The organism is Marinococcus sp. LNHM3E3-2.2 (assembly GCF_056034385.1).
This window is the reverse complement of record NZ_JBQLIC010000009.1, coordinates 57,672-105,872: the sequence shown is the minus strand read 5'-3', so window position 1 is coordinate 105,872 and position 48,201 is coordinate 57,672. Positions and strand designations below refer to the sequence as shown.

The 48,201-nt window shown below is 47.6% G+C and carries 52 protein-coding genes and 12 tRNA genes (1 of these 64 cut by a window edge); 45 read left to right on the top strand and 19 right to left on the bottom strand.

The features are described from left to right. Window positions 1-86 precede the first annotated feature (86 nt). From ACTRXF_RS12660 to ACTRXF_RS12605, 12 genes are all read left to right on the top strand, one after another. Window positions 87-163, top strand: a tRNA-Met gene (locus tag ACTRXF_RS12660). Between the two features lie 3 nt (window positions 164-166). Beyond that, window positions 167-242, top strand: a tRNA-Asp gene (locus ACTRXF_RS12655). Between the two features lie 91 nt (window positions 243-333). Further along, window positions 334-409, top strand: a tRNA-Phe gene (locus ACTRXF_RS12650). 10 nt (window positions 410-419) lie between these two features. Beyond that, a tRNA-Thr gene (locus ACTRXF_RS12645) sits at window positions 420-495 on the top strand. Window positions 496-498: 3 nt separating this feature from the next. Continuing rightward, a tRNA-Tyr gene (locus ACTRXF_RS12640) sits at window positions 499-583 on the top strand. Between the two features lie 7 nt (window positions 584-590). After that, a tRNA-Trp gene (locus ACTRXF_RS12635) sits at window positions 591-664 on the top strand. A 24-nt stretch (window positions 665-688) separates the two neighbouring features. Further along, window positions 689-764: transfer RNA gene (locus ACTRXF_RS12630), tRNA-His, on the top strand. A gap of 10 nt (window positions 765-774) precedes the next feature. Further along, a tRNA-Gln gene (locus tag ACTRXF_RS12625) sits at window positions 775-849 on the top strand. Between the two features lie 3 nt (window positions 850-852). Further along, a tRNA-Gly gene (locus ACTRXF_RS12620) sits at window positions 853-927 on the top strand. 34 nt (window positions 928-961) lie between these two features. After that, window positions 962-1,036, top strand: a tRNA-Cys gene (locus ACTRXF_RS12615). Between the two features lie 23 nt (window positions 1,037-1,059). Continuing rightward, window positions 1,060-1,149 (top strand) — tRNA-Leu (locus ACTRXF_RS12610). A 14-nt stretch (window positions 1,150-1,163) separates the two neighbouring features. Beyond that, a tRNA-Leu gene (locus ACTRXF_RS12605) sits at window positions 1,164-1,249 on the top strand. 123 nt (window positions 1,250-1,372) lie between these two features. Here the strand turns inward: ACTRXF_RS12605 and ACTRXF_RS12600 are convergent. Beyond that, window positions 1,373-2,074: a hypothetical protein gene (locus tag ACTRXF_RS12600; protein WP_474261672.1), complete on the bottom strand. Its 702-nt coding sequence runs from the start codon at window positions 2,072-2,074 to the stop codon at window positions 1,373-1,375. An 85-nt stretch (window positions 2,075-2,159) separates the two neighbouring features. Here ACTRXF_RS12600 and queG point away from each other — a divergent pair, with 85 nt between their 5' ends. Genes queG through ACTRXF_RS12575 form a run of 5 tightly spaced genes read left to right on the top strand, consistent with a single transcriptional unit; the run spans window position 2,160 to window position 5,251 of the window. Continuing rightward, window positions 2,160-3,305: a tRNA epoxyqueuosine(34) reductase QueG gene (gene queG / locus ACTRXF_RS12595; protein ID WP_474261673.1), complete on the top strand. Its 1,146-nt coding sequence runs from the start codon at window positions 2,160-2,162 to the stop codon at window positions 3,303-3,305. Window positions 3,306-3,334: 29 nt separating this feature from the next. Next, on the top strand, window positions 3,335-3,862 hold the full coding sequence (locus tag ACTRXF_RS12590; RefSeq protein WP_474261674.1) for a methylated-DNA--[protein]-cysteine S-methyltransferase: 528 nt from the start codon (window positions 3,335-3,337) through the stop codon (window positions 3,860-3,862). A 20-nt stretch (window positions 3,863-3,882) separates the two neighbouring features. Beyond that, window positions 3,883-4,356, top strand: coding sequence for a tRNA (uridine(34)/cytosine(34)/5-carboxymethylaminomethyluridine(34)-2'-O)-methyltransferase TrmL (gene trmL, locus ACTRXF_RS12585; protein WP_474261675.1), 474 nt, complete (start codon window positions 3,883-3,885; stop codon window positions 4,354-4,356). Between the two features lie 16 nt (window positions 4,357-4,372). Then, window positions 4,373-4,678, top strand: coding sequence for an antibiotic biosynthesis monooxygenase family protein (locus ACTRXF_RS12580; protein WP_474261677.1), 306 nt, complete (start codon window positions 4,373-4,375; stop codon window positions 4,676-4,678). 15 nt (window positions 4,679-4,693) lie between these two features. Continuing rightward, the gene (locus ACTRXF_RS12575) at window positions 4,694-5,251 is read left to right on the top strand and encodes a DUF5366 family protein (protein WP_474261678.1); all 558 of its coding nucleotides are present in this window, start codon (window positions 4,694-4,696) and stop codon (window positions 5,249-5,251) included. A 13-nt stretch (window positions 5,252-5,264) separates the two neighbouring features. On the opposite strand, the gene ACTRXF_RS12570 is transcribed toward ACTRXF_RS12575, so the two are convergent. Continuing rightward, the gene (locus ACTRXF_RS12570; protein WP_474261679.1) at window positions 5,265-7,136 is read right to left on the bottom strand and encodes a transglycosylase domain-containing protein; all 1,872 of its coding nucleotides are present in this window, start codon (window positions 7,134-7,136) and stop codon (window positions 5,265-5,267) included. Window positions 7,137-7,321: 185 nt separating this feature from the next. On the opposite strand from ACTRXF_RS12570, the gene lepB reads away from it, so the two are divergent. After that, entirely contained in the window at window positions 7,322-7,876 is a 555-nt protein-coding gene (gene lepB, locus ACTRXF_RS12565; protein WP_474261680.1) for a signal peptidase I, read from the top strand. Window positions 7,877-7,933: 57 nt separating this feature from the next. Here the strand turns inward: lepB and msrA are convergent, their stop codons facing one another. Next, window positions 7,934-8,491: a peptide-methionine (S)-S-oxide reductase MsrA gene (gene msrA / locus ACTRXF_RS12560; RefSeq protein ID WP_474261682.1), complete on the bottom strand. Its 558-nt coding sequence runs from the start codon at window positions 8,489-8,491 to the stop codon at window positions 7,934-7,936. 118 nt (window positions 8,492-8,609) lie between these two features. Between msrA and ACTRXF_RS12555 the strand changes: the two genes are divergently transcribed. The 5 genes from ACTRXF_RS12555 (at window position 8,610) to ACTRXF_RS12535 (ending at window position 15,326) form a co-directional block, all read left to right on the top strand. Beyond that, window positions 8,610-9,155, top strand: coding sequence for a glycerol-3-phosphate responsive antiterminator (locus tag ACTRXF_RS12555; RefSeq protein WP_474261683.1), 546 nt, complete (start codon window positions 8,610-8,612; stop codon window positions 9,153-9,155). Between the two features lie 26 nt (window positions 9,156-9,181). Further along, window positions 9,182-10,678, top strand: a complete 1,497-nt coding sequence (gene glpK, locus ACTRXF_RS12550) for a glycerol kinase GlpK (RefSeq protein WP_474261684.1) — start codon at window positions 9,182-9,184, stop codon at window positions 10,676-10,678. 153 nt (window positions 10,679-10,831) lie between these two features. Further along, window positions 10,832-12,520, top strand: a complete 1,689-nt coding sequence (locus tag ACTRXF_RS12545) for a glycerol-3-phosphate dehydrogenase/oxidase (protein ID WP_474279332.1) — start codon at window positions 10,832-10,834, stop codon at window positions 12,518-12,520. A gap of 169 nt (window positions 12,521-12,689) precedes the next feature. Then, on the top strand, window positions 12,690-14,429 hold the full coding sequence (locus ACTRXF_RS12540) for a phospho-sugar mutase (protein WP_474279330.1): 1,740 nt from the start codon (window positions 12,690-12,692) through the stop codon (window positions 14,427-14,429). A gap of 72 nt (window positions 14,430-14,501) precedes the next feature. Next, entirely contained in the window at window positions 14,502-15,326 is an 825-nt protein-coding gene (locus ACTRXF_RS12535; RefSeq protein ID WP_474279328.1) for an arylamine N-acetyltransferase, read from the top strand. 48 nt (window positions 15,327-15,374) lie between these two features. Here ACTRXF_RS12535 and ACTRXF_RS12530 read toward each other — a convergent pair whose 3' ends face one another. The 6 genes from ACTRXF_RS12530 to ACTRXF_RS12505 form a co-directional block, all read right to left on the bottom strand. Continuing rightward, window positions 15,375-15,647 carry an acylphosphatase gene (locus tag ACTRXF_RS12530; protein ID WP_022793755.1) on the bottom strand — a complete coding sequence of 91 codons (273 nt, stop codon included), beginning with the start codon at window positions 15,645-15,647 and terminating at the stop codon, window positions 15,375-15,377. 21 nt (window positions 15,648-15,668) lie between these two features. Then, window positions 15,669-15,896, bottom strand: coding sequence for a hypothetical protein (locus ACTRXF_RS12525; protein WP_474261689.1), 228 nt, complete (start codon window positions 15,894-15,896; stop codon window positions 15,669-15,671). 43 nt (window positions 15,897-15,939) lie between these two features. Then, entirely contained in the window at window positions 15,940-16,758 is an 819-nt protein-coding gene (gene pdxK, locus ACTRXF_RS12520) for a pyridoxine/pyridoxal/pyridoxamine kinase (protein ID WP_474261690.1), read from the bottom strand. A 31-nt stretch (window positions 16,759-16,789) separates the two neighbouring features. Next, entirely contained in the window at window positions 16,790-18,022 is a 1,233-nt protein-coding gene (locus ACTRXF_RS12515) for an aminopeptidase (RefSeq protein ID WP_474279326.1), read from the bottom strand. Between the two features lie 340 nt (window positions 18,023-18,362). Continuing rightward, window positions 18,363-18,932 (bottom strand): LemA family protein, encoded by a 570-nt coding sequence (locus tag ACTRXF_RS12510; protein WP_474279324.1) that lies wholly within the window; start codon window positions 18,930-18,932, stop codon window positions 18,363-18,365. Between the two features lie 81 nt (window positions 18,933-19,013). Beyond that, a complete protein-coding gene (locus ACTRXF_RS12505; RefSeq protein ID WP_474279322.1) occupies window positions 19,014-19,637 on the bottom strand; it encodes an NAD(P)-dependent oxidoreductase in 624 nt (207 codons plus the stop codon). 104 nt (window positions 19,638-19,741) lie between these two features. Between ACTRXF_RS12505 and ACTRXF_RS12500 the strand changes: the two genes are divergently transcribed. From ACTRXF_RS12500 to ACTRXF_RS12465, 8 genes are all read left to right on the top strand, one after another. Next, the gene (locus ACTRXF_RS12500; protein ID WP_474279320.1) at window positions 19,742-21,541 is read left to right on the top strand and encodes an AMP-binding protein; all 1,800 of its coding nucleotides are present in this window, start codon (window positions 19,742-19,744) and stop codon (window positions 21,539-21,541) included. A gap of 38 nt (window positions 21,542-21,579) precedes the next feature. After that, window positions 21,580-22,719, top strand: coding sequence for a DUF445 domain-containing protein (locus ACTRXF_RS12495; protein WP_474279317.1), 1,140 nt, complete (start codon window positions 21,580-21,582; stop codon window positions 22,717-22,719). A 93-nt stretch (window positions 22,720-22,812) separates the two neighbouring features. Beyond that, a complete protein-coding gene (locus ACTRXF_RS12490) occupies window positions 22,813-23,178 on the top strand; it encodes a YlbF/YmcA family competence regulator (RefSeq protein WP_462867612.1) in 366 nt (121 codons plus the stop codon). Window positions 23,179-23,311: 133 nt separating this feature from the next. Beyond that, a complete protein-coding gene (locus ACTRXF_RS12485; RefSeq protein ID WP_474279315.1) occupies window positions 23,312-23,968 on the top strand; it encodes a lytic transglycosylase domain-containing protein in 657 nt (218 codons plus the stop codon). 1 nt (window position 23,969) lies between these two features. Further along, a complete protein-coding gene (locus ACTRXF_RS12480; RefSeq protein ID WP_462867609.1) occupies window positions 23,970-24,239 on the top strand; it encodes a hypothetical protein in 270 nt (89 codons plus the stop codon). 35 nt (window positions 24,240-24,274) lie between these two features. After that, window positions 24,275-25,039 carry a membrane protein insertase YidC gene (yidC, locus tag ACTRXF_RS12475; RefSeq protein ID WP_474279313.1) on the top strand — a complete coding sequence of 255 codons (765 nt, stop codon included), beginning with the start codon at window positions 24,275-24,277 and terminating at the stop codon, window positions 25,037-25,039. Between the two features lie 159 nt (window positions 25,040-25,198). After that, window positions 25,199-25,888, top strand: coding sequence for a response regulator transcription factor (locus ACTRXF_RS12470; RefSeq protein WP_474279311.1), 690 nt, complete (start codon window positions 25,199-25,201; stop codon window positions 25,886-25,888). Further along, window positions 25,885-27,264, top strand: a complete 1,380-nt coding sequence (locus ACTRXF_RS12465; protein ID WP_474261699.1) for a sensor histidine kinase — start codon at window positions 25,885-25,887, stop codon at window positions 27,262-27,264. Before ACTRXF_RS12470 ends, ACTRXF_RS12465 begins: the two co-directional genes overlap by 4 nt. Before the next feature lie 26 nt (window positions 27,265-27,290). On the opposite strand, the gene ACTRXF_RS12460 is transcribed toward ACTRXF_RS12465, so the two are convergent. Next, on the bottom strand, window positions 27,291-28,214 hold the full coding sequence (locus ACTRXF_RS12460; RefSeq protein WP_474279309.1) for a peptidylprolyl isomerase: 924 nt from the start codon (window positions 28,212-28,214) through the stop codon (window positions 27,291-27,293). Between the two features lie 121 nt (window positions 28,215-28,335). Further along, window positions 28,336-28,521, bottom strand: coding sequence for a hypothetical protein (locus tag ACTRXF_RS12455; RefSeq protein WP_022793771.1), 186 nt, complete (start codon window positions 28,519-28,521; stop codon window positions 28,336-28,338). 161 nt (window positions 28,522-28,682) lie between these two features. Here ACTRXF_RS12455 and ACTRXF_RS12450 point away from each other — a divergent pair, with 161 nt between their 5' ends. Then, a complete protein-coding gene (locus tag ACTRXF_RS12450) occupies window positions 28,683-29,252 on the top strand; it encodes a YpmS family protein (RefSeq protein WP_474279307.1) in 570 nt (189 codons plus the stop codon). Between the two features lie 41 nt (window positions 29,253-29,293). On the opposite strand, the gene ACTRXF_RS12445 is transcribed toward ACTRXF_RS12450, so the two are convergent. The 5 genes from ACTRXF_RS12445 to ACTRXF_RS12425 all read right to left on the bottom strand — a co-directional run bounded on the left by ACTRXF_RS12445 (window position 29,294) and on the right by ACTRXF_RS12425 (window position 32,716). Beyond that, the gene (locus ACTRXF_RS12445; protein ID WP_474279305.1) at window positions 29,294-29,842 is read right to left on the bottom strand and encodes a DUF3267 domain-containing protein; all 549 of its coding nucleotides are present in this window, start codon (window positions 29,840-29,842) and stop codon (window positions 29,294-29,296) included. Window positions 29,843-30,027: 185 nt separating this feature from the next. Beyond that, entirely contained in the window at window positions 30,028-30,591 is a 564-nt protein-coding gene (locus tag ACTRXF_RS12440; RefSeq protein ID WP_474279303.1) for an HTH-type transcriptional regulator Hpr, read from the bottom strand. Between the two features lie 39 nt (window positions 30,592-30,630). After that, on the bottom strand, window positions 30,631-30,855 hold the full coding sequence (locus ACTRXF_RS12435) for a hypothetical protein (protein ID WP_474261704.1): 225 nt from the start codon (window positions 30,853-30,855) through the stop codon (window positions 30,631-30,633). A 312-nt stretch (window positions 30,856-31,167) separates the two neighbouring features. Beyond that, a complete protein-coding gene (gene serC, locus ACTRXF_RS12430) occupies window positions 31,168-32,253 on the bottom strand; it encodes a 3-phosphoserine/phosphohydroxythreonine transaminase (RefSeq protein ID WP_474279301.1) in 1,086 nt (361 codons plus the stop codon). A 34-nt stretch (window positions 32,254-32,287) separates the two neighbouring features. Beyond that, complete coding sequence (locus tag ACTRXF_RS12425; RefSeq protein ID WP_474279299.1) at window positions 32,288-32,716, bottom strand: HIT family protein; 429 nt, start codon at window positions 32,714-32,716, stop codon at window positions 32,288-32,290. 176 nt (window positions 32,717-32,892) lie between these two features. Between ACTRXF_RS12425 and ACTRXF_RS12420 the strand changes: the two genes are divergently transcribed. Then, entirely contained in the window at window positions 32,893-33,639 is a 747-nt protein-coding gene (locus tag ACTRXF_RS12420; protein WP_474279297.1) for an ABC transporter ATP-binding protein, read from the top strand. Continuing rightward, window positions 33,636-34,847 carry an ABC transporter permease gene (locus ACTRXF_RS12415; RefSeq protein ID WP_474279295.1) on the top strand — a complete coding sequence of 404 codons (1,212 nt, stop codon included), beginning with the start codon at window positions 33,636-33,638 and terminating at the stop codon, window positions 34,845-34,847. Before ACTRXF_RS12420 ends, ACTRXF_RS12415 begins: the two co-directional genes overlap by 4 nt. A gap of 44 nt (window positions 34,848-34,891) precedes the next feature. Here ACTRXF_RS12415 and ACTRXF_RS12410 read toward each other — a convergent pair whose 3' ends face one another. Then, entirely contained in the window at window positions 34,892-36,028 is a 1,137-nt protein-coding gene (locus tag ACTRXF_RS12410) for a M20 family metallopeptidase (RefSeq protein ID WP_474261871.1), read from the bottom strand. Window positions 36,029-36,280: 252 nt separating this feature from the next. On the opposite strand from ACTRXF_RS12410, the gene liaF reads away from it, so the two are divergent. The 4 genes from liaF to hemH all read left to right on the top strand — a co-directional run bounded on the left by liaF (window position 36,281) and on the right by hemH (window position 41,455). Then, window positions 36,281-37,072, top strand: a complete 792-nt coding sequence (liaF, locus tag ACTRXF_RS12405; protein WP_474279293.1) for a cell wall-active antibiotics response protein LiaF — start codon at window positions 36,281-36,283, stop codon at window positions 37,070-37,072. Between the two features lie 68 nt (window positions 37,073-37,140). Beyond that, window positions 37,141-39,297, top strand: coding sequence for a transglycosylase domain-containing protein (locus ACTRXF_RS12400; protein WP_474279291.1), 2,157 nt, complete (start codon window positions 37,141-37,143; stop codon window positions 39,295-39,297). Between the two features lie 176 nt (window positions 39,298-39,473). After that, on the top strand, window positions 39,474-40,526 hold the full coding sequence (gene hemE, locus ACTRXF_RS12395; RefSeq protein WP_474279289.1) for a uroporphyrinogen decarboxylase: 1,053 nt from the start codon (window positions 39,474-39,476) through the stop codon (window positions 40,524-40,526). Then, window positions 40,523-41,455, top strand: coding sequence for a ferrochelatase (hemH, locus tag ACTRXF_RS12390; protein ID WP_474279287.1), 933 nt, complete (start codon window positions 40,523-40,525; stop codon window positions 41,453-41,455). Before hemE ends, hemH begins: the two co-directional genes overlap by 4 nt. A gap of 46 nt (window positions 41,456-41,501) precedes the next feature. Here hemH and ACTRXF_RS12385 read toward each other — a convergent pair whose 3' ends face one another. Then, window positions 41,502-42,455, bottom strand: a complete 954-nt coding sequence (locus ACTRXF_RS12385) for an agmatinase family protein (protein WP_474279285.1) — start codon at window positions 42,453-42,455, stop codon at window positions 41,502-41,504. A 185-nt stretch (window positions 42,456-42,640) separates the two neighbouring features. Between ACTRXF_RS12385 and ACTRXF_RS12380 the strand changes: the two genes are divergently transcribed. The 4 genes from ACTRXF_RS12380 (at window position 42,641) to pheA (ending at window position 45,910) form a co-directional block, all read left to right on the top strand. After that, window positions 42,641-43,183, top strand: a complete 543-nt coding sequence (locus tag ACTRXF_RS12380; RefSeq protein ID WP_474261714.1) for a Spo0B C-terminal domain-containing protein — start codon at window positions 42,641-42,643, stop codon at window positions 43,181-43,183. Between the two features lie 22 nt (window positions 43,184-43,205). Continuing rightward, a complete protein-coding gene (gene obgE, locus ACTRXF_RS12375; RefSeq protein WP_474279283.1) occupies window positions 43,206-44,495 on the top strand; it encodes a GTPase ObgE in 1,290 nt (429 codons plus the stop codon). A gap of 100 nt (window positions 44,496-44,595) precedes the next feature. Then, on the top strand, window positions 44,596-44,991 hold the full coding sequence (locus ACTRXF_RS12370) for an ACT domain-containing protein (RefSeq protein ID WP_474261872.1): 396 nt from the start codon (window positions 44,596-44,598) through the stop codon (window positions 44,989-44,991). Window positions 44,992-45,019: 28 nt separating this feature from the next. Continuing rightward, window positions 45,020-45,910, top strand: a complete 891-nt coding sequence (gene pheA / locus ACTRXF_RS12365) for a prephenate dehydratase (RefSeq protein WP_474261716.1) — start codon at window positions 45,020-45,022, stop codon at window positions 45,908-45,910. Here pheA and ACTRXF_RS12360 read toward each other — a convergent pair. Further along, window positions 45,907-46,464: a 3H domain-containing protein gene (locus ACTRXF_RS12360; RefSeq protein ID WP_474279281.1), complete on the bottom strand. Its 558-nt coding sequence runs from the start codon at window positions 46,462-46,464 to the stop codon at window positions 45,907-45,909. The two genes, pheA and ACTRXF_RS12360, sit on opposite strands and share 4 nt — an antisense overlap. Before the next feature lie 122 nt (window positions 46,465-46,586). Here ACTRXF_RS12360 and ACTRXF_RS12355 point away from each other — a divergent pair, with 122 nt between their 5' ends. From ACTRXF_RS12355 to ruvB, 3 genes are all read left to right on the top strand, one after another. Beyond that, on the top strand, window positions 46,587-47,345 hold the full coding sequence (locus ACTRXF_RS12355) for a YebC/PmpR family DNA-binding transcriptional regulator (RefSeq protein WP_474261718.1): 759 nt from the start codon (window positions 46,587-46,589) through the stop codon (window positions 47,343-47,345). 141 nt (window positions 47,346-47,486) lie between these two features. Continuing rightward, entirely contained in the window at window positions 47,487-48,095 is a 609-nt protein-coding gene (ruvA, locus tag ACTRXF_RS12350) for a Holliday junction branch migration protein RuvA (RefSeq protein ID WP_474261719.1), read from the top strand. Window positions 48,096-48,119: 24 nt separating this feature from the next. Continuing rightward, on the top strand, window positions 48,120-48,201 hold the beginning of the coding sequence (gene ruvB, locus ACTRXF_RS12345) for a Holliday junction branch migration DNA helicase RuvB (RefSeq protein WP_298788075.1). Its footprint extends 926 nt past the window's final position; 82 of the gene's 1,008 nt are visible here — the first part of the coding sequence; the start codon lies at window positions 48,120-48,122; its stop codon lies off the right edge, out of view.

Sequence of the window (48,201 nt, the reverse complement as noted above, 5' to 3'; positions counted from 1 at the left end):
AGGATTAGCTCAGCTGGGAGAGCACCTGCCTTACAAGCAGGGGGTCGGCAGTTCGATCCTGTCATCCTCCACCATTTATTATATATCGCGGGGTAGAGCAGTCTGGTAGCTCGTCGGGCTCATAACCCGGAGGTCGTCGGTTCAAATCCGTCCCCCGCAACCAATAGGGCCTGTGGTGTAGCGGTTAACATGCCTGCCTGTCACGCAGGAGATCGCGGGTTCAAATCCCGTCAGGCCCGCCACTTTACTTTTATTCATATTGACAAACAAAATGAATAAGGTATAATTTCATTCGAGTCGTAAACATTTCACTCGAAATCAATCATTCAATATGGCTCGATAGCTCAGTCGGTAGAGCAGTGGACTGAAAATCCTCGTGTCGGCGGTTCGATTCCGTCTCGAGCCACCATTTAAAAAACGCCGGTCTAGCTCAATTGGTAGAGCAACTGACTTGTAATCAGTAGGTTGGGGGTTCAAGTCCTCTGGCCGGCACCACGTGGAGGGGTAGCGAAGTTGGCCAAACGCGGCGGACTGTAAATCCGCTCCTTCGGGTTCGGCGGTTCGAATCCGTCCCCCTCCACCACTTATACAGGGGTATAGTTTAATGGCAAAACAGCGGTCTCCAAAACCGCCAATGTGGGTTCGATTCCTACTACCCCTGCCATTTTTAATGTGTTATGTTCATATGGCGGTTGTGGCGAAGTGGTTAACGCACCGGATTGTGGTTCCGGCACGCGTGGGTTCAATTCCCACCAATCGCCCCATATTGGATAATGGGCTATAGCCAAGCGGTAAGGCATCGGGTTTTGGTCCCGTGATGCGCTGGTTCGAATCCAGCTAGCCCAGCCAATTGCGGAAGTAGTTCAGTGGTAGAACACCACCTTGCCAAGGTGGGGGTCGCGGGTTCGAATCCCGTCTTCCGCTCCATTATTAACATAAGCATTGAGCCATTCTCTGGAATGGCGGTATAGCCAAGTGGTAAGGCACGGGTCTGCAAAACCCTTATCCCCCGGTTCGAATCCGGGTACCGCCTCCATTATTAAAGAGAAGCAAACGCCTGCCGGGGTGGTGGAATTGGTAGACACACAGGACTTAAAATCCTGCGGTTGGTCATCAACCGTGCCGGTTCGAGTCCGGCCCTCGGTACCATTTTTCAGTTAAACGGCGAAGTGGCGGAACCGGTAGACGCGCTTGACTCAAAATCAAGTGTCCTCTGGACGTGTGGGTTCGAGTCCCACCTTCGCTACCATTTAACGAGTCAGGAAGACGTTTCTAAAGGGAAACGTTATTTTTATGTTTAATTTTAAATACCGAAGCTGACCATAAAGAAAAAGTCTTTCCTTTTCAAAAAAAGGAAAGACTTTTTTTATAATCATGAAGAGAACTCCCAAACAGGAGAAGCTGCCCGCAGCAGTCGGCTTTCTGAGGTGCCGCCATGTATTTGAGTAAACATGTCCCCGACCGCCTGGGTGAGTTCAGCAGCAGACTCTTTGGAAAGCTGGGGCCGCATAAAGGTTAATTGTATTGCTGTCGTAGTTGAACGACTGGTCCGGCTGTAAAGACTTGGCCCGCTTAATGAGCCCAGTGTTTTCTTGCGGTCCTTGGCTATAATCTGTCCGTACATCGGATGGACATGGTTTTCACTAATCTTAAGCTCATCCTGTTCAACGCCGAAACCGATTTTCAAATAATCGAAGACAGTATCTGCATCGATTAATATAATCGGGGTTTCATACTGCAGGTTAAAAAAATGAATGAGGTCTTCCCCGGAATGCTCGGAGGGAGTGGTATTATTTTCCTGTAGGTTTTTGTACAGCTGCTCGTGAAGAGGTGGGAGAGACCGGTCGATAAGTCCTGCCTGTTCTAATATTTGTTGCCACTGCCGAACACCTGTATAGTCATAGATAGACTGGTCAAGCAGGTCCATCTGGATTTGTTTATGAAAGAAGTCCACCCGCCCCCGAAGCATCCCCGGGGAGTCATCAATAACGATGTCACGGTAGATGTTGACGCCGCATTGAAAAGAAGGAATAATTTTAAAAACAGAAGAAGAAATAGAAATGTCTTTGATCATATACATCCCCCTTTGTGTCTAGCTCATAGTGTATCATATCACTTTTACAGACTCCGGCGAAACGATTTATAAAGGAGGGCCGTCCATGCGAACGGCAGAGGAATTAAAAGAGGAGATTCAGGTGTTTGCAGAGTCTATCGGTATCGATAAAGTAGGCTTTGCTTCTGCTTCTCCCTTTGTGACTTTAAAAGCGAGGCTGAAAGAACAGCAGCGGCTGAACTACCAGTCGGGCTTTGAAGAAGACGACATTGAAAAAAGAACGCACCCCGAGCTGCTTCTGACTGAAGCAACAACGATTATCTCTATTGCCCTCGCATATCCGACGAAGCTTCCAGAGGCTCCAAAAAATCGTCCTGGAGCACGCAGGGGCCAATTTTGCAGGGCCTCCTGGGGTAAGGATTACCATGACGTTCTGCGGGATAAATTAAACCAGCTGGAGGCCTTTATACAAGAAACCGTGCCTGGGGCCGAATGCAAATCCATGGTTGATACCGGTGAACTATCGGACCGGGCGGTTGCAGAGCGCGCCGGGATTGGATGGAGTGGCAAAAACTGCGCCATTATCACTCCGGAGTTTGGTTCGTATGTATATTTAGGCGAAATGATTACGACGCTGTACCTGCCGGAGGATACACCCCTGATGGATCAATGCGGCACGTGCAACCGATGTGTGGATTTATGTCCAACGGATGCTTTGATCCAGGGTGGGCAGCTTGACGCGAAAAAATGTATCGCTTATCTGACGCAGACGAAGGAATCCCTGCCGGAGCGCTACCGCCATAAACTAGGCAATAGATTATACGGCTGTGACACCTGTCAGCAGGTGTGCCCGGAAAATAAAGGTGTGGATTTTCATAATCATCCAGAGTTTGAACCCGACCCGGAAGTGGTCAAGCCGCTGCTTGAGCCTTTACTAACCATTTCCAACAGAGAGTTCAAAGAAAAATTTGGGTATATTGCGGGCTCCTGGAGAGGAAAAAAACCAATTCAGCGTAATGCGCTGATCGCCCTCGGCCATATGAAAGAAAAATCCTCGATACCAACGATTATACAGCTTCTCCATAACGATCCGCGGCCGGTCATTCGCGGTGCCTGTGCCTGGGCTTTGGGAGAAATGCCTACGCAGGAAGGGATGGTGGCCCTGCACAGTGCTAACAGCAGAGAAGAAGAGGCAGAAGTGCTTGAAGAGATTGCAAAAGCATTGGATAAAACCTCCCCGGAACGAGTATAATAGAAGAAAACGTAATAAGGAGGGTCTTCATGGAGGCTTGGGCTGCATCACAAGCAATTGGTGATATCGGTGAAGTGACCATAGTATTATATGAAGGTCGTATCTGTATGCTGAATTTCGGTTCCTTGGAAGAAAATGAAGACCGGATAAAGCTTTGGCTGAAGAAGCATATTGGTGCTTCCTGCGGACTGCGGAAAGAGCTGCACCCCGTGCACGCAGACGTGTTTCGGGAGCTCGAAGAATATGCAGCGGGTGAACGCACAACGTTTACCGTATCGCTCGATATGAGAGGAACGTCTTTTCAAAAGAAAGTGTGGCAGGCACTTCAGAGTATTCCTTATGGAGCGACAAAATCATATGCAGAAATTGCTGAAAAGGCCGATTCCCCGAAAGCTTTTCGGGCAGTGGGAATGGCTAACAACAAAAATCCAGTTTCCATAATCGTGCCATGCCACCGGGTCATTGGGAAAGATGGAAAAATGGTAGGCTTCGGCAGCGGAGTACACTTAAAAGAAACACTGCTCGAATTAGAAAAAGCGCAGGCAGTTTCGCGGTAGGAAAAGAAGGAGAGAGCGACTTGGCTTTACATGTAGTATTATTTCAACCAGAAATACCGGCGAACACCGGAAATATTGCAAGAACATGCGCAGGAACAGACACCCACCTGCACCTGATACGGCCGCTCGGTTTTTCCACGGAAGACCGGATGCTGAAGCGGGCAGGCTGTGATTACTGGCCAAATGTGCAGATTCACTATTATGATTCACTCGAAGAATGGATGGATACGTATCCGGAAGCGGAGTTCTTCTTTGTAGAAACAGTAGGGTCATCGTCGTATGCCGTTCATGACTATTCAGATCCTGTGAAAGACTATTTTTTTGTGTTTGGACGTGAAACAACCGGTCTGCCGGAATATGTAACAGAAAAGTTTCAGGAAAATTGCATCCGGATACCCCAGAATGATAAAGTCCGTTCCTTGAATTTGTCCAATACGGCCGCTATTTTAGTTTATGAAGCACTCCGCCAGCAGGCATTTCCACAATTACAATAATGAAAGAGGGATCAAGATGTACGTTGTTATAAATGAACTCGAGGTACCAGAAGAAGCAAAAGAACAAATCCAGGAACGCTTCGGTGCCAGCGCTGAAAAAATGAATCAGGTACCGGGATGTCTGGAATTTTTGTTTCTAGATGAAGCGACCGAAGATGGAAAACAGCTTGTTTTCACCAAATGGGAAACCAGGGAAGATTTTGAAAACTGGCTCGAAAGTGACTCATTTAAGTCCTCTCACCGTGCAGGAGGGCAGGAGAAAAGAGAGAGTGCAGCTACCGGTAACCAGATCCGCCAGTTTCGCGTAGTCCATGCCAGTTAAAACCGGAGGCCCGTGGTGAAAAATGCATATTTAACCAGTCACTTTCCGATTCTTGCCATTTTATTTTTTTGTTTATCCTTTGGCATTTGGTCGCAGCAGTATATCGCCGCCTTTTTAGAATCAGCCGGCATTTATCAGGGAATGCTCGAATTTTTCTCAGACAGTGGCATTAAATTGACCATGCTTTTTGTGCTGATGCTTGCGTTTTTTATGATTATTGCTGCATTAAAATTAATTTCAGACACGATGATGGGGCTGTCACTGTTATTTTTTTTGAGTGAAGAAAAAGGGGATAGCCGCTCCTATCTTCAGAGCTGCGCCTGGATTTATTTAATGGCAGGGGGCGTGTCGCTGTTCCTTACTTCTCATCTCTATGTACTTGGAGGGCTTTTCATAGGAGCGACGCTTGTTTCCTTTGTCTATTTGATCATCCGACTGGCTCCTTCCCTTCGTTTTGCCGGAGTGGCTGGTTTTTTGCTTCTTCATCTATCCTTCTGGGGGCTTTTTATTTTTGGTACAGGGTACGCCGGTTTGCGGCTGTACAATAGTTTTCTACATAGTTTGCCAGTATAAAAAAAGCGGACGGCTAAGGCTGTCCGCTTTTTTTATATAGTAAGGGGTACATCGCTTTCCAGAAAGAGAGGGCGCTGTCTTCAGGATCTAAAGGACGGGGGTCGTCGTATCCGTGCCAGACTCCCATGGTATATCTGCTGTCATAGCCGGCAAACCAGCTGTCTTTAGTATTGTTTGATGTACCGGTTTTCCCGCTGACGTCTTCAAAATCTTTCAAGGTTGAAGCCGTGCCTGAAACGGCAGTGGTGCGAAGGGCTTCACGCATCTGGTCATTTGTTTCCGGAGACCATACAATTATTTCCTTCTTTTCCCACTCAAATAAGATTTCTCCATTTGCATCAGTAACAGAAGTGATAGCGCGCGGCGGCTCATACGTGCCACCGTTGGAAAATACGGTATAAGCACTCGTCAATTCTACCGGGGAGACCCCGTGTTCAATACCGCCGAGGGCGGCAGCGTATTGCCTGTCTTCCGTGGTTAATTTTTGCCACTCAAATTTTTCAAGATAGTGAAAGGAAGATTCCAGCCCGGTTTGATGCATGAGACGAAGAGCGGAGGTATTGTAGGAAAAGGCAAGGGCATGTTCAATCGTTACCCTATCCTTTGCCGTTCCGCCTTCATTTGCGGGACAATAGGAGGCTACGCAGTATTTCTTTGTGGAAACCAGGTCGTTAATAGAGCGCTCTTTTTCTTCAAGGTATGGCCCGTAGACGAGCAGCGGCTTCCACACCGAGCCTGGCTGCCGGTATGCCTGAAAGGCCCTGTTAAATTCATGTTCCCGATAATCTGCCCCGCTGCTTATGGCCGTAATAGCGCCGGCCTCGTGATCAGCAATGACAGCGGCTCCTTCAATGCCCCGCTGCTGCCAGTAGGAGCGGGATTTTTCTGTGAGCATGGTCTGGAGCTCAGAGTCCATGGCGGTATGGATAGTAATGCCGGATTGAAGGAGCTGTTCTGTTCGTGTGTTCAGCTCTTCGTAAAGAGCTTCTTTTTCGCTTTCCGATGCCTGACTGATCTGTTCAGTCCATCCTTCATTTTGTGCAACGAGCTGTCTGAATTCATGTTTTACATAATCAGTGTAATCAGGATAAGGGTTGGCTTTGCTTTTTTGTAAGTCCACAGAGACAGTTTCCTGAACGGCCCGTGAATTTTCCTCATCAGTTACAGCACCCGTCTCTTCCATTTTATCCAGGATCCACTGCTGCCGCTCCCGCGTATGGTCCGGATGATCAATGGGGTGGTAGTAGGACGGGTTGGCTGGAATGGCAGCGAGAAAAGCTGTTTGTGCTAGCGAGAGGTCACTGCTTGGTTTACCAAAATAAGAAAGACTCGCCGTTTCAAATCCGTAAATTCCTTCGCCAAAATAAATAGTATTCATATACATTTCCAGAATTTCATTTTTTGTATAGGTTTGTTCAAGCTGATAGGCAAACAGCACTTCGGCAACCTTTCGTTCATACGTCTGCTGATGGTTAAAATAAATATTTCTTGTCGCCTGCTGGGTAATCGTACTTGCGCCTTCTTCAATACCTCCGCTGCTGGTATTGCTTATAAGAGCCCGGACAACGCCTAAAGGGTCAATGCCCTGATGCTCGTAATACTTTTGGTCTTCCGTTGCAATAAAAGCAGCTCTTGCACGTTCAGGAAAATGGGGGAGGGATACGTACCTCCGGTTTTCCCCGGGCTGAAATTCAGCAATTTGACTGCCCTGCCGGTCGGTCACGTAGCTGTTCTGGGCAATGGGCACGCCGGAGACGTCAATCTGCTCTTCGAGGAAAGAAGAGAGAGCCTGGGTACTGCTCATCTCCTTTGCAAACAACCAGGAAACGATGGTCCCGCCGATGATAAACAACAGTATCCATAGAAGCCCTAAAATTTTTCTCATGTGTGTAATTCCTTCGCTTAAGGATATTTATTATATCGACAAAGAGAGCTTTAAGGTTTAAAAAGGAAAAGAAAGTATATGTATAAATATGATATAATGCCTCTAGTCTGCGCGGATTTTCGGTTTGCCCGCCTGCAGAAACCGTGCTAAAGTAAAAAGGCAGATAGAAACGGAGGAAGTCGGTAATGACGAATTGGTCAAAAGAAATATGGGATTGGATTAAAGTAATCGTCGTCGTCGTTTTAATCGTCGTCATTGTGCGCGGCTTCTTGTTTGCCAACTATGTTGTCAGTGGACCTTCCATGCTTCCGACAGTGGAAGACGGGCAGCGGATGATTATTAACAAGATCGGATATGCCTTTTCGGAGCCCGAACGCTCAGATATCATTGTTTTTCATGCGAATGAAAACAGTGACTATATTAAAAGAGTGATCGGCCTTCCAGGAGATACGGTGGAGTACAGGGACGATACGTTATATATTAACGGAGAAGCTCAGGAAGAGCCGTACTTAGAAGAATTTCAAAACCAAACGAGCGGAGAGTTCACTCAGGATTTTACGCTTGAAGGAGTGACCGGTGAAACAACCGTGCCGGAAGACAGCTATTTTGTAATGGGTGACAACCGCCCTCGTAGTGAAGACAGCAGAGCCAGCGCTGTCGGTTTTGTAGATGAGGACCAGATTGTGGGAGAGGCGAGTATCAGATACTGGCCGCTCGATGATTTCACCTTCAGTCCATAAAAAGAGCTTCAGCAGGCAGCACCTGCTGAAGCTCTTTTTGATGGCTTATAATTTTTATTAATTTCCGGGAGAACTGTCCCAGTGTGCTTCAATAAATTCGTCCCGGCCGGAGAGGGCGCGGTCTTTTTTATATGCTTCCCTTTCCTTCTTATAAAAGTTCTGGTGGGATTCCTCAGCCGGATAAAAAGGTTCCGCCGGCCGGATCTCCGTAACTACGGGGGCACGGAACCGGCCGCTTTCTTCTACCTGCTGCCTCGATGCTTCCGCCAGCCGGCGCTGTTCTTCGGTATGATAGAAAATGGCCGTCTGGTATTGAGGCCCGCGGTCGTGAAACTGACCATGGGGGTCTGTCGGATCAATTTGAGGCCAGTATAGATCGAGCAGCTGCTGATAGGAAAACAACGCAGGGTCAAACTCAATCTGAACTGCTTCTCTATGCCCTGTTGTTCCAGCTTTCACCTCATCGTACGAAGGATGCGCAACGCTGCCGCCGGTATAGCCGGAGGTAATGGATATAATGCCGGGAAGCTCGTCAAACGGCTGCACCATACACCAAAAACACCCGCCGGCAAAGGTTGCCAGTTCTTTATTTTTTGTCTCGTTTTGCTGGGTCATTGCGAACACCGTCCATCACCTGTATAGTATTTTTTGTATTTGTGTAAAGTATAGCACAGCAAAAAGAAGTCGTAATTCAAAAAGCCTGAACACGAAAGACAAATAAAGGAGGGAAGATATGCTTACCGGCCAAAAAATTCTGCCAGCAGCCCGTAATGAAAGGGAGTTTGAAAAAGCACTCAAAACCTCCGGGCAGTACGTGGTCATTTTGAATGTGCATCTGGCGAAGCTTAAAAGCCTGATGCAGTTAAGCAAACGGGCAGATAAAAAAGTACTGCTGCATGCAGATCTGGTCCAGGGACTTGCTCATGATGATTCCGCGGCTCAGTTTTTATGCCAGAATATCCGCCCGGACGGATTAATCAGTACCCGCAGGCAGATTCTTACAACCGCTAAAAAAAACAATCTTATTACGGTGCAGCGTTTGTTTTTGCTGGATTCCCTGGCACTTGAAACAAGTTTTAAGCTGCTTGAAGACATTAAACCGGATATGGTAGAGCTTCTGCCGGGTATTGTACCGTCCATGATTAAGGAAGTAGCCGAAAATAAAAATGTACCTGTTATTGCAGGTGGTCTGATTCGTTCGCAGGAAGAAGTTTCTGCCGCCTGGAACGCAGGAGCATCGGCCATATCGACGACGGAAAAATCATTATGGCCAATATAGAGAATAGAAAAGTGGAGGAAACAACGATGACTGAAAAGAAATACATTCTCGCAATCGACCAGGGAACAACCAGTTCAAGAGCTATATTGTTTGATCAGGAAGGCCAGATTGTAGGCAGCGAACAGCGTGAATTGGAGCAGTATTTCCCCCGTGCCGGCTGGGTGGAGCACAATGCCAATGAAATCTGGTCCGGGGTGCTCGGCTGCATTGCCGGAGTGCTTGAAAACAATGAAGTTTCTCCAAAGCAGATCAGCGGCCTCGGTATTACTAATCAACGTGAAACTACAGTAGTGTGGGATAAGCACACGGGAAAACCGGTGTACCATGCCCTAGTATGGCAGTCCCGGCAGACCGCTTCGATCTGTGAGGAATTAAAGCAGCAGGGATATGAAAAAATGGTAAGAAGCAAAACGGGCCTGCTGCTTGATCCTTACTTTTCGGGAACGAAAGTAAAATGGATTCTCGATAATATTGAGGGAACAAAGGAAAAAGCAGAACAGGGAGAGCTGTTGTTTGGTACGATCGATACGTGGCTGATTTGGAGGTTAACCGGAGGAAAAGCTCACGTAACGGATTATTCCAATGCTTCACGCACGATGATGTTTAACATCTATGATTTAACCTGGGATGAGGAGCTTCTGAAAATGCTTGATATTCCGGAAACGATGCTTCCGGAAGTGAAGTCGTCGTCGGAAATATACGGCCATACCGTGGATTACCACTTCTTCGGTGAAGAAATACCAATCGCTTCGGCTGCGGGAGATCAGCATGCAGCGTTGTTCGGACAGACATGCTTTGATGAGGGCATGGTAAAAAATACTTACGGAACCGGCTGCTTTATGCTGATGCAGACAGGAGAGACTCCGATTCATTCTGACAATGGACTGCTTACCACCATCGCATGGGGACTCGACGGAAAAGTGAAATATGCCCTCGAGGGAAGTATATTTGTAGCAGGTTCAGCTGTACAGTGGCTGAAGGACGGGATGCGTCTGATTGACTCTTCCTCTGCTTCTGAAACCTATGCCCTGCGTGTGAACGACAGTGAGGGTGTGTACGTTGTGCCGGCCTTTACCGGCCTTGGGGCACCTTATTGGGACAGTGAGGTTCGGGGAGCTGTATTTGGCCTCACCCGCGGCACCGAAAAAGAACATTTTATCCGGGCGACCCTTGAAGCGCTCGCGTATCAGACGAAAGACGTGCTTGATGTTATGAGGGAGGACGCGGGCATGGAAGTAAAAACATTGCGTGTTGACGGCGGCGTTGTACCGAACAACTTCCTCATGCAGTTTCAGTGCGATATGGCTGAAGTACGGGTGGAGCGCCCGTACGTATTGGAAACGACGGCACTGGGGGCGGCTTATCTTGCAGGCCTTGCTACAGGCTTTTGGAAAAACAAAGAAGAGCTTATGGATAAATGGGAGCTCGAAAAATCGTTTGATGTGCATATGGAAGACGAAAAGCGGGAAGAACACTATGCAGGGTGGAAAAAAGCGGTTGATGCAGCACGTGCGTTTAAGTAAACATATCGGTTGCATTTGAATGAAAGAGCGATTACAATTAGGTTAAGTTAATAAATGGTCGGAGATGCAGAGAGACCGCAGATACCCTTCACCCTAGAAGAGGAGATCTGCGGTCTTTTTTACTCTCTGATATTGTAAAAGGGGATGAAATGAATGGCAGATCAGCATTTTTCAGCACTATCACGTAAATCACGTTTGAAAAATATGACAGTGACCCACCTCGACGTGCTCGTTATCGGAGGCGGCATTACCGGAGCGGGCATTACACTGGACGCCACAGCCCGTGGTCTTAACACGGCCTGCATTGAAATGCAGGACTTTGCAGCAGGTACTTCCAGCCGTTCCACTAAGCTTGTACACGGGGGACTGCGTTACCTTGAACAGTTTGAAATTAAACTTGTAGCCGAGGTAGGAAGAGAGCGGGCCATCGTGTATGAAAATGCGCCTCACGTAACCGAGCCGGAGTGGATGCTTCTCCCAATCGTAAAAGGTGGAAACCTTGGGAAAACATCTACCTCGTTCGGCCTGCAGGTGTACGACCGTCTGGCTCAGGTAAACAAGCACGAGCGCCGCTACATGCTCAACAAAAAAAGAACTCTGGAAAAAGAACCACTACTCCGCGAAGAAAATCTTCTCGGCGGGGGCGTCTATGTTGAATACCGTACGGACGATGCAAGACTGACCCTGGAAGCAATGAAAAAAGCTGTGGAGCTCGGCGCAGACGCCGTTAACTATGCCAAAGCAACTGATCTTTTATATGACAATGGCAAGCTCGTCGGTGTCGAAGTGAAAGACTTGATTAATAACGAAACCCACCGCATTTATGCGGACCATGTTGTGAACGCTGCCGGCCCATGGGTGGATACGCTCAGAAAAGTAGACGGCTCCAACAAAGGCAAACTCCTGCATCATACAAAAGGGATCCATCTTGTGTTTGATCTCAGCCGCTTCCCGCTCCGCCAGGCTACGTATTTTGACGCTCCGGACGGACGGATGATCTTTGCGATTCCACGCGGAAATAAAGCGTACGTAGGCACGACAGATACGGATTACGGTGCAAACCTGGAAGAGCCGCGCGTGTCCAGGGAAGACCGCGACTATATTTTAGAAGTCACAAATTATGAATTCCCAACCCTGAAGCTGAAGGCAGAAGATGTGGAATCGAGCTGGTCCGGCATTCGTCCGCTCATTCAGGAGGAAGGAAAATCAGCCTCTGAAATCTCCCGTAAAGATGAAATTTTCATTTCGGATTCCGGACTGATTTCCATCGCAGGCGGTAAACTGACCGGCTACCGCAAAATGGCAGAGCGGATTGTCGACGTAGTAGTTGATAAGATGAATATTCACGCACCGTGCCCAACCCAGGACATCCGGCTTTCCGGCGGTGAAGTGGGCGGATCTTCCGGCTATGAAACCTTCGCCGTTAAAGAAGCGTACCGCGGCGAAGCGCTTGGAATGACCAGAGATGAAACAGAAGATCTGTTCCGCTTCTACGGGGCGAACGGCCTGAAAATGCTTGAGCTGCTCGAAGAGAACCTTGAAGAAGCGAAAAACAGCGGTATGCCGTTAAAGCTCGCTGCACGGCTGTTGTACGCGCTTGAGTATGAAATGGCAGTTACACCGCTTGACTTCCTGAACAGAAGAACGGCCTTCCTTTTCTTTGATATGCCGGAGCTGAAGCGCTGGAAAGAACCGGTAACGGCATTTATGAAGAAATCGTTGAACTGGTCCGAGGAAGAAACAAAAGCCTACACTGAAGAGCTTGAGTCCGAAATTGCCTATGCGACGAAGCCTTATGAAGACGTTGAGGATCAAAAAGCCAGGGAAAAACAAGCAAATTAAAGAAATAGCATAAAAACGCCTGCTCTTTAACCGGAGCGGGCGTTTTGTTTTGGAAAGGAGAAAAGAACGAATACCGGAAAACCATGGTAGAAATACGTGCTTTCTTATATACTGGTAACAGGCATATTTACTGAGAAATACAATAAACGCTTCAGGAGTGATTGTACATATGAGTTGGACGGACCACTGGAATCGATGGAAAAACCATGCGTTTATAGAAGAAGCGTGGAAAGAAAAGCTTCACGAACTGGATGAAACAAATGCGGAGGATTACTTTTATCAATACCTGGCGTTTGGAACCGGGGGGATGCGTGGAGAACTCGGGCCTGGAACGAATAGAATGAATACATACACGATCCGCCGGGCAGCAGAAGGGCTTGCGCGTTATATTGAAAACGCCGGAGCTGAAGCAAAGTCCAGAGGGGTGGCTGTTGCGTTTGACCCGCGACACTATTCGGAAAAGTTTGCGCTTGAAACAGCACAGACGCTCGGGGCACACGGTATCCAGGTATACTTGTTTGAAGATCTGCGCCCGACTCCGGAGCTCTCGTTTGCGGTGCGCAGAACCTATGCATTTGCCGGTGTAGTAATTACAGCAAGTCATAATCCGCCGGAATATAACGGGTTTAAAGTTTACGGTGAAGATGGGGGACAGTTCCCGCCGGGGCCTGCAGACGAGTTGATCACCTACGTGGAATCGGTCGAAAATGAGCTGGAAATCCGGGTCAAGGACAGCAAAGACATGCAGGAGGAAGGCCTGCTCGTGATGCTGGGCGAAGAAACTGATGCAGCTTATGACAAGGCGCTTCAGTCCATTCTGCTGCAGCCGGAGATGATCAAAGAAAACGGCAGCGATTTGAATGTAGTGTTCACCCCGCTGCACGGAACAGCGAAGGATCCGGTGCTGCGGGCACTCTCTGCAGCTGGTTTTCACAACGTATCGACAGTGGAGGAGCAGTTAACGCCTGATCCGGAATTTTCCACCGTGCAGAGCCCGAATCCTGAAGAAAAAGAGGCTTTTGCAAAAGCTATCCAAGTAGGTGAAAACAGTAACGCGGATATACTGATTGGCACCGATCCTGACGCAGACCGGATTGGTCTGGCGGCAAAAGACAGCAGTGGAGAGTTTGCGGTGCTCACTGGAAACCAGACCGGGGCGCTTCTTCTTGATTATCTTCTTATGCAAAAGACAGAGGCAGGAGCCCTTCCGGCAAACGGCATAGTGATGAAAACGATTGTCACTTCTGAACTGGGAAGAGCTATAGCAGAGCATTACGGTCAGGCATGCGAGGATACGCTCACCGGGTTTAAATTCATTGGTGAAAAAATCAAAACCTATAATGAAACAGGAGAATACGCCTTTCAGTTTGGTTATGAGGAATCCTACGGATATTTGATCGGAGACTTTGTACGCGATAAAGATGCGGTGCAGGCGGCGCTTTTAATTGCGGAGATGGCCCTGTGGCATAAGAAGCAGGGGCGCACTGTTTATGAAGGGCTGATGGATATTTACAGTCGTTTTGGATATTTCATGGAAGGGCTGGATTCCTTAACGAAAAAAGGAAAAGAAGGCGCTGTGCAAATTGATCATCTGATCGAAACGTTCCGCACGGAGCCGCCTGAGCGGGTGAGTGACGCTTCTATTCAGAAGGTGGAGGATTACAAAACGGGAGAACGCACGTATTTGCTTGAAAATGGAAAAACAGAACCTATTCAGCTTCCGTCTTCGAATGTGCTGAAGTTTTTTACAGATGATGAATCCTGGTTCTGTCTCCGGCCTTCAGGCACAGAGCCGAAAGTGAAATTTTATTTCGGTGTTAAGGGAGAGACGTTCAAGCAGACAGAGGAAAAGCTACTTCAGCTGAAAATGGATGTTATGGCAATGGTGCATGAACGTCTCGAAGATTAAGAAAACCTGTAGAGCAAAAAGAAGGCGCCGCCTGTTTTTGCCTTCTGACGGATCAAAAGGAGGTCGCTTTGCATGCAGTCATGGGTAGAAGACTATTTGCACATTTTGAAGCTGAAAATAGAACAGCCGGATGTTCGGTTTTTGACAAAATTGATTCGCTCCCATCTGCAGCAGTTTCCATTTGAAAACGTAGGTAAATTAATTGAAGCAGGGGAGAATGCAGAAAATAGGGCACCGATGTCAGTTGATTCATTTTTGTACCGGCGCCAGGTCTACCAGATGGGGGGCACATGCTATACGTTGAATATTCACTTTCAACAGCTGCTGGAGGCACTGGGGTTCTCCACCCGGCTCATTTATTTGAATGAAGACCACGTGTCGGTCCGGGTGGAAACAAACCAGCCGGGGTCTCCCCCTTATTTTGTAGACGTAGGTACGACCGCTCCGTTATTTGAGCCGATCCCTCTTCGCAGGGGGATGGAGCGCTCAAAAAAGTTTGACGGCGAGCAGTTGATATTTCATTATCAGAAAGAGGCACGGCTGTACCGTTATATACGTATGAAAGACGGAAAGCAGGCGGATGAGTCGTGGGCGTTTGATCCTGACACAGAAGCAGGGGTGGCAGATCTGCGGGAGAAGGTCGGCAGGTCTTACGGCCCGGGCGCGCCGTATATGAACCAGCTGCGTCTGCAGCTTTGGGTCCCGGAAAAATATCTGCTGCTGTCTTTGAAAAACAATAAACTTATTGCCCGAAAAGCAAATGGCGCCACGGTGACAAAGTATATACATGATTTTCCGGCTCTTGAACGGGTGGTTCAGGAGGATTTTCGCCTGCATTATCTGCCGGTTCTTCAGGCGGCTTCACAGCTCGAAAAACGTATGTCCTGGGCGTTCTAATAAAAAATGCTCCAGCTGATCATTTCAGCCGGAGCATTTTTTATTTAATTAGAAGCGGACGTCAAAGGATTCATTATGGTCGACAGAATCAAGGTCGGACGTTTCGAGGCGCTCTACCGTGGAAAAAGGGCTGCCTTCCTGTACTGCCACAAGAAAGCGGTCCATGTCCTGGGGCGTTCCTTCGGCTTCAATTTCAACAGCTCCGTTTGATTTGTTACGGACCCAGCCGTGAATGTTATGTTTAACTGCTTCTGACTGGGTGAACTGCCGGAAGCCAACGCCCTGGACGTTTCCGTGTACTTCTACATGATAACGTTTCATTTGCATGCTCCTTTCTGCGGTTCATACTTTTTTAAAATGCTGCTGAAACCAGTGATCCTGTTCTGGCGAAGGATGCTCACTGATTACATGCATCACGTCTTCTTCGTCGGTAGCCATCCAGACCCCGCTATCATCAAAAAATCCCGGGTATATATAGCCGTGACGAAAAAGCAGCTGGGGTGGATAAATTTCGACGACATCCATTTCGACGTGCTTATAAACACTTTTCGTGCATTGAAATAGTTCCAATTTAGTCACCTGCTTATTTTCGGCCTGGGAGCTGAAAACATATTTAAGACTGGGGAGCGCGGTGGCGGTAGGCAGTGTGGTTTACAGAACCAACATGTTCGTTCAGCTGGAAGGAATCCTGAATAGAAGCCTGAATGAACTGTTTTGCTGTATGAATTGCTTCCCGTACACTCTTTCCATTTGCAAGCTCCGCAGTAATAGCAGCAGAGAACGTACAGCCGGCACCGTGAGTATACTCCGTATTAATTTTTTCGGATTCGATATATTCAAAGCTGTTACCGTCATAAAGCACGTCAATTGACTTCTCTGCTCCGGTTTCTCCACCGCCTTTAATAATAACAAAGGACGGGCCGAGCTGATAAATTTTTTCGGCAGCTGCTTTCATATCTTCAAGTGATTGCGGCAGGGACACCTGGGCAAGCTGGGAGGCTTCAAATAAATTAGGAGTCACAATAAATGCCTTTGGCACAAGCGTGTCACGCAAATAAGCATCCATTTCTGGATTGACTGGCTCATCGGCGCCTTTACATACCATCACCGGGTCCACCACCAGCTGTTCTATATGGTGCTCATCTAATTTTTTCGCTACCAGCTCGATGACTTCCTTTGAGCCGAGCATCCCTGTTTTTGCGGCTTGAACCCCAATCCCTTTTAACACTGTGTCCAGCTGTGCTTCGAGCGTGGCCGTATCGATAGGATAGACGCGGTGAAACCAGTCGTTATCAGGGTCCTGGGCCACAATGGTAGTAAGGGAAACCATTCCGTAGGTGCCGAGCTCCTGAAATGTTTTTAAATCTGCCTGGATGCCGGCGCCTCCACTTGTATCGGAGCCGGCTATCGTCAGCGTTTTAGGTAGACTCATAATAATCTCCTTTCAAAAAGTGATAAAAAAGCTATTCTGCCCATTCGCCGTTCCGGAATACGGGCTCTTTTGTACCGTCGGGAAGAATGCCGTCTATATTCATATTTTCATTTCCAATCATAAAATCAACATGGATGATACTTGTGTTTAGACCAGCCTGTGCCTTCTCCTCTTTGTTCATTTCCGGGCCATTTTCCACATTAAAAGCATATGCACTGCCGAGCGCAATATGGTTGGAGGCATTTTCATCAAATAACGTGTTGAAAAATAATATGCCGGACTGTGAGATAGGGGAGCTGTGCGGAACGAGGGCTACCTCCCCAAGACGGGCAGCACCTTCATCTGAATTGATCAGGTGACGGAGAGTTTCTTCACCTTCGCCGGCTTCCATGTCCGTGACAGCACCGTCCTTGAAATGCAGCGTAAATCGGTCAATAACGCTGCCGCCGTAGTTCAATGGTTTAGTATTGGTTACGTGCCCGTTAACGAAATCCTTATGCGGAGCAGTAAATACTTCTTCTGTCGGCATATTTGGAATGAACGAAACGCCCGAGGTATTGGTGCTGCCGCCGCCGGCCCAAACGTGTCCTTCCGGCAGGCCGATTTCAAGGTCGGTGCCTGGAGCGGTATAATGAAGTGATTTATATTTTTTGGCATTAAGCCAGTCCACCTTGGCCCGCAGGGTACGGTTGTGGTCGTCCCACGCCTGTACCGGGTCTTCTGTGTCTGCCCGCACAGCGCTGAAGATCCGTTCCCAAAGCAGATCGATGGCCCGGTCTTCGGGTTCGTCCGGGAAAACTTTTTTTGCCCATCCTGCAGAAGGGGTGGAAATCACAAGCCAGCTGACGCGGTCAGCCTGAATATAATCCCGGAACCCCTCCATAGCAGCGCCGGCTGCGTTGTTCGCATTGGCAATTTTATCGGGGTCAACCCCCTTCAGGAGATCCGGATCGGTGGATTTGACCGTGATAAAAGCTGCACCTTCACGGGCCAGCTGTTCCCTGCTTTCAGCACGCCAGGAAGGGAATTCATGAAAGGCTTCTTCGGGCGCTTTTTCGTATTTAATTTTCGTCAATTCATCGTCTGCCCATTCAGGGTAAACATGTTTTGCACCGGCATCGTATGCTGCCTCGGCCAGTCTTCTGACAAAAGGAGCAGCATCAATCGGAGCTGCGATCACTAAAGTCTGCCCCGGCTGGATATTAACCCCTTTATCCACGGCAAGTTTTGCGTAATTGTGAAGTTTTTGTTCGAACGTTTTCATGTCTGAAGCTTCCTTTCTAATACAGTACTGGTTAGACGTAGACAGTGGTCTCAAATGTCTTTCATCATTATAACACGTGAGGATTCATCATTCTTTTGCCGTGTACTGCTTTTTTTAAACAGGCTGAAGGTATAAAAAAGCCCTGCCGGAAGATCCGGGCAGGGTACAAAAGGTATCGTACAGGTAAAGATGCATACATCTAAGGAGAACCTGCCTGTTCAGGGTAGCATAGAATGAATAATAGCCTAATGCCGATGAGAGCTTGTCTCCGCCTGTTTTCGGGAATAAGCGGAAAAGAAACAAACTCAAATCAAAAAATATAATTATATGCATATTTGGATTATACAGATGTTTCCGCCCTTGTTTCAGCACTGCTCCCGGGAGCAGAACTCTGTCCAGGAAGAGGACTGCGGGTTTTAAAATGATGCAGCTCTGCTACGAATCTGACCGGAAATGATGATATCTTGGTATTGTATTTATCTATCGTATTATTATAAACGCTTGAAGAATGAATGATTTTATTCTGCGCATCGTCAAACTGCTCACGCATCGACTTCAGCTCGGACTGCAGCTGCTTATCATCAGGCATGGAAGCGTCAAACACCTCGTGAAGAGTATCTTCAATGCGGGAGTTAATGTGCAGCTGTTCCTGTCTGCTCGATTCCGGGGATAACGCTTCGCTTCTGTATTGTACCAGCGTTTCCAGTTCATCCTGCTTGTGACGCCATGCTTTTTGGGCAGATTCCACAAAATCAGGAATTAAGTTCATCCGCCGGTGCAGTTGAAATTCCACCTGGGTCCAGGACTCTTCCACCCAGTTTAAATATTTTATTAAGGCATTGTAGCCGATAATCCAGCTTATAATAGCAGTAACAATAACAATACCGAGAATGATACCGAATATACTCATATCGCCGCCCTCCTTCTTTCGGGGTTTTTACTTAGATAATGGTAATTAGTATAGCATGTTTGTACCGTCAATTACACAGCCTTACTCACAAACACCTATCCTTTTTTTACAGAATTGAGAGTGATTTTCCAATACGTGTATTAAAAAATCAGCAGTGTTTCCTGTCGAGATCCGGGTGCCGTTTTCCGGCAGATAGTCAATTTCATAGCGCCAGGAAGCAGTATTTTCTCCCTCCGGCAGAAAAGTCGGGCAGACAACGGTCCAGCAATAGGACGTCTCCTTAATGTATTCATAGGCAGCCTTATGGTCCTCGGCGGCCATAGTGCTCCGGCGTTTGGATTCTGACGACTCGAACCGGTAAAGGTGCGGCTCTGTGCGCGACTGAAGAATTCCGGCAGTTCCTACGGTGATTAAACGGGTGATGCTTAGGTCGTTCATTTCTTTTAACAATAGCGGTGTAAAGCTGCTTAACACGTTCTGTTTGTCCGTGCCGAGGGCACTGACGACCGCATCCGCGCCCTGCAGTGTTTTTCTGATTTTCGCCTGATCAAGAGCATCGCCGTATATCTGCTCTGCAGAAGCAGGGAGGCTGCCTGCCTTTTCCGGTGAGCGGACAAGTATTTTTAATTCGTGTCCGGCAGCGTCAGCCATAGATGCAAATTGGGAACCGGTGCGGCCGGTGCCGCCAAATAAAGCTATTTTCATTTGAAGCACTCCTTTTTGTTTCACATATCTAAAAGCTATGTAAAAATAGATATACACCCCTATTCCCATTCTATAAAAGGAAAAACGTCGGGAGGCTATGAGAGATGCAGTGGACTACGTGGGAACCCCCTATTGTTCAATGGAGAACTAATGCGCTTTATCGCTGGACTAAAGCACTCGGACTGAGTGATACGGAAGAGCTGAAAACACATGCCGCAATTGATGTTTCCTGGTTTTGGCAGCAGGCTTCCAAACGACTTGAAACCCGTTGGTTCAAACGGTATAAAGATGTGGTGGAGCTTTCGCATGGAAGACGGAAGGCTGGCTGGTTTTACAAAGGTAAAATGAATGCTGCGGAGCAGCTGATAAATAAATCAAAAGAAGTAATGGAGCAGACTGCTTTCATTGATGAAAGTGGAGAGTGGACTTATGAGAGGCTGGCCAAAGAAGTGCAGGAAGCTGCTGGGAAACTGAGGAAAGCCGGTGTGCAAAAGGGCGGACGGGCAGCTGTGGTGGCCCGGGCCGATAAACAGTCGGCGGTGGTTTGCATGGCACTGCTGTATATCGGTGCTGTAGTTTGTCCGTATAACCCCCGCTGGACAACGGCCATAGATAACGAGGTTAATGCGCATTTCCAGCCGGGATGGCTCATTGCTGGTGCGGGAAGTTCTGCAGTTGAAGCTGAGAAAGGGTTCAGTGTGGAAGCTTCGCAAATTATTCAATTGGGCGGGGAGCCTTCCTCAAGACATAAGCAGTGGGAAACTATGACGGCCGGAAAGAATAAGGAGAAGCCTGAAAAAACAGACGGTGCTGATGCTGCACTTGTCCTTTTTGGTGAGAGTCCGGGAGAACCTGTACAGGGGTACGTCCTCAGTCATACTAGTTTATTTATGAAATCAGGAACCGAAATTGGTTTAGTATGGGACGTGCGTCCCGGCGACCGAGTCTGGTGGCTCACCCGGGAGTGGGGATTCGAGCAGCTGTTTGCTATAGTTGGAACGCTTGCAAATGACGGACAATACTGCCTGTTTTCCTGGGACGACGAGAGCGCTGATGCCGGCAGTACGATTGAAGCATACGGAATTACACATATCGGCGTGAATTCACTGTCAGCCCAGGTGGCTTCCTCCCAGACACAAAGTAAATGGAAGGAATACCATCTCCATTCGCTGCGGTACGTACTGACGTGGGAGGCAGATTGGATGCGGAGCGACCTGCAATGGGTAATGGATGTATTAACCCGGGGGAGAATTCCACTTTTGAAAGCCTTCGGGGGTGCTAACGCCTCCGGAATGATTACTGCAGATCTGGCGGACCGCAGGGTGCATCCTGAAAAATACAACAGCCGTCTTCCAGGGATGGTGATGGATACCTGGGACAGCGAAGGATATGCAGTGCGTCACGCCCCCGGCAGAGTAGTGGTAAAAAAACCATGGCCGAACAGCCTGGAGGTAATGGTTGATGGACAGGTGCAGTACGACAGCTCTCCGTGGTCCTGGTGGAAGGACGTATGGGCCGGTGACGGATTTTTAATAGATGACGGAGAAGGGTATACGTATGCGGGGGAGTATTCAGACATTAATAAGGTGGAGCAGCAGAATGTTTCTTTGCTGCCGCTTGAAAAATGGCTTGAGGGCATGGACTCGGTGGAAACGGCGCTTTTGCGCTGGAACGGAGGAAGTGCAGAGGCGGTCATAGCTCCTGCTGAAGGATGGAGCGGTACTATAGGCTGGAGGCAGGATCTTTCGGAAAGGTGGCTCGAAGCGCAAAAGTTTCCTCTGAAAAGCATACAAATAGTTTCAACACCTCCGGATAATGTAAATAAACGAATGTGGAGAAGCGCATTTAAACGCGGGAAATTCATCATAGAACGTGAGGAATTTATTTTTACCGAAGAGAAATAACGTTTAACTAATAGACAACTGCCAAAGGAGCAATCATCATGAACGCAGTTATTACAATTATCATTATGATCGCTATTGGGGCAGCTATCGGGGGAGTAACGAATTCACTTGCGATCCGGATGCTGTTCAGGCCGTATAAGCCAGTGTACATAGGCTCTGTACGGGTGCCGTTCACTCCGGGGCTGATCCCAAAAAGACGTAATGAGCTCGCCGGGCAGCTCGGACGGGTCGTTACAGACCATCTGTTGACCCCGGAAGGCCTGCAGACAAAAATTCGCAGCGACATGTTTTCCCGCCAACTAAATGACTGGGTAACCTTGGAGATGAAAGAGTATCTTTATTCTGAGAAAAGCTTATCCGATTATGTGGAGAAATGGACAGGTCTGAGCGATGCTCGCGGTTTTCTCCGCGAAACATTAAGAGAAACGCTCGATATAAAATGGGAAGAGGCTAAGCACCGCCATGCTGATACTCCGATTAAAGAACTGCTGCCCTCAGGGGCGGTCCATCAATCGGAAGTGATGACCAAAGAGCTTACACAGCTAATAATGGTGAAGGCCGGTGATTATTTTCGGTCAAGCGCAGGTAAGCAGCAGCTGGCGCTTTTGCTCGAGCGTTTTTTAGAAGGAAAAGGCTCGATGATGAACTTCTTCGGTACAATGATCGGTAACGACCGGCTCGTTGACCGTATTCAACCAGAGGTGCTCCGTTTTTTTGAAGACCCTGGAACAGAAAAAATGATTTCCGGACTGCTGCAGCAGGAGCGAAAAGCGCTGTTTGAAAAACCGGCCGCGGCGGCTTTTGCCTATGTGGATTCCCGGGCCGCGGTGGATTACATTGTGGAAGCAGTTGATAAACATGTACCCGTGATGGAGAGGCTCGAGCAGCCTTTAAAGGAATGGGCTCCCGCATATGAGAAAAAATTGCTGGAGGAATGGGTTCCAAAAGCAGTAAAAAAAGGCCAGGGATCCATTGCGAAGAGGCTCCCGAATTTGTTTGAACAGCTTCATCTTCATGATGTAGTTAAAGAGCAGGTGGATACGTTTTCGACAGACCGGATGGAAGCTATGCTGCTTACGATTTCCGGAAGGGAGTTTAAGCTGATCACATATCTGGGGGCACTGATTGGCGGTTTTGTAGGCTGTGTACAGGGAATAGTTGTGCTGTGGATAATGTGAATAAAAAAATACCATTGATTCTTCCGGAATGGATGAATTCTGCTGGCGGTTCATGTTATGCTCATACAGACAATCTTAAAGGAGGACTTATATATGTCCAATATTCATGACAAGGCTTACGAATTATCAGGTGCACTTCGTGAGAGCGAAGAATTCCAGCAACTTAAAGAGCTTCATAACGAAGTAGAGCAGGACGAAGTCGCAAAGCGTATGCTCGATAACTTCCGTAATGTGCAGCTTGAACTGCAGCAAAAACAAATGCAGGGAGAGCAGCCTTCGGAAGAAGAAATTACTCAGGCTCAAAAACAGTTTGAAATGGTGCAGCAGCATGAAGTTATTTCGAAGCTGATGCAGCAGGAGCAGCAGCTCAGCACAGTCATTTCGGACTTGAATAAAATTATTACGGAGCCACTTGAAGAACTTTACGGTGTACCGGAAGAAAATAACGGCCAGCAGTAATAACAAAAACTTTCCTCGCGACGGGGAAAGTTTTTTATTTGCCTTCACGTTATAGATTCTGGCTGAAACGTGCTACAATAAATATGGCGGTATTCGTCTTTAGCCACGAGTTATGTTAACAGGAGGGAACGCTGTGCGCCCGCAGACCAAGCGTTATCGATACGTTTACTTAATTACAGCAGTGACAGCTCTACTCACAGCAGCTATTGTTTTTATTGCCTCATCAATGCAGGACGGGAGCACACCGACATACAATTCCCAGGAAGACTTTGCGGAAAATGAAGTTCCAAAAGAATATATTTCTGTTTACAAACAGGCGGGAGAAGATTATGATATTCCGTGGACCCTATTAGCGGCCGTTCACCGTGTAGAAACTGTCTTTTCAACGATGGAAACCCTGGAAAGCCCGGTTGGGGCGATAGGACATATGCAGTTTATGCCATGCACATTTGTAGGATGGAATTATCCAGGCTGTGGTGGGAATGGCAGTGCTGATATACCGGAACAGGAATTAACCGATCCGGAAACGATTAATGAATACGGCGGCTACGGTGTTGACGCTGACGGCGATGGCAGGGCCGATCCATATGCTCTTGAAGATGCCGTGTACTCGGCGGCGAACTTTCTTGCGTCTAACGGAGCAGCGGGTGGTGAGGTACGGCCGGCAATATACCAATATAACCAGGCGGACTGGTATGTAGACGATATTCTTAATTATTACAACACATATGATGAAGAAGTGGAACTGGTGAATCTTGAAGAAAATCGCTTAGCAGAGGAGGGGGGATAAGTTGTTTTTTATTGAAACATTCGCAGAAATTAACTGGGTGGAATGGCTGCTCCTTGTAAGCGTGCTCATTACGACACTTTGGATCGTCAGCCAGCACATTACGAATACGAATGCTTATTCCCTCCATCAGGAGGAAGCAAGGGTCTGCTATGACGATTACAGCCGGGTGCCGGAAATGGCTGCTCTTCGCTTTGTTACTGTACAAAAGAAGATACCGGACCGCTCGGACAGCAGGCATGATGATGAAGACTCTTCTTATTTTTCATCATAATTTGGAAGCATGAAAAATAAGAAGGAGTGAATGTAGTGAATAGTAAGTGGAAATTAATAGCAATGCTAGGTGTTTTAATGCTGGTGCTTGCCGGTTGTGGCGGCGAACAGGAAGCTATATCGGCCGACAGTGAAGGAATTTGGAATCGTTTCTTTGTATACCCGTTTTCGTGGCTTTTAATCACGATTGCCCAATTTTTTAATGGTGATTACGGCCTTTCAATAATTGCAGTAACGATCATTATCCGTATTGTGCTGCTTCCATTATTTATAAAACAGCAGAACAGTGCGGTGGCGATGAAGCGGCTGCAGCCGAGAATGAAAGAGCTGCAGGAAAAATACAGCTCGAAAAACCAGGCCGAAGCCCAGAAGCTTCAGCAGGAAATGATGAAGCTGTACCGGGATGAAGGCGTGAACCCAATGATGGGCTGTCTGCCTATTCTGCTGCAGATGCCGATTTTGATGGCCTTTTACTTTGCCATTCAGCGGACAGAAGAGCTCGCAGCCCACAGCTTCTTATGGGTAGACCTTGGAGAGCCGGATCCATTTTTCATTTTCCCAATCCTTGCCGGGCTGATGATGTTTTTGCAAACAAAAATCACGGCGAAGGATATGCCGGAAAACATGAGACCAATTATGATGCTGATGCCGGTGATGATGATCGTAGCCGGAATCTTTCTGCCGTCCGCCCTTTCTCTTTACTGGGCGACAGGCGGTGTGTTTATGATTTTCCAGACTCTCGTGTTCACAAAGCGCAAAGAAAAAATGGAGCAGAGCCAGCAGGAAAAAACAACAACGTAACCATGAAAGAAAGCCGCCTGCAGGCAAGCAGTGCGGCTTTCTTTATAGAAACATTGAGGCGTTAATACCGTCTAACACAGAGGAAAGTGGAAACTGAGTAATAATACTGCTACGATAATAGCAGATGGATACGTATCTTCAGAGGAAGGAACGAGATAAATGACGACTGCATATACAATTTATTTAGTGGAAGATGAAGAAAACCTTTCCGGAGTATTGAAGCCCTATATGGAGAAGGAAGGTTGGGAAGTTACCGTCTTTGATAACGGTACGGACGCTCTGGAGGCCAAAGAAGAGCCGCCTCACCTGTGGGTGCTCGATATTATGCTGCCGGGGACGGATGGGTATCAGATATTAAAAGAAATTCGGTCTTCAAAAAAAGGGGAAGTGCCGGTGATTTTTATTTCCGCGAGAGACCAGGATCTTGACCGGGTGCTCGGTCTTGAAATGGGAAGCGATGACTACCTGGCGAAACCATTTCTTCCCCAGGAGCTGATTATCCGTGCTAAAAAACTGTTATCCCGGGTATACGGCGAATCGCAGACCGAAACAAAAAAAACAGAAGTAAATAATTACTACATTGATCCGGAAGCACGTACAGTAACGGATGCTGAAAATGATGACGCCCATATCGAACTGACGACAAAGGAGATGGATTTAATTCTGCTTTTGACCGAAGAGGTGGGCAAAGCCCTGTCGAGGGAAGATATCATTGAACATGTGTGGGGCGAAAACTATTTTGGTTCGGAGCGGGCCGTAGATGACGTTGTGCGGAGAGTCCGGAAAAAAATGCCCAGAATTCATCTGGAAACCCTGTATGGATACGGATATCGTGTTCTGCCGTCATGATGAAAGTGAATTTGACCCAGCGCATTTGGCTCTCTTTCATTGCCATCATTGTTCTGGTCGGTCTGACAGTCATTATCGTATATCCTATTTCGATTCGTGGAACGCTGACGGAAGAAACGTACCGGATTATTGAAGAAGAGCAGGCACAGCTCGTTAATCCGCTGAGTGATTATTTCACGCCGCCGGAGTCAGACGATCTGGATTTCATTGAACGACGGGAAGCAGAGCGTTCGGTTGGGCATGTTTTTGTTACTGAAAATGAAACGGTCAGCGGGGAGCCTCGTCCGCCGGCCGAGGTGGAAAAGGAAATGCTTGAAAATGCCGGCAATCAAAATGCGGAACGGGAGAGGTATGAGCTCACTTTTAATGATGCTACACTTTTTTATGTGATCACAAAAGTAGAGTCGGATGGAGAGGAAGCGTTCCAGATTTCCTACATGTGGGATACGTATAGAGACACAATGGTAAACCGTTTGTGGACCCGTCTGGTGTACATACTGCTCATCACAAGCGTCGTAAGCCTGCTGCCGGCGATCTGGCTGAAACGCTACCTGCGGCAGCCGCTGCGGGTGCTCGGCAACCGTTTTGAGCAAATTGCTGAGAGAAATTGGCGGGAGCCTGTCAATTGGAAAGGGGACCAGGACTTTCAGAAGCTGTCCGAGCAGTTTGAGCGGATGCGCCAAAACTTGATCCGTTACGACAATTCACAAAAAACATTTATCCAGCACGCCTCCCACGAGCTTAAGACACCAATTATGGTGGTTAAATCCTATGCGCAGTCCGTTAAAGATGGCATTCTGCCTAAAAAGGATATGGAAAAAACGATGGATGTCATCATAGATGAAGCGAATCGCATGGATAAAAGGGTCAGAGATATGCTCTATTACACAAAACTTGATTCGCTGAAAACAGAGGCGATTGAATACGAAGAAATCATTTTCGGTAAACTGGCTTATGCGATTGAAGAACGTTTTCGTCTGCAGCGCAGCGATATCCGTTTTTATATTGAAGGGGCAAGCGTACGCATGTATGCGGACGCTGAACATATGCGGGTGCTGCTTGAAAACCTGGTGGAAAATGCGCTGCGCTACGCAGAGGACAGTATTTGGATTAAGGCAGTAAAGCATCCGGACGGGCGGGTGGAAATTACTGTCGAAAACAACGGCGAAAACATTAATGAAGAAGAGCTTGAATACATTTTTACGCCGTTCAGAAAAGGGAATAAGGGCCAGTTCGGGCTTGGTCTTGCGATTGTAAGCCAAATTGCTGAACTGCACGAAGCGTCAAAAGAGGCGGCTAATACGGAGACAGGAGTTCGGTTTACGATCAGGCTCCCGGCAGAAAACGAAATAGAAACGAAAAAAACCGAGGCGTAACCGCCCCGGTTTTTTGTATAAAAATGTCAGCTTCCTGAACTCTCTTCACTTGCCTCAGTGAATGTCTGCACCCAGTCCTCGTAATCTTCGTTTTCGACGTTAATGTCAGCATCCTGCATAAGTTCATTCAGCACCTGCTGGCCGTCCTGCTGTTCTTCAGCTTCAAGCGTCTGTTTAATATCGTCTTTTAATTCTTTATAGCTTTCTTTTTTGCCGGTGACATTAATAACGTGGAAGCCATGCTCCGTTTCGACAGGTTCTTCGGAAATGGAGTCCGTATCCATGTTAAAGGCAGCTTCTTCGAAAGCCTCTGTCATTTCACCTTTACCAAAATAACCAAGCTCTCCGCCGCTTTCACCAGAAGCAGTATCAATAGACTTTTCTTTCGCAAGCTCAGCGAAATCTGCGCCGCCTTCGAGTTCTTTGATTATTTCATCTGCTTCTTTTTCACTTTCAACAAGAATATGGCTTGCTTCAACCTGCATAAGATCTTCTTTATTTTCTTCGTAGTAATTTTTCATTTCTTTTTTGGTTACGTCAACATCCTGGGAGCCCAGCTCATCAACCACGATCTGCGGTTTTACATACTGCTCCTTGAAAGCTTTAACACTCTCGACCTGAACGCCCATATTTTCCTGTACAGTTTGAAGGAATTGATCATTATCATCTATGCCGTACTGCTCTTTCATAGATTTAAATTCCTGAGTGACCTGTTTATCTGAAATATCGAGGTCCTCGGCTTTATCGTTTAATACTTTTTGCTGAATGAGATTGTTTAAGGCACCTTCACCGTAGTTGTCCTTTAAATCATCCATCAAATCCTGCTCAGAGATACTTTCGCCATTTACTTCAACAATCGCATCGTCTCCCGCTGCGCTGCCTTCATTGCTGCAGGATGCAAGCAGAAGGGCTCCGCTGATCCCTGCGACTGTAAAAATATATTTTTTCATTTCTCCAGCTCCCTATGTATGTTCATGGTACCTTAATAGTATATCATATTAAAAAGTTTAAAAATGTCGATAAATGTAAAAAATCCTATTGCATTATACAATAGGATCGAAATTCTCAGCTTCAGGCTGCCAAAAGAAGTTCAACATACGATGAAATCAACAGGATGGTCACAAGTATATTGATGGTGTTAAAAACCTTCGGCTGTTTTTCATCCGGGACTTCCCGCTGGGTTACAAACTTATTGGTCATGGAGTTCATGATAAACAGGTAAGCAACAGCGAATACAATAAAGAAAAGAATAAACATAAAATTCCCCCATTCCTAACGATACTACCATAACAAATCATAGGGGAAAAAGATAGGCAGAACCCGTAGGAGCAAAGAAAAAGATATTATATCTATAACGTTTTTGCCGAACATGATATAGTGAAAAAGCAGTTGTTACAAGAAAAAAGGAGTGGATCTGCTTGGCGCGGAACATATGGAAAATTTTATTCATTCTGCTTTTGGTTATCAACGTTATTATCATCGCTGCTGTAGTCTTCTGGTGGGCTTCTCTGGACCAGGAGAGTGGATCGAACGAAACAGAACCGCAGACTTCTGATGAGGAAGAATTTCAACCGTACTTTACAGGGGAAACAAATTCTGCCCAGGTGAATAATATTTTAGAAGCGGAAATGGAAAACGAAAGAGCCGACTTAGTGGTAGAAGACGGTCAGTTTAAAATTATTTCTGCGCTTGAGCTTCTCGGTCGTGAAATTGATATTGAGCTGAGCTTTGTGCCGGAGGCTTTGGAGAACGGAAATGTTGAACTGCAGAAGGATGATTTCTCTATTGCAGGGCTTCCGTTGCCGGGTCCGGAAGTGCTGACAGTCGTACAGAACCAGACGGAATTTCCGGAGTTTGTCCAGATTAATCCGGAGGAAGAAACGATCAGAATACGCCTTGATCAGTGGAGTGAAGATGAAGAGTACACTGTACGGGCGGAGAAAGTCAACCTGGAGGAAGACGATATTGTCTTTGTCGTAGGCAGATAAAAGAATCCCGGTGCCGAAGTGGCACCGGGATTCTTTTTTATTTAAGAAGGCTGTTTCAGTACAATATCCATGCCGTCAAGCTTGCGTTCCACTGTACAGTGTTTTGGAGCTTTAACCAGCTGACGGATAAAAGCAAAGTCTTTAAGGGCCATGCCGCTGTTTAATGAAAAAATAATAAGGAAGTAATGCATATAGCCTGGCATGAGTATGGCCCCTGCAATACTTGCGGCCCCAAGAACTATAAACGGACTGACCATAGCGATAACGTACATATTTCTCGATACGGGTTTACTGAAGCTGTATTTAATCACAGGAAGCTGCTTCCTGCGGTCTCTGTCGAATTTCCAGGTTGTGGCGATACCAATCATCCAAAGCGGTACGGCGTGCAAAATAGAATGCAGAGGGTAGATCATAAGCATTATTAAAAGAAGAACTTCCAGGCCGATACCTTTTAGCTGTGTTTCCGGCTGCAGCGAACTAAAGATTAAAAAAGTAAACATAAAAGTTAAAAAGGAAAATCCTACCGACATGATTGTCATTTTTGTTGTGTTGTTTTCTTTTCGTAGATTTACTGATTTCCAGCAATTCATGCGACGGCCTCCTCTCTCTCCAAACCCCAACTTTGAATAATGTAATACCAATAGAAGAAAAAATCAATAGGGTTATAAAAAAAAATATATAGAACGAAATTTCTAACAATTCGCTCTACAGAAGAGAAAAGAAGCCAATATGCTGATGCAGGAAGCCTGAGTAGAGCAGGTGGTCTGTAAAAGGTTTATTTGACAGATCTGTCCGCTGGAAGGAGGGTTCCGTCTTTATCCATAAAATCATTTTCAAAAGACTGGAGGGACTCTTCAAACAGATGCATAAATTCTTCTCCATAAATGTAGCGTACGATGGTCATAAGTTCAGAAAACTCGGGAAATTTTCCGTACAGCTCCTTAATGGGAAGGGCTCCTTCAGAAACCTGAAATGTTTCTTTTTCATAGGATTCGAGGATGGAGAGAAGCAGGCTTTCGCCGTCTTCTGTCAGTTCGATATACGTATTGCGCTTATCATTCGTTTTCTTTGAAAATTTTAGCAGGCTACGGTCTTCCAGCTTTTTCGAAAAATTAAAGGCTGTTGATACATGCATAACCCCGAACTTCGCAATCCCGGAAACAGAAGCGCCCTCTAATTGATGCGCGACCCATAGGATTTGAAATTCATTGATATTTAAATTATAAGGTTTAACCCATTCCTGCCAATCTTTTTCCACCGATTTCCATAATGCTTTAGACAGCTGTGCAGCACGGAGACTGAATAGTATCGACTGCTTGGCATCAAATGAAGAGTCCAATTAAAGAACCCCCTCTCTTATAAGCTGGGTCATCAGTGACTACGAACGCCTGGTTTCTTTTTTAATCTGCTTATTTAATTGAGAAATGGAATCAGAAATTTCTTTTACCTGTTCCTGAATAGAGGCGACCTCGGGTTCAACTTCCTGCTTGTACCGCTTATAGGTTTTTTTCATTTCTTTGGTCAGCACATCAAATGCCTGGAAGCCTTCTGTAGCAGCATACTGCCAGTCTTCCATGGCTGATTTCTTTGTTGAGGATTTCAAGCCGGGGCGACTCCATTCCGAGTGCTTAATGGAATGTCGTAAAGCAGGACCAGAAGCAGGTGTAGTAAAAAGTATAATTAAACTGCTAGCTAACGATCCTGTGAATATACCGGCAAAAAGAGATTTCAAATCCATCCGCCTCATTCCTTCCTTGAAATACATTTTTAATATATTATTCTTTAATAGTAGTATAGGCGAATTCAGTGAAAAAATAAACAATTTCAAACAATTTCGGGTGCCTCGAACGAAGAGACGCTTATAAATTTTTATTTTATAAAAATAATCAGCGGATAACTCCGCTGATTAAAAAACCTATTGATGATTCTTTTGAAAGGTAAGCATAAAGTCCTGCAGAGCCTGGCAGCTCTCCTTAGAAACAGCGTTATAAATGGAAGCCCGGCATCCGCCGACAGAGCGGTGGCCGTTTAATCCGACAAAGCCGGCCTGCTTAGCTTCAGCTAAGAATTGTTTATTTAATTCTTCCGTAGGAAGATTAAAGGTGACGTTCATGGAGGATCGGCTGTCTGTTTCAGCATGGCCCCGGTAAAACCCATCGCTGCCGTCAATAGTGTCATACAGTAGAGCCGCTTTTTCCTTATTGCGCTGCTGCATGCCAAGGACGCCTCCGCGTTCTTCCACCCAGCCGAGCACTTCATTCAGAAGGTAAACAGCAAATGTCGGCGGGGTATGGAAAAGCGAATTCTTTTCCGCATGGGTGTCATAGCGGAGCATGGTCGGTGTGTGTTCAGGAGCCTGGCTGACCCAGTCTTTTTTGACGATAACGACAGTAACGCCGGACGGACCGAGGTTTTTTTGAGCGCCCGCGTAAATCGCTCCAAACGATGAGACCGGGACCGGACGGCTTAAAATGTCGCTCGACATATCGGCGACTACCGGGGAAAGCCAGTTATAATCAAGCTCCTGCCACTGTGTGCCGAAAATAGTGTTGTTTGTGGTGATGTGTACGTACTTGTCCCGGCTGTCGAGCTGAAGGGCGTCAACGTCAGGAATATGGGTGAAATTCTGCTCTTTTGCCGAAGCCCCGACCCGGGTCTGTCCGATCATCTGAGCTTCTTTTAACGCTTTTTCCGACCAGGAGCCTGTTAAAATATAGTTAGCCGTTTCCCCTGATTGGAGCACGTTCATCGGAAGCATCGAAAACTGCAGGCTTGCTCCTCCCTGCAGAAGCAATACGTCATAATCCTCCGGAATATCGAGCAGATGCCGGAGCCTTTCCTGGGCCTGGTTATGCACTTGTTCGTAATCAGAACTCCGGTGGCTGAGCTCCATGACGCTCATGCCTGTATCGTTGAAATTCAGCATTTCCTTCTGGGCTTTTTCCAAAACTTCGTCCGGCAGGGCGGCCGGCCCTGCGTTAAAATTATATGCGCGTGACATATGATCTCTCCTTTAGCCATCCATATTTATTTATCTATAAACGATCGGCAATCCCTTTAGCCATATCGGCTAAATCAGCGCTTGTGTACTGTTCATTATTATCGGTAAATGTAAAAGAGAAACCATCGTTTTCTGTGTAACGTGGAATGAAGTGAAGATGATAATGAAAAACGGATTGCGATGCCACGCTGTTATTATTGTTTAGAAGGTTCATACCTGCTGGTTGAAAGGCTTCTTTTATAGCGTTCGCAATTGCCGGGGCTTTTTTAAAAAGTGCCGCTGCAGTTTCGGGGCGCAGTTCATAAATGTTTTCCTGATGATCCTTCGGGATTAAGAGGGTGTGGCCTTTCGTGGTCTGGCCCAGATCCATAAATGCCAGAAGGTCGTCATCCTCGTAGACGACAGAAGCAGGAATCTCCCCGGCTGCTATCTTGCAGAAAATGCAGTCATCATTATGTGCCATAGTGTTGATCTCCTTTCTAAACGTAAGTATATCTACTATCCTATTATACGTAGTTACAGTTTAGAGTTAAATGGAAATGTAAGAAGAAATGAATTCCCTGCAAAAATATACAAAATACGATGAAACTGTGTAGAATATAAAAGGACTGTATTTTACTTAGCTGAAGGAGCGTTTGTATGACAGCATTACTTACTATCGAACATATTACCGGCGGTTACAATATCCATAAGCCGGTGCTCCATGAACTGGAATTTGATGTGGGCCCCGGGGAAATTGTCGGCTTAATCGGTTTGAACGGCGCGGGGAAAAGCACGACAATCAAGCATGTTCTCGGGCTAATGGAGCCGGCGGAGGGCGAAATTTATATTAACGGTAAAACCATTCATGAGGATGCGGAAGCTTACCGAAGACAGCTGGCATACATTCCTGAATCACCTATATTATACGAGGAAATGACGCTCTGGGAGCATTTGCGCCTGACAGCAATGGCTTACGGGGTTCCAGAAGGCGTCTGGGAAGAACGAAGTGAAAAGCTGATGGAAACCTATCAGATGGCCCGGCGGAAAAACTGGTTCCCCAATCATTTTTCTAAAGGAATGAGGCAGAAGGTGATGATCATGTGCGCCTTTTTGGTGGAGCCGAAGCTGTACGTCGTCGATGAACCGTTTGTCGGGCTCGACCCGGTAGCCATTAAATCACTGCTCGATATGATGGTGGAAATGAAAGAAAACGGAGCGGGAATTTTAATGTCGACGCATATTCTGGCGACCGCAGAACGCTATTGTGACCGTTTTGTACTGCTGCATGAAGGACGGGTCGCTTTGAAGGGAACTATGAAAGAAATCCAGGAGCAGGCAGGTATGCCGGGAGCGAACCTTGATGATTTATATATTGAAGTAACCAAAGGAGAAATCACATCATGACCGGGCAATGGTGGAATGAGCGGGCAGGAGCTTTCTGGGGGAAGGCCGGCCGTTACCTGCGGTTAATCGGGAACAGCGGGTTTATGTTTGCCCTGTATATTCTCCTGTTTGCCGGAGCAGTATTTTACCCGGCTTTTTTGGACTGGCTCCCGCAGTCTCCGTGGGTGGTGATTGCTCTCTGGGTGATTTTTTCTATATTAACACTTCGCGGACCGATTCGGCCGTTTGTTCAGTCCGGAGACCTTGTATTTCTGCTTCCGCTTGAAAAACGGATGGCACCATTTTTTAAAAAGTCCATTCGCTACTCAGCGGCTCTGCAGGGAGTGGAAGTACTGGCTGTATATATCGTTCTCGGCCCGGTTATTCAGGAGCGTACCGCCGCCGGGGGCGCTGGTTATATCGGCATGCTGCTGCTTTTGCTCGTAATAACCTTTTTGACAACATTTATTAAATGGGAAGAATGGAAATGGCACAATCATACTCATCGTTACATATCTACAGCGGTCCGCTGGGTCTGGCCGGCTCTTTTAATGCTCGCTGCCTGGTGGGGGAGCATTTTTCTGGCCGGCGCTGGTCTCCTTGGATTGATGGGGCACTGGCAGTTGGTAAAGAGGCGTTCTGCTTTCCTGCTGCTGCGCTGGGAAGTGCTTCTTGAAGCCGAGAATCATCAGCTGGCGAAATTTTACCGGTTTGTTCAGTCGTTTGCGGAAGTCCCCCATATTGAAGTGAAAATTAAACGCCGGCGCTGGCTGGCATCACTTGTGGACAAATTTTCCCATAAGCAGGAGAATACGTATTTGTATTTGTACGGCAAAGCTTTTGTTCGTTCAGGAGAATATGCAGGTATGTTTATCCGTCTGCTCGTAGTCTGCGGGTTGATTATGTACGCCTTTGCTCCGGAATGGATGCGGCTTGGGATTGGCGGACTGTTTCTTTATATGACCGCTGTACAGCTGCAGGCTCTGAAAAGCCATTATGCCACCATTGACTGGCCGGATCTGTACCCTGTTCCTGTCAAATGGAAGGAACGGGCATTTATTACGTTTACGAGGGCACTTTTGACGGTGCAGGGAGCGGGAATCGTTCTGCTTCATGCCTGGATCGGGCAGTCGCTTTTGGTAACGGCAGCACTGGTTTTATTTGTGGCGCTTCTTCTTCTGTATTATCCCCGGTGGGTTACCCGGAGAAAGCAAAAAGAGATGGTATAAAAAACGACAGGCCCCCTTTCTCCTCGCGGAAAGGGGGCCTGTGATTATGAAGAAGTGCCGGGATATTCCAAAACGGCTCTTCCGATGACCTGGGCTGCGGTAAGCATCGCCCGTTCATCAATATCGAATTTCGAATGGTGGTGCGGATACGTCGTTTCCCAGTCCGGATGGCCGGCTCCTGTGAAGAAATAGGTACCTTTCACATGCTGGAGATAATGCGCATAATCCTCTCCAGCCATCGATGGGCTCATATATTCTGTCTTCTGGACCGAATTCGTTTTTTCAGCACATTCAGCAATAAACTGGGCTTCGTTACGGTGGTTGTCCACCGGGGGATAGCCGCGCAGGTATTCATAGTCGGCTTCGGCTCCGGCGGCTTCGCAAATGCCGTGGACAATTTTTCCGATTTCTTCTTCGAACACGTCCCGCACGTTTTCATCAAAGCAGCGGGTAGTGCCGGTAAGCTTCGCGCTGTCGGCGATCACGTTAAAGGCGTTGACAGCTTCAAAAGAGCCGACGGACAGTACTCCGGAATGAAGCGGATCGAGGCGGCGGCTCACAATCTGCTGTAGGCTGGTGACCACCTGGGAGCCGATTACGATGGCGTCTTTGGTAAGGTGCGGCTGAGCCCCGTGTCCGCCCTTTCCTCGAATCGTAATATGAAAACGATCTGAAGCAGCCATCATCGGCCCTTCACAGTACTGCACAGTTCCGTAGGGCACCGTCGCCCATAAGTGCGTGCCAAAGATGGCGTCCACTCCTTCAAGGCAGCCGTCCTGGATCATCTCAATCGCGCCGCCGGGAGCATATTCCTCCGCGTGCTGGTGGATGAAAACAACGGTGCCGCTTAAGCTGTGCTTCTCCTCCTGAAGGGCTTTAGCCAGGACAAGCAGATACGCGGTATGGCCGTCATGACCGCAGGCATGCATTACGCCGTCCGTCTTTGAAGCGAAAGGAAGACCTGTGTCCTCCTGGATGGGCAGGGCGTCAAAATCCGCCCGGAGAGCGATGACGGGACCGGGTTTGTCACCACGGAGAACTGCGGTGACACCGCGCCCTCCTACATTGGTACGCACCTCATGCCCCAGCTTCCGGTGGTAATCGGCTATGTAGGCTGGCGTCTGTTCTTCCTCAAAGGAAAGCTCAGGGTACTGGTGCAGATACCTGCGAATCTCGACCATTTCCGGGTAAAGCTCTTCTAATCTGCTGAATAAATTATCCACAAAGGTTCACATCCTTTATTGAAACGTAATGAACAGAATGAAAATAGGTGTGTCTCCATTCAGGAGTAGCGTATAATGGAAATATAAGCTGTATAGTATTTTCTTATCATACATGATCCTTTCCGGAAAATAAAATAAGGAAATCTGGAACGGGCAGACGGCCTGCTGCGTATATTTATAAAATAAACAGAAGAAGGGCGGAAAGAAAGCATGAGTCAAAGAACCGGTTTTATAGGACTGGGTATTATTATTGCCGGCGTAAGTATCGTATCCTCCCAGCTCGGTTTTGACGCGAGTTTATTCATATGGCCTATCATAGCATTAAGCCTTGCCTGCTTTTTTGTCTACCAGCGTAATTACTGGCTCAGTGCCATGTTTGTCGGTCTCGCCCTGCTGCACGTATCCAACCGGGCGGATGTGCCTTTTATATTTACAGCGGTCATCACTGTGCTCTTCCTTACGGGTATTATTCTGTTTTATATCTGGTGGAGCAGCTCCCGCAGAGAAATAGATATCGATAAAGATCTGAATACGTCTGAGGGAGAAAGCCGGAACAAAAGAAGCACCTCCTACGCACATGAGGTGCGCCGGGCCGGGCAGGAACGGGAGCTTCCGACACAGCACCGCTTTTTGGCAGGGCAGTGTGTATATATAAAGAAGCCTTTCAGACTCCGCGAAGCCGCCGTCCAGTACGGAGCAGGCGAAGTGATTATAGATTTTTCGAAAGCTAAAACTGAGGAAGAGACAGTACCTGTACGAATCAGAGGCATGGCCGGGAGCATTAAGCTTTTTGTCCCGGAGAACTGGGACGTTAACGTCGGCGCAAAAACACTTGTTGGCGAAACGAAGGTGCTTGGCTATAAGGAAGAGGGCCTGAAGGCAGCGATGAAGGTCGAGCATAAGGCGAAAGAGCAGACACAGGTGACATTAAATATCGAGGCAGAACTTGTCGTCGGCAGCATTCAGGTGAAGTATGCAAAACATCCCGCTGTTTCCGTGTAACTTAACGAAATGTCTGCCGACTAAAGCAGGATAGAATATTTGTGTAAAAAGCGAGGGTGGCAGAGCTCATGAATAAACGGAAATGGGGAAAACGGCTGCTGATAGCTGCGGCGGCTTTTCTTCTGATTTTTGGCATATATTTATCCTCCGTTGTTATCGGCGCTGCTGCGATCAGTGAAAAGCAGCTGACGATGAATGAAACAACGACAATAGTTGATGACAGCGGGGAGCAGCTAGCGGAGCTGTATTCAGAGGATAGGGAAGTTATCGAGGAAGAACAGATACCGGATCATGTAAAAGAAGCATTTATTTCCATTGAGGATATTAGGTTTTATGACCACCGTGGCATTGATCCGAGAGCGATTGCGCGTGCGCTGTACCGTGATATTTTAGCCGGTGGAATTGTGGAGGGCGGAAGTACGATCACCCAGCAGCTGGCGAAAAATGCTTTTCTCTCGAGCGACCAGACCTTCTTACGTAAAACGAAGGAAGTGCTGATCGCTATGGGGCTTGAAAAGAAATTCTCTAAGGATGAAGTAATGGGATACTATTTAAACCAGATTTACTTCGGTCACGGAGCTTACGGAATCCAGTCTGCCTCTCAGCAGTATTTCGGGAAAGACGCTTCCGAATTGAACGTTGAAGAAGGCGCTATGCTTGCGGCTATGGTAAAAGGGCCGAGCAACTATTCACCGGTGGATGAGCCGGAGGAGGCCAAAGAAAGAAGAGATACTGTCATTGCTATTATGGAACGTGAAGGGTACATATCAGAAGAAGAAAAAGCGGCAGCAACTTCTTCGTCTCTTCCTTCCGGTCTTCAGGAGCAGCAGACCCATCCGGAATACTACACGTATGTGGATATGCTCATGAAGGAAGCCCAGGAAAAATACAACATTGAACCTGAAGAAATTTACAAAGGCGGCTATACGATCCAGGTGCCGATGAATGAAGATATGCAAAAAGCTTCCTATAGCCTGATGCAGGAAGAGACGTATTATCCGGACGGATCGGAGGATGCGGAAAGTGCCTTCTTTATGATGGATCATAGCAGCGGCGGAGTTGTCGCGGTGCAGGGCGGCAGGGATTACGAACGTCAGGGGATGAACCGGGCGGAAGTGCAGCGGCAGCCGGGGTCTGCGTTTAAGCCGCTTGCTGTATATGCACCAGCACTCGAATCCGGAGATTATGAGCCTTATTCGACGCTCCAGGATGAACAATTGGACTACGACGGCTATTCTCCGAAAAATAACAGCGGGGAATATCAGGGGGAAGTGACGATGAGCGAAGCGCTGGAGCAGTCCATCAATACATCAGCAGTTTGGCTCTATGACAAGCTTGACCGCAGCGCCACGAATGATTTCTTAGAGAAAACAGGTATAGAGCCCCAGGGGAACGGGCTGGCGACGGCTCTTGGCGGTCTTGAAAACGGGGTTACCCCGGCACAGTTAACAGAAGCATATACGACGTTTTCAAATAATGGAACAAAAACAGAGCCGTACTTTATTACAAACATTAAAGATCGTAACGGAAATATTATTGTGGAAAATGAAAAAAAAGAGCAGGAGGTGATGGACCCGCAGAATGCATGGTACATGACCCGCATGCTTGAAAATGTAGTGGAAAACGGAACAGCATCAGCCGGGAGCACCTCCTACGATTTAGCCGGCAAAACAGGAACCACTTCATTTGAAGCGGTCGAAGACGGGGCGAGAGACGCGTGGTTCGCAGGCTATACACCGCAGTGGACGGGCACGCTTTGGATGGGGTATGACCAGACAACCGAAGACAATTATTTGACCGGCGGCAGCTCCCATGCGGTGGAGCTGTTTAAATCCATTTTGAACGAGACCCCTGCTGGAGGCAGTGCGGTAGAATTTGAAAAACCGGAAGGAGTACGTGATTTGGAAGAGCCTGTGGAGCTTCCGGAAATTGATTCGCTTGAAGGAGATCTTACATTTGCCGGTGATGGTTTCTTAAACGTGGAGCTTACGTGGGAAGCATCTGAAGACGACCGCGTTAATTACACAATTTACGAAGTGACAGACGGAGAACGCGAAGAAATCGATCAGGTCCGCGGACAGGGGAGCTACACGATCCAAAATGCAAATCCATTTAATTTAAGAGAGTATATTGTTGTCCCTTCCTATGAACCGACAAACCAGGAGGGTGAGGAGTCGAACACAGCAGAGGTACAGGCCCGTTCTATTTTTGGAATAGGAGGGTGAGAGAGGATTGGAGGCAGCCTTGGCGGGCTGCCTTTTTTGTGCTGAACTTTCATGAATTTTTTATGAATGTTGTCGAAATGCACTATACATGACAGGATCGGGCAGGTTATGGTAAAAACAGAAAAGGTGATTGTGCGAACTTGAGTGGTGAGCAGGCAGAGAGGAAGTGCCCAAAAATGAAAGAAACCTTATACAATAATACTTTTTTAGAAGCAGCAGGGGGAAACTATACCGGACATGTGCCGGTATGGTACATGCGTCAGGCAGGCAGGTCACAGCCTGAATACCGTAAATTAAAAGAGAAGTATTCGCTGGTGGAAATTACTCATGACCCTGAACTGTGTGCATATGTAACCCGGCTTCCAGTGGAGCAGTATCAAAACGACGCGGCTATTTTATATAAAGACATTATGACACCACTGCCGTCTATCGGCGTAGATGTAGAAATAAAACCAGGCATCGGGCCGGTGATTGACCGCCCGATTGAAACGCTGGCCGATGTAAAACAGCTTGGAACGCTTGAACCAGAAAAGGATATCGACTACGTGCTTGAAACAATCAAGCTTCTGCGTCAGCAGCTGAATGTACCTTTAATCAGCTTTAGCGGAGCCCCGTTTACCCTGGCGAGCTACATGATTGAAGGGGGCCCGTCGAAAAACTATCACCGGACGAAAAGCTTTATGTACTCGCAGCCGGACGCCTGGTTTGCATTGATGGAGACGCTTGGCGATATGGTGATTCGGTACGCCGGCGCCCAGATAGAGGCCGGTGCCCAGGCTATTCAAATCTTTGACTCCTGGGTTGGTGCTTTAAACGCCGCCGATTACCGGCAGTACGTGAAGCCGGTCATGAGCAGAATTTTTGCAGCTTTAGAAGAAAAGAATGTGCCGGTGTCCATGTTTGGAGTCGGTGCCGGTCATCTGCTTGAAGATTGGAACGATCTGCCGCTTTCCATCATTGGACTGGACTGGCGGACCTCTATTCTTGAAGCAAGAAACCGTGGCGTCACTAAAACGCTTCAGGGCAACCTGGATCCGAGTTTACTTCTCGCTCCGTGGCCGGAAATAGAGAAAAGAGCTGCCGCTATTATTGATGAAGGCATTCAGCATCCCGGGTTTATTTTTAATTTGGGGCACGGTGTATTCCCGGATGTGGAGCCTGATACGTTGAAACGTTTAACAGCTTTCGTTCACGAATATTCGAAAGAACAGTTGGAGGGAAGACGATGAAAAAGAAAACCGGCCTTTTGGTGATGGCTTACGGGACTCCGAGAAGCCTCGACGAAGTAGAAAGCTACTACACCCATATCCGGCGAGGGAACAAACCGTCCGAAGAAGCTTTGGAAGATCTTGTCTCCCGCTATAAAGCAATCGGCGGGGTATCCCCGCTTGCAAAAATTACAGAGGATCAGGCCTATGGCCTGGGCGAGGTGATGAATGAACGTCATCCGGAACGGGAATTTCATGTTTATATCGGTTTAAAGCATATCGACCCGTTTATCGAGGATGCTGTTGCTGAAATGAAAGAGGACGGCATCGAAGAGGCGTACAGTATCGTCCTCGCACCGCATTTTTCGACATTCAGCGTAAAGTCTTATAATGGACGGGCCCAGGAAGAATCCTCCCGCATTAATGGCCCGGCGATTCACAGTGTAGAAAGCTGGTACGACCAGCCGAAGTTTCTGCACTACTGGGCTGAACGGGTGCGTACTATGCTTGACGGGCTTGATGAAGAGAAAACGTGTGTTATTTTTTCTGCTCACAGCCTGCCGGAAAAAATCATCGCCAAAGGAGACCCGTATCCGGAACAGCTGAAAGAAACCGCCCAATGGATCGCAGAGCGTGCCAATGTTCAGCACTATGATATTGGCTGGCAAAGTGAAGGGAACACCCCGGACCCATGGCTCGGACCGGATGTGCAGGACTTAACAAAGAATTTGCACCATCAGTACGGCTATGAGTCATTCGTCTACTGTCCGGTAGGATTTGTAGCCGATCATCTTGAAGTATTGTTTGATAATGATGTTGAATGTAAAGATGCCTGCGACAGTGTAGGAGCGGCATATTACCGGCCGGAAATGCCAAATAGCCAGCGTGAATTTTTAGAGGCGCTCGGTGATGCGATTGATTCTTTAGTGGAACAGAGGGTTTCCTCATAATATAAAAAGGCGTCCTTTCAAAGGTGAAAGGACGTCTTTTGTATGGCTATGCTTTTCCTTCCTGCTTTAATCTGCCGGCAAGTACATAGAGTACAGCCAGTGTGACAAAGTGGGAGGAAAAATCATTATGGTCCTGCTGTGGATAGACTTCAACAAAATCCATACCGCAGACTCCATGTATACCGAATTCATGAATGAGAGTCAGCAGCTGCTCGGGGTGGAGACCGTTGGCATCCGCCGGGCCGCCCGGATTGTAGGCGTAATCTAAAATATCGCTGCAGATACTTAAATATACTTCGTCGGTCCCCTCAGAAGCGGTATCGTAGACTTCTCTGGCAAATGCCTTTAAATCCGGGGCATTGCGGATTTTATCGATGGTAATCGTAACGGCGCCCGCTTCTTTGGCGGATCTGCCATTGACAGCTTTATTGCGCGGACCATGAATGCCGAGGTGCACGAGGCTTTCATTTCTCACCTGTTCATATTCATACAGGCGTGCAAACGGGGAACCGCGTCCGAACTCATCGCCCATCGATTCGTCGTTATTATCAAAGTGGGCATCAATATGAATGATTCCTACTTTTTTTCCGGTAGTTTCACCAAGCGCCCGAACAATCGGGTAGGTGATGCCGTGATCGCCTCCGAGACCGACAGGGAAAGTGCCGGAAGCCCATAAAGAAGAAGCGAAGGACTCGATTGTTTCCATTGTGGCCGGAACGTCGGCCGGGGTGGTGGAAATATCACCGGCGTCTGCGAGGCTGTAGTGACTGAGTACATCGATGTCGCCGAGCTCGGGCAGGTAGCCGCTGTAGCGCTCGGAGCACTGGCGGATCACCTTCGGTCCAAGCTCACAGCCTGTGTACGCTCCCCAGGTTACCGCTCCTTCCCATGGCACACCGTAAATAGTTGCCTGATAGTTTGCTGCTTTCGATAAATCCTTTGCCACTGAAGAAGCGTGAAGGAAGGTCGGTGTATTTCCGTAAATGAGTGGTCGATTCATATGTCAGCACCCTCTCTGTGTATAATTTTCAATGTATAGGGAGTGAAGAAGTGTACATGCCCGGATACGTTTACCACGTGACATGTGATACAATAAAGTGTACCATATGTGAGTAGTTTTGCGTTCGAAGCAGTGGAACAAACTGTACGGCAGCGGCGCAGTGAAGTGGAAAGGCGGTAATTCCTATGAACGCTGAAGAGAAATTGGACGTATTGAAGCATTCCCGTCATGACTGGATGAATGTCCTGCAGCTTCTAAAAACACACGCTGCGCTTGGTAAAGTGGAAGAGCTTCAGAAAGTGATCGAAAAAACGACCTTTAAAGCTTCCCATGAAGCCAAGCTGTCAAATGTCCAGGCTCCGGCGTTCGCTGTCGAACTGATAACGTTCCACTGGAAGGAACACTGGTTTTCCATTGATTTTGAGGTGGAGGATACGTTCAGTGCCAAACCGGACGATCAAAAATGGACTGGTTTTTTTCAAGAACTGGCAGCGCGCATTGATGAACAGGCCAATCGAACGAGAGATAACCATCTCGAGATTTCCATTAACGAGAACGATGGCGGACTTCCGTGTCTGGAGCTCGATTTTGAAGGTGAATTAAAGAGTCCCGAGAGGCTTGAACAGTGGATACGAAAAGAGTCCGTAATGATAGATATGATTGAGTATATAGAAGTAAGCACAGAACACCTATATTGCGTCATTGTCGATCAAGCAGGCGGTCAGTAAGAATACTAATGAGGTGAAAGAGTTGTTTGTAGATCACGTAAATTTATATGTAAAAGGCGGCGATGGCGGAGATGGCATGGTCGCCTTTCGTCGGGAAAAGTATGTCCCGGACGGTGGACCGGCCGGAGGCGACGGAGGCAGAGGCGCAGATGTAGTTTTTGAAGTGGATGAAGGGCTTAGAACATTGATGGATTTCCGGTATCAGCGCCATTTTAAGGCAAAGCGCGGAGACAATGGAAGATCCAAAAACCAGCACGGCAGAGGCGGCGAAGATTTAATTGTCCGTGTACCGCCGGGTACTATTATCCGTGACCGCAGCTCCGAGGTTATGATTGCGGACTTAACAGAGCATAAACAACGCGTGGTAGTGGCAAAAGGAGGCCGTGGCGGCCGTGGTAACACACGATTTGCTTCTCCTTCCAACCCGGCCCCGGAAATCAGCGAAAAAGGCGAGCCTGCGGAGGAAAAAGACATTCAGCTTGAACTGAAGGTGCTGGCAGATGTTGGTCTCGTCGGTTTCCCGAGCGTTGGTAAATCCACGCTGCTTTCTATTGTATCAGCGGCACGGCCGAAAATTGCCGATTATCCATTTACTACACTAAAGCCGAACCTCGGCGTTGTGGATGCAGGAGAAGGAAAAAGCTTTGTCATGGCGGATCTCCCGGGACTTATTGCCGGAGCCCATGAAGGCGTTGGGCTCGGAGCCCAATTCTTACGGCATATTGAACGGACACGGGTGCTTGTGCATATCGTGGATATGGCCGGCGAGCTTGAAGGCCGGGACCCGTTTGAGGATTTCCAGCAGATCAATGCGGAGCTGCGGGAGCACAACCTTCGTCTGCTCGAACGTCCAATGATAGTAATGGCTAACAAGATGGATATGCCGGGCACAAAGGAACAGCTTGAGGAGTTTAAAAAGAAGCTCCCGGAAGGTATTGAAGTGTTTCCTGTATCGACACTTAGAAAGCAGGGCATTCAGCCGCTTTTGCAACGAGTAGCGGACCTTGTGGAAACGACCCCTGCCTTTCATTTATATGATGAAGAGGACCAGGAAGAAAAAGTGGTGTACACGCTCGATGAAAAAGAAGCTCCGTTTTACATCGGCCGTGCCGACGACGGTGCTTATGTACTGTATGGGCCGGATATCGAAAAACACTATAGAATGGCGGATCTCTCCCACGAGGATTCGATGCAGCGCTTTTCAAAAAAATTACGCAACATGGGTGTGGATGAAGCACTGCGCGAGCACGGAGCTAAGCACGGCGATACAGTAAGGCTGCTGGACTTTGAGTTCGAATTTGTTGATGGGTAATCAGTCAGTATAAATCAGAGTATAAAAGAGTGTGGTGAAAGCAGTGGCAGACAGAATTGATCATTTCTATCTTGTACGGGAAGATCTGTTGACAGATGCAATGCAGAAAACGTTAGAAGCAAAAGCACTGCTCGAAAGCGGGAAAGTGCACAAAGTGGCAGAGGCGGTACAGCATGTGGATCTGAGCCGCAGCGCTTTTTATAAATACCGGGATGCTATATTCCCGTTCCATACGATGATACAGGAGCAGATTATTACATTATCGATCCAGCTTGCCGATCGTTCAGGCTCCCTTTCGGAGCTGCTGCGTATTGTAGCGGAAGCGAATTCAAATGTGCTGACTATTAATCAGACGATCCCGCTGCAGGGACGGGCAAATATCACGTTAACTGTTGATACATCGGTGCTAAGTCTGGAAATCCGTGACTTTGTGCGCAAAATTCAGGGAATGGAATTTGTGGAAAAAGCTGAAATAGTTGGCTCCGGATCGCTGTAAAGAGTAGGAAGGTAAAGGAGTGGAGAGAGTGAAGCGAGTAGGATATCTTGGCCCGAGGGGGACTTTCACAGAAATGGCAGCCCGGGTGCTGTTTCATGAGCAGGTGCTCGAGCCCTTTGATACGATTGCAGAAGGGATGAAGCTGACGGAGCAGCAGGAGATAGATATTGCTGTCGTACCGCTTGAAAATGCGATTGAAGGCTCGGTGAACGTGACCCTGGACTATTTGATTCATAAGCATGAACTGCCGATTATTGGGGAAGTGACCGTGCCGATTGAGCAGCACCTGCTGGCTCTTCCCGAGGAAAAGGAACAATGGCAGCAGGCGGAATTTGTACATTCGCACCCGCATGCCATCGCCCAGTGCCATGAATTTTTAAGCAGGTGGATGCCGGAGACAAAAGCACAATTCACGAATTCCACGAGCGCCGCTGCAAAAAAACTGAGTGAAGGTACTGCTGAAGGCGTGGTTATTGCGACGAGGCTTGCTGCGGAGCAGTATGGTCTCGAGATCGTAAAGGAAAACATTCATGACTATACGAATAACCATACCCGATTTGTGGTTCTTGCAGGCAGTGAAGAGCGAGCGGAAAGCCTTTCGGAAGAAAAAAAAATAACCGAAAGGACGACGATGGTCATAACGCTGCCGTCCGATTACCCGGGCGCTCTGCATCAAGTGCTCGCAGCCTTTTCATGGCGGAAATTAAATTTAACAAAAATTGAATCCCGTCCAATGAAGACCGGGATTGGAAACTACTTTTTTGTCATGGACGTGGAGCAGCCGGAAGACGATATTTTGATTCCAGGCGTTATTGCGGAGCTTGAAGCGCTCGGGTTCGGCGTCCGGGTTCTCGGGCATTATCCGTGCTTTGAACTTTCTACAGCCGAGGCGAAAGTAGACAGCCGGACCTCAGGCTAATTGTCTTCGTTAATCAGGTAGGCATGATTTTTCAAAGCTTCAAGCAGAACATCAAACTGGGTATGCGAAGGAATTTCAATGGTATGAAGATGAACGCCGGCAGTAAGCTCTGAGAGCATGGAGGCATTTGTGTTTTTCATATTCTCAATAAAGCGGTCCGCATCAATCCGGCTTTCAATCATTAAGGAGGCGGTGATGTCGCCATAGACGGGATGCTCGACGGAAACATCAATAATTTTCCCCCCGTGATCTACGATCAGGTACAGCTCCTCGAGGGTACTGTCCGGATCGAAAGGGTGGGAGACGGCTACGCGCTTTCGTACTGTCTGTCCCGTATCCTTATTTTTGATAATGATGTAGCCCTGGGACGTAGCGAGAATAGGGTGCCCCTGGGCTTTCAGTAAAGACATGTCCTGGACGATGACCTGGCGGCTGACGCTCGCCCTTGAAGCAAGAGAGCTCCCGGTCAGCGGCCGGGTGGAGATTTCAAGCCATTCGAGCAGCTGATTGCGCCGGTCGGCTCCAAGCATTTTTTTAGAAGGATGATTAGGCATAACAATACCTCACTTTGTTGGTTGCTACTCTATATCATAGCGGTAAAGTGTTTTTATTGTAAATTAAAAACTGCCGCCGTTTTATTCTATATCGGGCGGTGAAGACAGGAAGGGGAAACGTAATGGCAGGACATTCGAAATGGAATAATATTAAACGCCGCAAGGAAGCTCAGGATTCCAAGCGGGCAAAAATATTCACAAAATTGTCGAAGGAGATTTTCGCCGCTGTGCGGGAGGCAGGAGATGATCCCGACCAGAATCTTCGTTTGCGTATGGCGATTACAAAAGCACGGGCAGCGAATATTCCAAATGAAAATATTACGCGGACCATCAAAAAAGCAAAAGGACAGGGCGCGGAACTGCAGTATGAAGAAATGACGTACGAAGGCTACGGCCCTGGCGGAGCTGCTGTAATGGTAAAAACGTTAACGGACAATAAAAACCGGACTGTGGCGGATATCCGTGCCGCCTTTAACAAAAATGGAGGAAACCTCGGGGAGAATGGCTGCGTTTCTTTTCTTTTCAATAAAGAAGGCTTTCTGGCCGTGGACCGTGAAAATGTTGAAGCCGATGAAGACACGTTCATGCTTGAAGCGGTGGAAGCCGGAGCGAATGATGTGGAATACGATGACCACGGCTTTTACATTTACACGGAGCCCGATGATTTTGAAGCTGTAAAAGGGGCTATGGAGCATACGTATCATTTTTCTACAGCGGAGGTTACCATGATTCCGGAAACGAAAGCCCATTTAGAGGATGAGCATGCCCGGAAAATGCTCAAATTGATCGATACGCTTGAAGATAACGATGATGTGCAGAGCGTGTACCATAACTTTGAAGCAGAAGAAGAGCAGATGGAACGTCTGGAAGTTTCCTCGTAAACCTTTCACCCCGCCGGTGGAAGGTTTTTAATGCCCGGGCGTTTGGAAGACTGGGCGAATAGTCATTTTTCAACGGGGACGATCTTTGCTATGATATAGGAAAGCATGTTCGCATTTCAATAAGGCAAGGAGAGGACCACAGTGATCGAATTCGTAAAGGGACGCGTGGATCATATAAAGGGAGATACCGTCACGATTGAAAACAACGGCATCGGCTATTTAATCTATTGCTCCAATCCTTTTGTATTTAATGGCCAGCAGCCGGATGAAGAAACAGTAGTATATACATATCAGTATGTAAAAGAGGACGTGAACCGTCTGTACGGCTTCCGCTCAAGAAAAGAGCGCGAGCTGTTTGAACAGCTGCTGCAGGTGTCGGGGATAGGGCCAAAAGGTGCCCAGGCGATTCTTGCCTCCGGAGATCCGGGGCAGGTGGTAGGAGCTATTGAAAACGAAGACGAAACGTTTTTAACGAAATTTCCGGGAGTCGGTAAAAAAACGGCAAAGCAGATGATTATCGATTTGAAAGGAAAATTGACCGGTGTTTACGATGCGGTAACAGTAGCAGGAGCGCCGGTGTCTCTGCTTGACGAGCAGCAGCCGGGGGGAGACCTTGAGGAAGCACTTGAAGCACTGACGGCTCTCGGTTACGGGGAAAAAGAAATCAAAAAAGTACGCCCTCATCTGGAAAAAGAACAGCTGAGCGCGGATGAGTATGTAAGAAAAGCCCTGCAGTGGATGCTCACATAGCAGAAAATGGAGGAGGAAAAATTCTTGGAGGATAGAATTGTTTCTCAGGAAGCAGAATCAGGAGAAGATTTGGTGGAACAAAGTATTCGCCCGGATCGCCTCCGGG

Bases quoted from the DNA above. Each gene is read 5' to 3' on its own strand.
- ACTRXF_RS12490 (WP_462867612.1), top strand. From the start codon at position 22,813: ATGTCCAATATTCATGACAAGGCTTACGAATTATCAGGTGCACTTCGT.
- ACTRXF_RS12420 (WP_474279297.1), top strand. From the start codon at position 32,893: ATGACAGCATTACTTACTATCGAACATATTACCGGCGGTTACAATATC.
- ACTRXF_RS12380 (WP_474261714.1), top strand. From the start codon at position 42,641: ATGAACGCTGAAGAGAAATTGGACGTATTGAAGCATTCCCGTCATGAC.
- lepB (WP_474261680.1), top strand. From the start codon at position 7,322: ATGACGAATTGGTCAAAAGAAATATGGGATTGGATTAAAGTAATCGTC.
- ACTRXF_RS12515 (WP_474279326.1), bottom strand. From the start codon at position 18,022: ATGAAAACGTTCGAACAAAAACTTCACAATTACGCAAAACTTGCCGTG.
- ACTRXF_RS12555 (WP_474261683.1), top strand. From the start codon at position 8,610: ATGCTTACCGGCCAAAAAATTCTGCCAGCAGCCCGTAATGAAAGGGAG.
- ACTRXF_RS12400 (WP_474279291.1), top strand. From the start codon at position 37,141: ATGAATAAACGGAAATGGGGAAAACGGCTGCTGATAGCTGCGGCGGCT.
- serC (WP_474279301.1), bottom strand. From the start codon at position 32,253: ATGTCACGCGCATATAATTTTAACGCAGGGCCGGCCGCCCTGCCGGAC.
- ACTRXF_RS12455 (WP_022793771.1), bottom strand. From the start codon at position 28,521: ATGTTTATTCTTTTCTTTATTGTATTCGCTGTTGCTTACCTGTTTATC.
- ACTRXF_RS12600 (WP_474261672.1), bottom strand. From the start codon at position 2,074: ATGATCAAAGACATTTCTATTTCTTCTTCTGTTTTTAAAATTATTCCT.
- ACTRXF_RS12580 (WP_474261677.1), top strand. From the start codon at position 4,373: ATGTACGTTGTTATAAATGAACTCGAGGTACCAGAAGAAGCAAAAGAA.
- hemE (WP_474279289.1), top strand. From the start codon at position 39,474: ATGAAAGAAACCTTATACAATAATACTTTTTTAGAAGCAGCAGGGGGA.
- ACTRXF_RS12415 (WP_474279295.1), top strand. From the start codon at position 33,636: ATGACCGGGCAATGGTGGAATGAGCGGGCAGGAGCTTTCTGGGGGAAG.
- pdxK (WP_474261690.1), bottom strand. From the start codon at position 16,758: ATGAGTCTACCTAAAACGCTGACGATAGCCGGCTCCGATACAAGTGGA.
- ACTRXF_RS12570 (WP_474261679.1), bottom strand. From the start codon at position 7,136: ATGAGAAAAATTTTAGGGCTTCTATGGATACTGTTGTTTATCATCGGC.
- ACTRXF_RS12470 (WP_474279311.1), top strand. From the start codon at position 25,199: ATGACGACTGCATATACAATTTATTTAGTGGAAGATGAAGAAAACCTT.
- liaF (WP_474279293.1), top strand. From the start codon at position 36,281: ATGAGTCAAAGAACCGGTTTTATAGGACTGGGTATTATTATTGCCGGC.
- ACTRXF_RS12495 (WP_474279317.1), top strand. From the start codon at position 21,580: ATGAACGCAGTTATTACAATTATCATTATGATCGCTATTGGGGCAGCT.
- ACTRXF_RS12425 (WP_474279299.1), bottom strand. From the start codon at position 32,716: ATGGCACATAATGATGACTGCATTTTCTGCAAGATAGCAGCCGGGGAG.
- ACTRXF_RS12590 (WP_474261674.1), top strand. From the start codon at position 3,335: ATGGAGGCTTGGGCTGCATCACAAGCAATTGGTGATATCGGTGAAGTG.
- ACTRXF_RS12360 (WP_474279281.1), bottom strand. From the start codon at position 46,464: ATGCCTAATCATCCTTCTAAAAAAATGCTTGGAGCCGACCGGCGCAAT.
- ACTRXF_RS12355 (WP_474261718.1), top strand. From the start codon at position 46,587: ATGGCAGGACATTCGAAATGGAATAATATTAAACGCCGCAAGGAAGCT.
- queG (WP_474261673.1), top strand. From the start codon at position 2,160: ATGCGAACGGCAGAGGAATTAAAAGAGGAGATTCAGGTGTTTGCAGAG.
- ACTRXF_RS12465 (WP_474261699.1), top strand. From the start codon at position 25,885: ATGATGAAAGTGAATTTGACCCAGCGCATTTGGCTCTCTTTCATTGCC.
- ACTRXF_RS12505 (WP_474279322.1), bottom strand. From the start codon at position 19,637: ATGAAAATAGCTTTATTTGGCGGCACCGGCCGCACCGGTTCCCAATTT.
- ACTRXF_RS12410 (WP_474261871.1), bottom strand. From the start codon at position 36,028: ATGGTCGAGATTCGCAGGTATCTGCACCAGTACCCTGAGCTTTCCTTT.
- ACTRXF_RS12460 (WP_474279309.1), bottom strand. From the start codon at position 28,214: ATGAAAAAATATATTTTTACAGTCGCAGGGATCAGCGGAGCCCTTCTG.
- ACTRXF_RS12370 (WP_474261872.1), top strand. From the start codon at position 44,596: ATGCAGAAAACGTTAGAAGCAAAAGCACTGCTCGAAAGCGGGAAAGTG.
- ACTRXF_RS12540 (WP_474279330.1), top strand. From the start codon at position 12,690: ATGAGTTGGACGGACCACTGGAATCGATGGAAAAACCATGCGTTTATA.
- ACTRXF_RS12530 (WP_022793755.1), bottom strand. From the start codon at position 15,647: ATGAAACGTTATCATGTAGAAGTACACGGAAACGTCCAGGGCGTTGGC.
- ACTRXF_RS12500 (WP_474279320.1), top strand. From the start codon at position 19,742: ATGCAGTGGACTACGTGGGAACCCCCTATTGTTCAATGGAGAACTAAT.
- glpK (WP_474261684.1), top strand. From the start codon at position 9,182: ATGACTGAAAAGAAATACATTCTCGCAATCGACCAGGGAACAACCAGT.
- msrA (WP_474261682.1), bottom strand. From the start codon at position 8,491: ATGACCCAGCAAAACGAGACAAAAAATAAAGAACTGGCAACCTTTGCC.
- ACTRXF_RS12545 (WP_474279332.1), top strand. From the start codon at position 10,832: ATGGCAGATCAGCATTTTTCAGCACTATCACGTAAATCACGTTTGAAA.
- ACTRXF_RS12535 (WP_474279328.1), top strand. From the start codon at position 14,502: ATGCAGTCATGGGTAGAAGACTATTTGCACATTTTGAAGCTGAAAATA.
- hemH (WP_474279287.1), top strand. From the start codon at position 40,523: ATGAAAAAGAAAACCGGCCTTTTGGTGATGGCTTACGGGACTCCGAGA.
- ACTRXF_RS12385 (WP_474279285.1), bottom strand. From the start codon at position 42,455: ATGAATCGACCACTCATTTACGGAAATACACCGACCTTCCTTCACGCT.
- ACTRXF_RS12445 (WP_474279305.1), bottom strand. From the start codon at position 29,842: ATGAATTGCTGGAAATCAGTAAATCTACGAAAAGAAAACAACACAACA.
- ACTRXF_RS12510 (WP_474279324.1), bottom strand. From the start codon at position 18,932: ATGAGTATATTCGGTATCATTCTCGGTATTGTTATTGTTACTGCTATT.